This window comes from methane-oxidizing endosymbiont of Gigantopelta aegis (assembly GCF_016097405.1).
Classification (GTDB): domain Bacteria; phylum Pseudomonadota; class Gammaproteobacteria; order Methylococcales; family Methylomonadaceae; genus Methylomarinum.
Map to the genome: position 1 here is coordinate 55,808 of NZ_JAEHGD010000003.1, position 57,671 is coordinate 113,478.

At 46.5% G+C, this 57,671-nt stretch carries 55 protein-coding genes, 1 tRNA gene and 1 pseudogene (2 of these 57 running past the window's edge); 35 read left to right on the top strand and 22 right to left on the bottom strand.

The features are described from left to right. The 8 genes in view from JEU20_RS14140 to JEU20_RS14175 are tightly spaced (at most 57 nt apart) and all read left to right on the top strand, a layout consistent with a single transcriptional unit that may run on beyond the window. Positions 1-330: the final stretch of an SPL family radical SAM protein gene (locus tag JEU20_RS14140; RefSeq protein WP_198246791.1), read on the top strand. The gene continues 663 nt to the left of window position 1, outside the view; the window shows 330 of its 993 coding nt (coding positions 664-993); the start codon falls outside the window, past its left edge; the stop codon is at positions 328-330. Then, positions 318-1,031, top strand: a complete 714-nt coding sequence (locus tag JEU20_RS14145) for an SDR family oxidoreductase (protein WP_198246792.1) — start codon at positions 318-320, stop codon at positions 1,029-1,031. The genes JEU20_RS14140 and JEU20_RS14145 overlap by 13 nt, the downstream gene beginning before the upstream one ends. A 57-nt stretch (positions 1,032-1,088) precedes the next feature. Next, positions 1,089-2,681: an NAD-binding protein gene (locus JEU20_RS14150; protein WP_198246793.1), complete on the top strand. Its 1,593-nt coding sequence runs from the start codon at positions 1,089-1,091 to the stop codon at positions 2,679-2,681. Positions 2,682-2,684: 3 nt separating this feature from the next. Continuing rightward, complete coding sequence (locus JEU20_RS14155) at positions 2,685-3,380, top strand: potassium channel family protein (protein ID WP_198246794.1); 696 nt, start codon at positions 2,685-2,687, stop codon at positions 3,378-3,380. Continuing rightward, positions 3,364-3,888: a disulfide bond formation protein B gene (locus JEU20_RS14160; protein WP_198246795.1), complete on the top strand. Its 525-nt coding sequence runs from the start codon at positions 3,364-3,366 to the stop codon at positions 3,886-3,888. Before JEU20_RS14155 ends, JEU20_RS14160 begins: the two co-directional genes overlap by 17 nt. Then, complete coding sequence (locus JEU20_RS14165) at positions 3,881-4,702, top strand: class I SAM-dependent methyltransferase (protein ID WP_198246796.1); 822 nt, start codon at positions 3,881-3,883, stop codon at positions 4,700-4,702. The genes JEU20_RS14160 and JEU20_RS14165 overlap by 8 nt, the downstream gene beginning before the upstream one ends. After that, a complete protein-coding gene (locus JEU20_RS14170; protein WP_245395283.1) occupies positions 4,699-5,646 on the top strand; it encodes a Tim44 domain-containing protein in 948 nt (315 codons plus the stop codon). Before JEU20_RS14165 ends, JEU20_RS14170 begins: the two co-directional genes overlap by 4 nt. A gap of 5 nt (positions 5,647-5,651) precedes the next feature. After that, on the top strand, positions 5,652-6,266 hold the full coding sequence (locus JEU20_RS14175) for a class I SAM-dependent methyltransferase (protein ID WP_198246857.1): 615 nt from the start codon (positions 5,652-5,654) through the stop codon (positions 6,264-6,266). 1 nt (position 6,267) lies between these two features. Here the strand turns inward: JEU20_RS14175 and JEU20_RS14180 are convergent, their stop codons facing one another. Further along, positions 6,268-7,410: an HD-GYP domain-containing protein gene (locus tag JEU20_RS14180; RefSeq protein ID WP_198246797.1), complete on the bottom strand. Its 1,143-nt coding sequence runs from the start codon at positions 7,408-7,410 to the stop codon at positions 6,268-6,270. 172 nt (positions 7,411-7,582) lie between these two features. On the opposite strand from JEU20_RS14180, the gene ribA reads away from it, so the two are divergent. Further along, positions 7,583-8,200, top strand: a complete 618-nt coding sequence (ribA, locus tag JEU20_RS14185) for a GTP cyclohydrolase II (protein WP_198246798.1) — start codon at positions 7,583-7,585, stop codon at positions 8,198-8,200. Next, entirely contained in the window at positions 8,200-10,575 is a 2,376-nt protein-coding gene (locus JEU20_RS14190; RefSeq protein WP_198246799.1) for a Lon protease family protein, read from the top strand. Before ribA ends, JEU20_RS14190 begins: the two co-directional genes overlap by 1 nt. A 17-nt stretch (positions 10,576-10,592) precedes the next feature. Here JEU20_RS14190 and JEU20_RS14195 read toward each other — a convergent pair. After that, positions 10,593-10,668 (bottom strand) — tRNA-Val (locus JEU20_RS14195). Between the two features lie 71 nt (positions 10,669-10,739). Here JEU20_RS14195 and JEU20_RS14200 point away from each other — a divergent pair. Continuing rightward, positions 10,740-10,937 (top strand): (2Fe-2S)-binding protein, encoded by a 198-nt coding sequence (locus JEU20_RS14200; protein WP_198246800.1) that lies wholly within the window; start codon positions 10,740-10,742, stop codon positions 10,935-10,937. A 46-nt stretch (positions 10,938-10,983) separates the two neighbouring features. Here JEU20_RS14200 and yihA read toward each other — a convergent pair whose 3' ends face one another. Beyond that, positions 10,984-11,589, bottom strand: a complete 606-nt coding sequence (gene yihA, locus JEU20_RS14205; RefSeq protein WP_198246801.1) for a ribosome biogenesis GTP-binding protein YihA/YsxC — start codon at positions 11,587-11,589, stop codon at positions 10,984-10,986. 109 nt (positions 11,590-11,698) lie between these two features. Here yihA and JEU20_RS14210 point away from each other — a divergent pair, with 109 nt between their 5' ends. The 5 genes from JEU20_RS14210 (at position 11,699) to JEU20_RS14230 (ending at position 16,851) form a co-directional block, all read left to right on the top strand. Then, positions 11,699-12,397, top strand: a complete 699-nt coding sequence (locus tag JEU20_RS14210; protein ID WP_198246802.1) for a c-type cytochrome — start codon at positions 11,699-11,701, stop codon at positions 12,395-12,397. Between the two features lie 10 nt (positions 12,398-12,407). After that, positions 12,408-13,028 carry a thiol:disulfide interchange protein DsbA/DsbL gene (locus JEU20_RS14215; RefSeq protein ID WP_198246803.1) on the top strand — a complete coding sequence of 207 codons (621 nt, stop codon included), beginning with the start codon at positions 12,408-12,410 and terminating at the stop codon, positions 13,026-13,028. 195 nt (positions 13,029-13,223) lie between these two features. Continuing rightward, complete coding sequence (locus JEU20_RS14220; protein WP_198246804.1) at positions 13,224-14,753, top strand: GGDEF domain-containing protein; 1,530 nt, start codon at positions 13,224-13,226, stop codon at positions 14,751-14,753. An 8-nt stretch (positions 14,754-14,761) separates the two neighbouring features. After that, on the top strand, positions 14,762-16,042 hold the full coding sequence (locus JEU20_RS14225) for a GGDEF domain-containing protein (protein ID WP_198246805.1): 1,281 nt from the start codon (positions 14,762-14,764) through the stop codon (positions 16,040-16,042). A 71-nt stretch (positions 16,043-16,113) separates the two neighbouring features. Further along, on the top strand, positions 16,114-16,851 hold the full coding sequence (locus JEU20_RS14230) for a DUF5765 domain-containing protein (protein ID WP_198246806.1): 738 nt from the start codon (positions 16,114-16,116) through the stop codon (positions 16,849-16,851). Between the two features lie 8 nt (positions 16,852-16,859). Here the strand turns inward: JEU20_RS14230 and ppnN are convergent, their stop codons facing one another. The 3 genes from ppnN to apaG are packed head-to-tail and all read right to left on the bottom strand — an operon-like array spanning position 16,860 to position 19,410. After that, entirely contained in the window at positions 16,860-18,227 is a 1,368-nt protein-coding gene (gene ppnN, locus JEU20_RS14235; protein WP_198246807.1) for a nucleotide 5'-monophosphate nucleosidase PpnN, read from the bottom strand. After that, on the bottom strand, positions 18,224-19,033 hold the full coding sequence (locus JEU20_RS14240) for a symmetrical bis(5'-nucleosyl)-tetraphosphatase (protein ID WP_198246808.1): 810 nt from the start codon (positions 19,031-19,033) through the stop codon (positions 18,224-18,226). Before JEU20_RS14240 ends, ppnN begins: the two co-directional genes overlap by 4 nt. Next, positions 19,033-19,410, bottom strand: a complete 378-nt coding sequence (gene apaG, locus JEU20_RS14245) for a Co2+/Mg2+ efflux protein ApaG (RefSeq protein WP_198246809.1) — start codon at positions 19,408-19,410, stop codon at positions 19,033-19,035. Before apaG ends, JEU20_RS14240 begins: the two co-directional genes overlap by 1 nt. A gap of 86 nt (positions 19,411-19,496) precedes the next feature. Here apaG and JEU20_RS14250 point away from each other — a divergent pair, with 86 nt between their 5' ends. From JEU20_RS14250 to JEU20_RS14265, 4 genes are all read left to right on the top strand, one after another. Further along, a complete protein-coding gene (locus JEU20_RS14250) occupies positions 19,497-20,033 on the top strand; it encodes an ankyrin repeat domain-containing protein (protein WP_198246810.1) in 537 nt (178 codons plus the stop codon). Further along, the gene (gene mpl, locus JEU20_RS14255) at positions 20,023-21,393 is read left to right on the top strand and encodes a UDP-N-acetylmuramate:L-alanyl-gamma-D-glutamyl-meso-diaminopimelate ligase (protein ID WP_198246811.1); all 1,371 of its coding nucleotides are present in this window, start codon (positions 20,023-20,025) and stop codon (positions 21,391-21,393) included. Before JEU20_RS14250 ends, mpl begins: the two co-directional genes overlap by 11 nt. A 224-nt stretch (positions 21,394-21,617) precedes the next feature. Beyond that, the gene (locus JEU20_RS14260) at positions 21,618-25,733 is read left to right on the top strand and encodes a hypothetical protein (RefSeq protein WP_198246812.1); all 4,116 of its coding nucleotides are present in this window, start codon (positions 21,618-21,620) and stop codon (positions 25,731-25,733) included. Next, the gene (locus JEU20_RS14265; RefSeq protein WP_198246813.1) at positions 25,705-26,580 is read left to right on the top strand and encodes a lipase family protein; all 876 of its coding nucleotides are present in this window, start codon (positions 25,705-25,707) and stop codon (positions 26,578-26,580) included. Before JEU20_RS14260 ends, JEU20_RS14265 begins: the two co-directional genes overlap by 29 nt. A gap of 37 nt (positions 26,581-26,617) precedes the next feature. On the opposite strand, the gene JEU20_RS14270 is transcribed toward JEU20_RS14265, so the two are convergent. The 8 genes from JEU20_RS14270 to JEU20_RS14305 form a co-directional block, all read right to left on the bottom strand. Beyond that, positions 26,618-28,093, bottom strand: coding sequence for a methyl-accepting chemotaxis protein (locus JEU20_RS14270; RefSeq protein ID WP_198246814.1), 1,476 nt, complete (start codon positions 28,091-28,093; stop codon positions 26,618-26,620). Then, positions 28,090-28,632: a PAS domain-containing protein gene (locus JEU20_RS14275; RefSeq protein ID WP_198246815.1), complete on the bottom strand. Its 543-nt coding sequence runs from the start codon at positions 28,630-28,632 to the stop codon at positions 28,090-28,092. The genes JEU20_RS14270 and JEU20_RS14275 overlap by 4 nt, the downstream gene beginning before the upstream one ends. Positions 28,633-28,700: 68 nt before the next feature. Further along, positions 28,701-29,450: an IS5 family transposase gene (locus tag JEU20_RS14280; RefSeq protein ID WP_198244898.1), complete on the bottom strand. Its 750-nt coding sequence runs from the start codon at positions 29,448-29,450 to the stop codon at positions 28,701-28,703. Positions 29,451-29,633: 183 nt separating this feature from the next. After that, positions 29,634-30,026 carry a glycine zipper family protein gene (locus tag JEU20_RS14285; protein WP_198246816.1) on the bottom strand — a complete coding sequence of 131 codons (393 nt, stop codon included), beginning with the start codon at positions 30,024-30,026 and terminating at the stop codon, positions 29,634-29,636. Positions 30,027-30,128: 102 nt separating this feature from the next. Next, a complete protein-coding gene (gene nth, locus JEU20_RS14290; RefSeq protein ID WP_198246817.1) occupies positions 30,129-30,764 on the bottom strand; it encodes an endonuclease III in 636 nt (211 codons plus the stop codon). A gap of 166 nt (positions 30,765-30,930) precedes the next feature. Continuing rightward, positions 30,931-32,949 (bottom strand): DNA helicase Rep, encoded by a 2,019-nt coding sequence (gene rep, locus JEU20_RS14295; RefSeq protein ID WP_198246818.1) that lies wholly within the window; start codon positions 32,947-32,949, stop codon positions 30,931-30,933. Between the two features lie 2 nt (positions 32,950-32,951). Next, entirely contained in the window at positions 32,952-34,460 is a 1,509-nt protein-coding gene (locus tag JEU20_RS14300) for a YifB family Mg chelatase-like AAA ATPase (protein ID WP_198246819.1), read from the bottom strand. A 59-nt stretch (positions 34,461-34,519) separates the two neighbouring features. Beyond that, entirely contained in the window at positions 34,520-35,044 is a 525-nt protein-coding gene (locus JEU20_RS14305; RefSeq protein ID WP_198246820.1) for a hypothetical protein, read from the bottom strand. A 4-nt stretch (positions 35,045-35,048) separates the two neighbouring features. Between JEU20_RS14305 and JEU20_RS14310 the strand changes: the two are divergent. Beyond that, positions 35,049-35,766: pseudogene (locus JEU20_RS14310) on the top strand (IS5 family transposase). Here JEU20_RS14310 and JEU20_RS14315 read toward each other — a convergent pair. Further along, positions 35,755-38,307 carry an ATP-binding protein gene (locus tag JEU20_RS14315; protein ID WP_198246821.1) on the bottom strand — a complete coding sequence of 851 codons (2,553 nt, stop codon included), beginning with the start codon at positions 38,305-38,307 and terminating at the stop codon, positions 35,755-35,757. The pseudogene JEU20_RS14310 and the gene JEU20_RS14315 overlap by 12 nt on opposite strands. 3 nt (positions 38,308-38,310) lie before the next feature. Continuing rightward, entirely contained in the window at positions 38,311-39,366 is a 1,056-nt protein-coding gene (locus JEU20_RS14320) for an HD domain-containing phosphohydrolase (protein WP_198246822.1), read from the bottom strand. 107 nt (positions 39,367-39,473) lie between these two features. Between JEU20_RS14320 and JEU20_RS14325 the strand changes: the two genes are divergently transcribed. Continuing rightward, entirely contained in the window at positions 39,474-42,593 is a 3,120-nt protein-coding gene (locus tag JEU20_RS14325) for an efflux RND transporter permease subunit (RefSeq protein ID WP_198246823.1), read from the top strand. Between the two features lie 187 nt (positions 42,594-42,780). Then, positions 42,781-43,044 (top strand): hypothetical protein, encoded by a 264-nt coding sequence (locus JEU20_RS14330; RefSeq protein WP_198246824.1) that lies wholly within the window; start codon positions 42,781-42,783, stop codon positions 43,042-43,044. On the opposite strand, the gene JEU20_RS14335 is transcribed toward JEU20_RS14330, so the two are convergent. Then, positions 43,045-44,208: an HPP family protein gene (locus JEU20_RS14335; RefSeq protein WP_198246858.1), complete on the bottom strand. Its 1,164-nt coding sequence runs from the start codon at positions 44,206-44,208 to the stop codon at positions 43,045-43,047. It abuts the gene before it with no gap. 179 nt (positions 44,209-44,387) lie between these two features. Here JEU20_RS14335 and JEU20_RS14340 point away from each other — a divergent pair, with 179 nt between their 5' ends. The 10 genes from JEU20_RS14340 (at position 44,388) to mepK (ending at position 52,227) form a co-directional block, all read left to right on the top strand. After that, positions 44,388-44,903, top strand: coding sequence for a TRAP transporter small permease subunit (locus JEU20_RS14340; protein ID WP_198246825.1), 516 nt, complete (start codon positions 44,388-44,390; stop codon positions 44,901-44,903). Continuing rightward, positions 44,903-46,285, top strand: coding sequence for a TRAP transporter large permease (locus tag JEU20_RS14345; protein WP_198246826.1), 1,383 nt, complete (start codon positions 44,903-44,905; stop codon positions 46,283-46,285). The genes JEU20_RS14340 and JEU20_RS14345 overlap by 1 nt, the downstream gene beginning before the upstream one ends. Next, the gene (lptM, locus tag JEU20_RS14775) at positions 46,285-46,401 is read left to right on the top strand and encodes an LPS translocon maturation chaperone LptM (protein ID WP_214657316.1); all 117 of its coding nucleotides are present in this window, start codon (positions 46,285-46,287) and stop codon (positions 46,399-46,401) included. The genes JEU20_RS14345 and lptM overlap by 1 nt, the downstream gene beginning before the upstream one ends. A 1-nt stretch (position 46,402) precedes the next feature. Next, positions 46,403-47,659, top strand: a complete 1,257-nt coding sequence (gene lysA, locus JEU20_RS14350) for a diaminopimelate decarboxylase (RefSeq protein WP_198246827.1) — start codon at positions 46,403-46,405, stop codon at positions 47,657-47,659. Continuing rightward, positions 47,656-48,483 carry a diaminopimelate epimerase gene (gene dapF, locus JEU20_RS14355; protein WP_198246828.1) on the top strand — a complete coding sequence of 276 codons (828 nt, stop codon included), beginning with the start codon at positions 47,656-47,658 and terminating at the stop codon, positions 48,481-48,483. Before lysA ends, dapF begins: the two co-directional genes overlap by 4 nt. After that, positions 48,480-49,190 carry a DUF484 family protein gene (locus tag JEU20_RS14360; RefSeq protein ID WP_198246829.1) on the top strand — a complete coding sequence of 237 codons (711 nt, stop codon included), beginning with the start codon at positions 48,480-48,482 and terminating at the stop codon, positions 49,188-49,190. Before dapF ends, JEU20_RS14360 begins: the two co-directional genes overlap by 4 nt. Then, positions 49,187-50,074 carry a tyrosine recombinase XerC gene (xerC, locus tag JEU20_RS14365; RefSeq protein ID WP_198246830.1) on the top strand — a complete coding sequence of 296 codons (888 nt, stop codon included), beginning with the start codon at positions 49,187-49,189 and terminating at the stop codon, positions 50,072-50,074. Before JEU20_RS14360 ends, xerC begins: the two co-directional genes overlap by 4 nt. Before the next feature lie 207 nt (positions 50,075-50,281). Continuing rightward, positions 50,282-51,298 (top strand): DUF2333 family protein, encoded by a 1,017-nt coding sequence (locus JEU20_RS14370; protein WP_198246831.1) that lies wholly within the window; start codon positions 50,282-50,284, stop codon positions 51,296-51,298. A gap of 2 nt (positions 51,299-51,300) precedes the next feature. Continuing rightward, positions 51,301-51,606: a DUF4389 domain-containing protein gene (locus tag JEU20_RS14375; protein ID WP_198246832.1), complete on the top strand. Its 306-nt coding sequence runs from the start codon at positions 51,301-51,303 to the stop codon at positions 51,604-51,606. A gap of 78 nt (positions 51,607-51,684) precedes the next feature. Further along, positions 51,685-52,227 carry a peptidoglycan L,D-endopeptidase MepK gene (mepK, locus tag JEU20_RS14380; protein WP_198246833.1) on the top strand — a complete coding sequence of 181 codons (543 nt, stop codon included), beginning with the start codon at positions 51,685-51,687 and terminating at the stop codon, positions 52,225-52,227. Here mepK and JEU20_RS14385 read toward each other — a convergent pair. Continuing rightward, a complete protein-coding gene (locus tag JEU20_RS14385; protein WP_198246834.1) occupies positions 52,153-53,934 on the bottom strand; it encodes a L,D-transpeptidase family protein in 1,782 nt (593 codons plus the stop codon). The two genes, mepK and JEU20_RS14385, sit on opposite strands and share 75 nt — an antisense overlap. A gap of 182 nt (positions 53,935-54,116) precedes the next feature. Here JEU20_RS14385 and dinB point away from each other — a divergent pair, with 182 nt between their 5' ends. After that, a complete protein-coding gene (gene dinB, locus JEU20_RS14390; protein WP_198246835.1) occupies positions 54,117-55,220 on the top strand; it encodes a DNA polymerase IV in 1,104 nt (367 codons plus the stop codon). Here the strand turns inward: dinB and yjgA are convergent. Genes yjgA through JEU20_RS14410 form a run of 4 tightly spaced genes read right to left on the bottom strand, consistent with a single transcriptional unit; the run spans position 55,179 to position 57,219 of the window. Continuing rightward, entirely contained in the window at positions 55,179-55,712 is a 534-nt protein-coding gene (yjgA, locus tag JEU20_RS14395) for a ribosome biogenesis factor YjgA (protein ID WP_198246836.1), read from the bottom strand. The two genes, dinB and yjgA, sit on opposite strands and share 42 nt — an antisense overlap. A 32-nt stretch (positions 55,713-55,744) precedes the next feature. Further along, positions 55,745-55,936: a hypothetical protein gene (locus JEU20_RS14400; RefSeq protein ID WP_198246837.1), complete on the bottom strand. Its 192-nt coding sequence runs from the start codon at positions 55,934-55,936 to the stop codon at positions 55,745-55,747. 5 nt (positions 55,937-55,941) lie between these two features. Continuing rightward, positions 55,942-56,664 (bottom strand): SIMPL domain-containing protein, encoded by a 723-nt coding sequence (locus JEU20_RS14405; RefSeq protein WP_198246838.1) that lies wholly within the window; start codon positions 56,662-56,664, stop codon positions 55,942-55,944. A gap of 18 nt (positions 56,665-56,682) precedes the next feature. Further along, positions 56,683-57,219: a DNA-deoxyinosine glycosylase gene (locus JEU20_RS14410; protein ID WP_198246839.1), complete on the bottom strand. Its 537-nt coding sequence runs from the start codon at positions 57,217-57,219 to the stop codon at positions 56,683-56,685. Between the two features lie 49 nt (positions 57,220-57,268). Between JEU20_RS14410 and rdgC the strand changes: the two genes are divergently transcribed. Next, on the top strand, positions 57,269-57,671 hold the 5' end (the start) of the coding sequence (rdgC, locus tag JEU20_RS14415) for a recombination-associated protein RdgC (RefSeq protein ID WP_198246859.1). 509 nt of this gene lie beyond the right edge of the window; only the first 403 of its 912 coding nucleotides appear in the window; its start codon is at positions 57,269-57,271; the stop codon falls past the right edge of the window.

A 57,671-nucleotide genomic window follows, 5' to 3' on the forward strand; every position in this document is an offset into this window, starting at 1 on the left:
CAGGGCTGGCGTCTAGGCTTGCGCTTTGACCCTTTAATTTATCAAGAACATTACAAAGACACTTATCGACAGTTATTTGAGCAGGTTTTCAGCCGTATTGATGTTGCGTCGTTACATTCGGTGAGTTTAGGCGTGTTTCGGCTGCCGGAAAAATACTATAAAAAGATCTACAAACTTTATCCTGAAGAAAAGCTGTTTGCCAGCCCGTTACAGCATGCGGCGGGTATGGTCAGTTACCGGGACGATCTGGAGCAGGAAATGATGGCGCAATGCAGCCGGATGCTGCTGGACTATATTCCAGAAGATATCTTTTTTCCATGCACAGTATGACACGGACGGTATTGGTGATCGGTGCGAGTTCGGGCATTGGTCGGGCCGTCAGCCGGAAATTGTTGCAACAGGGGCATCGGGTGATTGGTTGTAGCCGTGATGTGAGCAAATTCAGCCAGCCGCATCCGGTGTTTTTTCCGGTTGAATTGGATTTAAGTCAGCTGGAGGCGATTCCAGACACATGCCGCCAAATTCAAGCACAGCATCCGCAGCTAGATGCTGTGGTGTTTGCCGCAGGCTTTGGGCGCTTTGCCTCGTTAGAAGAATTTTCCGGGCCTCAGATTGAGCAGTTGATGACGGTGAATTTTACGGCCCAGGTTTTTCTGACCAAGGCGTTGCTAGCTAAATTGAAGCAAAAAGCGCATGCTAATCTGATTTATATTGGTTCGGAGGCCGCCTTGCGCGGTGCGCGTAAAGGCACGATTTATTGTGCCAGTAAATTCGCCCTAAGGGGGTTTTGCCAGAGCCTTGCCGATGAGTGTGGTAAAAGTTCGGTACGGGTTTCTCTAATCAACCCGGGGATGGTCAGAACGCCGTTTTTTGACGTGTTAGATTTTTGTCCGGGTGAAGCTGAAAAACAGGCATTGAAGGCCGAGGATGTCGCCGATGTCGTCGCTTATGTCTTAGCCGCTCCCCGTCATGTTGCGATGGATGAATTGATTTTGAATCCTGTGAATAAGGTGATTCAGTTTAAAAAATAGAATCTGCGTGTTTTTCCGGCTACACTGTTCATTTGTTCCCCAAACTTTTCAGCGTTAATGCTTGCCAGATTTCTTGTTTATATCGCGTATTTTTTAAAAAACTCCATACGTTACCAACACTGTAAGCGGTTTTTTTATGACCTGCTGGAAAACCCGAAGAGCAAATTAAAATCCCGCTTCGATATGTTCATGATTGTGCTGGTTATCGCCAGTGTATCTTCTTTGGTGTATGAAGTAGAGCATGGTTTGGGGCAGTGGAGTATCTATCTTGAGCATTTTGTCGTTAGCGTATTTATTGCCGAATATTTACTCAGGATGTGGATTTATTCAGACAGCCATCGTTTGATTATCGATTATTACGAACACTGCGAATATTTATCGATTCGTTTCCGTTTTATGACGGCACTGAAAAAGGTTTTCGCTAAAAAACTGGCCTATATGGTTACGCCGTTCGCCATTATCGATTTATTGGCGATTTTACCGAGTTACCGACCACTCAGAATTCTCAGGGTATTTCTGATTTTCAGGTTGTTTAAAATACTGCGCTATTCGCAAAGCTTGAAAATGTTTGCCGATATTATCAAGAGCAAGCGCTTTGAGTTACTCACCCTGCTGATATTCCTTGGCTTTTTGGTGTTTATTTCTAGCATCGCTATTTATTTGTTTGAAAACCGCAGTGCGGGTGGGACGGTCGATGACCTTTATGATGCACTATATTGGTCGGTAGTGACGATTTCGACCGTCGGTTATGGGGATATTACACCGCTAACAACGGGCGGACGACTGGTGACGATGGTGTTAATTCTGAGTGGATTAGGTGTGCTGGCCTTTTTTACCTCTATTATCGTCGCAGCCTTTAATGATCAGATCGACAGCCTCAGAACGTCGCGTACTTTTTCTGAATTGGAGAGCCATAGCGAACTCATTATCATCTGTGGTTTTGGCCGGGTTGGGCAACAATTAGCGGCTTTGTTGGCGGCAGACCGACAAAAATTTGTTATCTTTGATATTTCAGAACAACGGGTGGAGGAGGCTAAACAAGCGGGCTATTTAAGCCTTGTGGCCAATGCCACGCAAAATGATATGCTGGAAATGGCGGGCATAAAACATAATGTTTCCACTATCATTTGTGCAACTGGAAATGATGTCATCAATGTCTATATTACCCTTACCTGCCGCCATTTAAATAAAGAGGTACAGATTATTTCCCGCGCCAATCGGCATGAAAATGTGGTCAAACTCTATCAAGCGGGTGCGGATACCGTGATTGAGCCGTTTATTATTTCTGGGTTACTCGCGGCTGAATATATTGGTCAACCCGTGGCCTTTGAAGCGATTACCGGGATTCTTCATGGTCAGAAAAATATTTTGCTAGAAGCAGTCAAGGTCAAGCCAGGCAGTTTGCTAGAAAAAAAATCAATTTCTGAAATCGACTTTCATGCCCAGAAATTAAGTCTGGTGGGGGTAATCAGTCATAACGCCAAACATCTAAAGCATAAAAATAAATATGTCATTAAACAGCAGCATTTTTACTTTAATCCACCGATGGATTTTAAACTGCAGGCGGGTGATATTTTGGTGCTGTTAGGGCGCTCGACCAGTATTAGCCATTTTCGAGATCGAATTGAACAAAGCCATTTACTGGGATAAGCCATGATTCGTTATGCTGTTTTCGGATTTAATCGTATGTCTGTGGAAGCCATTAACCGGCTCGACTGTAACTGTGTGATTGTCGTGGATCAGGCACCTGAACGCTTGAAACAGGCTGAAGAAAAAGGATTGACGACGGCACCTATCGATTTTCGTAGTGATGAAGATTTGAAATCCATCGGTATTGGCAAGGATATTAAAACCCTGTTTTGCTTTTTTCCCGAAGACTCCGATAATGTCTTTTTGACCCTGTCGGCACGCGCTATAGATCCGGAACTTCACATTGTTTCGATTGTCGATGACCCGGATGCCGAAGACAAGTTACTGGCCGCAGGCGCGAATAAAGTCATCAATCCGTATCAAATTTGTGGACGTAAAATTTATGAGTGGATTAAAAAGCCGGATATTACCAATATTATTGATCATACCGTTTTTGGTCGCCAAGATTTGCACATTGCCGAGGTAGAAATCCCTGTAGGGTCGCCACTGGAAGGCGCGCTCAGCAGCGAATTGCAGCTAAGTACACGCTATAATCTGGTTTTGATTGGTGTTGTCGATAAAGAAATCAATGAAGAACTACATTTTGCCATCGGTGAGCGGGATTATCGACTGGACGCCGGCGATATTTTAGTGATTCTCGGCCCTGCGCGTGAAATCAGACTCTTTAGAAAGGATGTGAGCAATGTTGGAAAAAATTAAATTAACCCCGCGAATCTGGTTTGCACTAGGGGCTGTGGCGTGTTTCAGTATGTTGGGTATTGGCGCTTATTTTCAGTTTGTTGAATACTTAGAACCTTGTCCGTTGTGTATTTCGCAGCGCATCATGATTTTATTCACCGGGCTTGTGTTCCTGATTGCCGCCATTCATAACCCGGCTGCATGCGGGCGTAAGATATATGCAATTATCGGCACAATTACAGCATTGATGGGTGCCGGAATCTCTGCGCGCCATGTTTGGCTACAGCATTTACCACCTGATGAGGTGCCGGAATGTGGGCCTGGCTTGTCTTATGTGTTTGCAAACTTTCCACTCACGGAAACATTGAAACTGATGCTGAATGGCACGGGTGAATGTGCGGATGTGCTATGGACGTTTTTAGGCTTAAGTATTCCCGGCTGGACCTTGGTTGCTTTTTTGCTGTTAGCGATGTTAAGTCTGTTACAGTTCTGGAATCAGCCTGCTGAAGAAGGTATAGGTAATGAATAAACTGGTTTTAACGATATTTTTAATGACTTCTTTGTGGTCTGTGGCGGCAGCGGAAAAGGACAGACTGGATCAGATTCTGCAATCGCCACACCGTTCCGAAGCGCACAAGGCGCGTGATCAATATCGACATCCAAAGCAAACCCTGGAATTTTTTGATGTCAAGCCGTATATGACCGTGGTGGAAATATGGCCGGGGGCTGGGTGGTACACAGAAATTCTGGCGCCGTATCTGCAAGCTGAAGGAATCTTATATGCCGCGCATTTTTCAGAAGACTCCAGCGTGCCCTACTTCAAAAAAAGCCTGGCCAAATTTAAACAAAAACTGGCCTCTGAACCCAAAATATACGGCCAGGTGAAAGTGACCGTTTTAAATCCGCCGGAACAGCTTGCCATTGCACCAGAAGGCAGTGTTGATCGAGTTTTAACATTTCGTAATGTCCACAACTGGATGAAGGCGGGTACCGCGAAGCAAGTTTTTGCCGCCATGTTTAAAGCCTTACGTCCGGGCGGATTGCTGGGCGTTGTCGAACATCGTGCCAATCCGGAAACAGCCGTTGATCCACAGGCTAAATCAGGCTATGTACATGAACAAACCGTCATTGCATTCGCTAAACAAGCGGGTTTTGAGTTATTGGATAAATCCGAAATTAACCGCAACCCCAAAGACAGTGCGCAGCATCCTAAAGGTGTCTGGACCTTGCCACCCTCATTGCGGCTTGGGGATCAGGACAAAGAAAAATATCAGAAAATCGGTGAAAGTGACCGGATGACGCTGAAATTTATTAAACCTTTTAACAAGCAAAGAGCATTATGAAAAAACATACTTTTTTACTCAGTTTTATGATTGCCGTCAGTTTGACGCTGGCAGGTATTCCCGATGTCGAAGCGAAACGCTTTGGCGGTGCGCGCTCGTTTGGCAGTAAGCGCAGTTATAGCTCGCCATTTCGACGTTCGGCGCTGCCCTCAAAAAGCACACGTTCTGCCAGCCAGCAACAGGCTGCTCAGAAAAATCAGGCAGCCCGACAAAATATGTCACGACGGGGTGGTATGTGGGGTATGTTAGGCGCATTGGCGATTGGCGGCTTGTTAGGCTCCATGTTATTCGGTGGCGCGTTCGAAGGGTTAAATCTGATGGATATGTTGATATTCGCTGGCATTGCCTTTTTGTTGTATCGTCTGTTTGTCGCGCGCAAACCCAAACCGGCTTATCAGCGAAATACCCTGGATGATAACATGGGTGATTTTTCGAATTCATCGGCTTCTCATCATGATGCGCCGCAGGCTGGGCGTACTGCTTCGCCATTCAATACCGATGTGTTGTTTGGGAATAAACAGACGCATGGCGCCGCTTTTGATGATGCTGATTTTGAACGCAGCGTAGTGCCTGAGGGCTTCGATGAGCAGGATTTTCTGACCGGGGCAAAAAACGCGTTTTACCAATTACAAAAGGCTTGGGACAATCGCGATCTGGCGGACATTCGTGCCTTGACTACCGATAAAGTATTTTCAGAAATTCAATCGCAATTACAGGCGACAACGGAACAGAATCAAACTGAAGTGCTGCATTTGGATGCTGAATTGCTGGATGTGCGCGAATTGGATGATGAATTGGAAGCGGCGGTGATGTTTGATGCCGTTATCCGCGAAAACCCGGATGAGCAGGCGAATCAGATTCGTGAGGTGTGGCATTTTGTAAAACCTAAGCGGGCGATTCAGCCTAAATGGTACTTAGATGGTATTCAGCAACTGGAAGACTGATTGCGATGGTCAGCGAAGATAAAACCCGGCAGCGTTATGATCGTTTAGCGCCCTATTTCGATGCACTCGAAGGTGTGTTGGAAGGGGCGTTTTTTAAAAAATGGCGACAAACGCTGTGGCAGCAGGCTAAAGGGCCGGATATTCTGGAAGTTGGCGTCGGTACCGGTAAAAACTTCCCGTTTTATCCGCCGGATGCGCGGATTACAGCGATTGATTTCAGTGAAAAAATGCTGCAACGCGCCATCGAGAAAAAGCAGCGTTATGGCGTTAAGGTTGATTTATATTTACAGGATGTTGAGTCATTACCGTATGCCGATAACAGTTTCGATACCGTGGTCGCCACTTTTGTTTTTTGTTCTGTGCCGCATCCTAAAAAAGGCTTGATGGAATTATATCGTGTGTGCAAACCGGGCGGACAGGTATTGTTATTGGAGCATGTGCTCAGTTCCAATAAGGTGATGGCGATGATGATGAATGCGCTGAACCCATTAGTTCGGGCAGTTTTTGGCGCCAATATTAATCGTGAAACGGTAAAAAGCGTACAATCTTGTCCGTTTCAGAAGGTCACGTTAGATCCTGTTAGCAGCGATATGGTGAAATTGATTCGGGCGGTTAAATAGTTTATTTCAATCCCCAAATCTGATGTAGATTCAGCGTTAAGTTATCGGGCCTAGGGATGACTCGACAAATTGCATAGGGGGTTTCCGGTTTGGCTTGTTTGCGTTGTGCTGAGGTGTAATGCTCGCCATGCGCGGAAAGAATGGGCAGAATGATGGGTTGATTGGCCTGGCTGTGACCGCGGTGGATGACGATGGCGGTATCACCATTTTTCAGGGTGACAAAAGCGCCTGGCGGATAAATGCCGATTTCCTGAATCAGCAGCTCAGCCAAGGTTTTATCCACGCTGGAGCCGCGTTGTAAAAAGATTTCCCGTAATGCCCTTTTGACAAAAAAACCATCGCGATATTTGCGCGGCAAGACCATCGCGCTATAAATATCGGCCAATGAAAGTACCCGCGCATAAAGACTGATTTCAGCCTGTGTCAAACCTTTGGGATAGCCTGAGCCGTCGGGTTTCTCATGGTGATTTTGCACGCTGTCCAGCCAGTCTTTGTCTTGAATGCCATGTTGCTCTAAAATTTTTCGACTCAGGGCCGGATGTTCCTGGATGCGTTGTTTTTGCGCTTCGGTCAAGACTGTCTTCTGCCGGGTGAGAGATTCCTGTAATTCCATCATGCCTAAGTTTTGCGTCAAGGCGGCGGCAATCACCGTCTGGCGGCTACTTTCCGGTACATTCTTTTGTCGTAGCAGTAATTCGGTCAGCAGGGCGCATAAAATCGGGTGAACCTGCGTATAAAGGCTTTTTTGATCCAGAATAATCGCGCCCAGTACCGCGTCTCGGTTTTCTGTGCATAATTTCTGGATAACCTTGCATATTTTCAGAATACGAAAACGATAGTCGGGGTCTTTTTTTCCGGCAAGCATCGATAATAAAAGACGATGGGAATTTTGGCGGATGGTGTCAAGCACATGAAACGGTGTGGCTAAGGAAGTGCGTTCCGTGCTATTGATTTGACGGGCTTCCTGCAAGGTGGCTTCGCGAAACACGCCGCGTGTCAGTAGGATGTATTTTTGGTGTTCACAGCCTATTTTTTCGCCTTGATTTAACAGCAATTCGTCATCCGGCCCATAAACGGACCAGGGTAAGGGCTGATTGATTAACAGTTCTTGCGCGTCTAGTGGAATTTTAGGGATGTCTGACATAAGCCGGAATTAAAAAAACGAAAAACCTGTAACAGTAGTAAAATAGGCACATATAACACGACAATCAAGCTGTTGCTTGTCGGCGTCAACTTTATAAAATCAGGAATAGTCGGTGATGCACGATTGCTTGAATCAGCTTGAAACCAATTTCCTAAGGTTTGCATAGATTATAGTGAAAGCACGTATTCAAAACTTGGTACAAACTCGCATTCCCACACAATATGGGGAATTTATTCTGCACTATTACAGTAATACGCTTGATGATAAAGAGCATATTGCTTTTGTCAAAGGCGATGTGTGTGGAAAATCCAATGTACTGGTGCGCATTCATTCCGAGTGTTTTACCGGTGATGTGCTGGGCTCATTGCGTTGTGATTGTGGTGAACAGCTGGATATGGCGCTGGAAATGATTGAAAAAGCAGGCTCGGGGGTTTTGATTTATATGCGTCAGGAAGGCCGAGGCATTGGTCTGCTCAACAAACTGAAAGCCTATAATTTGCAGGATCAAGGCATGGATACCGTCGATGCCAATATTCATTTAGGACACGAAGCCGACGAACGGCAATATGATATTGCCGCATTGATTCTGGACGATTTAGGGGTCGAATCGGTTAACTTAATGACCAATAATCCGCATAAGATTGATGCGTTAAAACAACTGGGTGTCGATGTTGCGCAACGTATTCCGATCCAGCCCAGTATTCACAATGATAATCGGCATTATTTAAAAACAAAAGTTAACAAAATGCGGCATATGTTATCGATGAAAAAACAGGATCGGCAGGATTGATGGAAAAATTACCGGTTTCAGCACTTAAGCTGAATATAGAACTGACTGCATTGGGCAGCGAGGCCGTATCTGGCCGTAATTCGACGATTCTGGGGCAGGACCGGGCTAAATCAGCCTTAGTTTTTGGCGTTGCCATGCAAACCCCCGGGTATAACATCTATGTGATGGGCGAGCCTGGCACCGGACGGTTGTCGATGATCACCGACCATCTCAGCCAGCATGCGCACCAGCAGGATGCGCCGGCCGCTTATGCTTATGTTGATAATTTTGAAAATCCGCGAGAGCCGATTGCAATCCGGCTTGCGCCAGGGCAAGGCAATGCCTTCAACAAGGATATCGAAAAACTCATCGACAACCTGCTGGCGACCTTCCCCGCTGCGTTTGAAAGCCCGACCTATCAGCAGAAAAAGACTGCGATCGAGCGCAATTTTAACCAGCGCTACAATAAAGCCATAGAGCTGGTCGATAAAAAAGCCCGCAGTATGAATATCGCATTGTTCCGGGATAATGAGGCCATCACCTTCCTGCCCATACGCGATAATAAAGCGCTGGATGAGGATGAATTCATGCTGTTGTCGGAGGACGAGCGGGAAACATTTCTTCAGCATGTCGAAGAATTGGAAGAATATTTAAGTGACGTCCTGTTGGAATTGCCGCAGTGGCGCCGCAATCTGGTCGATGAATTACGCCAGCTCGATAGCCAGACCATTGAGCAGGCTATCGCGCCGCTGTTTGATGAATTGAATAAAAAATATCAGGACACGGAAGATGTCATCGTTTATCTGGCCGAACTGAAGAAAAATCTGACCAGCTCCATCAGTGACTTTTTAATGCCCGGCAGAACCCAGGATGCACTAGAGCTTAAAACCAAACGCGCCTTGCTGACCGAGCAGTTTTTGCCGAATATTCTGGTCGATCACAAAGTCGATGCCGGCGCACCGATTATTTACGAATCGCATCCGATTTATTCGAATCTGTTTGGCCGTATCGAATATATCAGCGACCAGGGCACGCTGGTCACCAATTATCGGCGTATTTGTGCCGGTTCTTTGCACCGGGCCAATGGTGGCTATTTAATTCTGGATGCCGAAAAAGTTTTGACTTATCCCTTTGTCTGGGAAGGTCTGAAGCGGGCATTGAAGGCTGGGCGTATTGAAATTGAATCGCCTTTTACCGAGCTGGGTGTCAATACCATTACCTTAAAGCCTGAAGTCATTCCGCTGGATGTCAAGGTGATTCTGGTTGGGCCGCGTGATATTTATTATCTGTTGGAAGAAATGGATAGTGAATTTAACGAGATGTTCCGAATCCTGTCAGATTTTGATGATCATATCGAACGTAATGACAAAAATATCCAGCAATTTGCCCAATTGATGATACAGCAGGCCAAAGACATCGGCGCTAAGCCCTTAACCCGCGATGCGATTTTACGCCTGATTGAGCACAGTTGCCGCTTGGCCGAAAATCAAAACTATTTGTCGGCCCGTATCAATGATTCGCTGGAAATTATCAGTGAAGCCAATTTCATCAGTCAGCAGGAAACTCAACAAATTGGCCAAGCAGAAATTGATGCCGCCTTGAAGGGGCGCGACGTGCGCAATGGCCGGATATCCGAAGAAATTCTCAATGAAATTCTCGATGGTACTATTCTGATTGATAGCGAAGGTGAAAAAATCGGCAAAATAAATGGCTTGACGGTATTGGAAATCGGCGGCAGCCGGTTTGGTGCGCCGGCAAGAATTACCGCAACCGTTTATCCAGGCTCACGCGGTATCGTCGATATTGAACGGGAGGCTGAGTTAGGTCAGTCGATTCATACTAAAGGTATCATGATTTTAACCGGCTATTTGGGCAACAGCTATGCACAGCAGTTTCCGTTGGCGATTTCAGCCAGTATTGCTATCGAGCAATCTTATGGCCATATCGATGGCGACAGTGCATCGCTGGCCGAACTCTGTTGTTTGATTTCGGCATTGACCCGCACGCCGATTAAGCAAGGGTTTGCGGTAACCGGCTCAATTAACCAATATGGTGAGGTACAGGCTGTCGGCGGTATTAACGAAAAGATAGAAGGGTTTTTCAATCTCTGTCAGGCGCGCGGCTTAACCGGCGAGCAAGCGGTGATTATTCCGGCTTCCAATAAACGCAATCTAATGTTAAAACAAACGGTTATCGATGCCGTAGCGGACAAGCGTTTTGCGATTTATACCGTGGAGACTGTCAATCAGGCTTTAGAATTGTTGACTGGCATGGATGCAGGTGAATTGAATGACAATGGGGAATATCCAGACAATTCAATCAACCAGAAGGCCGTACAGCGTTTGAAGGAAATTTCCGAAATGGCGGAAAAAGAACACGCCCACGAAGAAGGCTAGAATTAGCCGGATTTTTCTGGTGGGTGCTGAGGGGATCGAACCCCCGACCCTCGCCTTGTAAGGGCGATGCTCTCCCAGCTGAGCTAAGCACCCACTTAGAAAAAACAGGCATTATACAGATTTTAGACTGAAATAAAAGACCTAAGATAATAAATTTAACAAATATGACCGAAAAAACAGCCGATAGCCTTGTTTGTGATTGCGCCGGAGTTCGTCGGCACAAAATTTTACAGCTTATCGCCCAGGGCGTAACGACATTGGAGCGCATTGAAGATATAACCGGCGCAAATACCGGCTGTGGCTCCTGCGATGCTGAAATTCAGGCGATACTGGATGAGCAGATAGAAAAGTCACGTCAATAACGCTACCTGATTGAAGCGAAGAGCCTTGCGAGCTGGCATCGGTATCTTAACTTTGAGAAAAACCAAACCATTGATCTAAGATGGAATGAACGTCATCGATGCCGGTTTTTTTCAAGGCAGAAAACAGTTGCAGCGTAATTTCTATGGAGGCTTCGCCTAAATCGCGCTGCACTTTCAGTAAGGTATTTTTTGCGGCGCCATATTTCAGTTTATCGGCTTTAGTCAGCAAAATATGCAAGGGTAGTTGTGCATGTTCACACCAGTGAATCATCTGCCAGTCGAATTCGGTCAATGGGTGGCGGACATCCATAACGAGAACGATGCCAACTAGCGCCTTGCGTTCAGTTAAATAGGTGGTCATCATCGATTGCCATTTTTGTTTAACGGCAATCGGTACCTTAGCGTAGCCATAGCCTGGCAAATCAACCAATTTACGCTGCTCATCGAGTTGAAAAAAATTAAGCAATTGCGTGCGGCCAGGGGTTTTACTGATTCGAGCCAATGAATTTTGTCCGGTAAGCGTGTTGATGGCACTGGATTTACCGGCATTGGAACGGCCAGCAAAGGCGACTTCCCGGCCGGTATCTTCCGGTGCGTTGCTCAAAGCCGAAGCGCTGCAACTGAATTGAGCCTGATGATACAGTGGATTCATGCTTATCTCGCGTCCTAAAAGCAAATAGAGTAGAATCGGGTCATTATAGCGTCTGGCGACCTGAAAAGGCGTCTTTTACTTACCACATTCCTGATATAAGGGGAAACTGATGATAAAAAAAATACTGACAGTTTCAATTTCATTGTTACTGACTGCAACATCGACACTCGCAGCGGCCGAGGGTAATGTCAGCTTAGGGAAAACACAGGCCGAGTCTTGTGCTGGCTGTCATGGTGCCGATGGCAACAGCCCGTCGGGCATGTTTCCGAAATTGGCTGAGCAACATGCCTCATATCTGATCAAACAACTCAATGATTTTAAACAAGGTCGACGGAATGCGCCAATGATGGCACCTTTGGCGATGGGCTTGAGCGATGAGCAGATACAGAATATCGCCGCCTTTTATGAAAGCAATAAAGTAAAGCCTAATACGAGTCTGCCCGTCATGGATTTTGACGATGACGACGAAGATGAAATGGATGAGGCGGCGAAAAAAGCGGCAGCCGAAAAAAAACAAGCCGAACTCGATGAATTACTGGCCATGGGTGGCGATTTATATCGAAATGGTGACTTAGAGCGCGAAGTTTCCGCTTGTATCGCCTGTCACGGGCCTTATGGCGAAGGCAATAAACCCGCAGCATTTCCGGCTCTGCGCGCTCAGCATGCCGATTATTTGATTAAAACACTGACCGACTTCAAACAGGGTAAACGACAAAACAACTCTGAAAATATGATGCGTATGATTGCCGATGGCATGACCGAGGAACAGATCAAGGCGGTGTCATACTATATTTCCATGATGAAATAAGGAGTCTGTAATGTTTAAAAAGGCTGTTTTTGTATTTTTAATGGCGTTGGGCACTATGGGTTTGAGTCAGGCTGAATCTATGCCCTATGAGCTGTTGTCCCCGGCGCAACCGACGCAAAATCCCGATAAAATTGAAGTCATTGAGTTTTTCTGGTACGGCTGTCCGCATTGCTACAGCTTTGAGCCTATGTTAGCAGAATGGCTGAAAAACAAACCCGACAATGTCGAATTTATTCGCCAACCGGCTGTTTTCAGCAAATTATGGGAATTGCATGCGAAAGCGTATTACACGGCCGAAGCCTTAGGCGTGCTGGATAAAGTGCATGCCGACTTTTTTGATGCCATTCAAAACAAACGACAAAAATTGGTGGACAAAGATGAATTGGCTGAATTTTTTGCCCAACATGGGGTAGACAAAGCCGCTTTTGAGGCTGCGTATGACTCCTTTTTAGTGGATGCCAAACTGCGGCAGGCGCGTGCGATGGCGCCGCGTTACGGGGTTTCCGGCGTTCCTGCCATCATTGTGAATGGTAAATATAAAATTACCGCACGTTTGGCGGGGTCGCAAGAAAATATGATCAAGGTTATCAATGATCTGATTGAACGTGAATCCAAACCCGCAGCGGAGTAGCCTGGCACAAGGGGCATGGATGTAATGCGGAAAAGCCGATATGTCTTTAACGTATTGATTATTAATAGTGATTGTAAGACTGTTTGTTAATAAAAATCAATGGGTTATATGAATTTATGGGTGCGGAATTCCGATTCATATGCGTTTGCCTTGCCCCATCCTTAGTACAGACACGGCATTCTAAACTTTTCGTCTATGAGCTTATTTAATTCAAAAAAAACGGAAGACAAGTGGGAAAAGAAATATTTTTCCCTCATTGACGAGCACGAAAGGCTGGAAAAAGATCAGCAGAAAAAAGAACAACTCTTGTGCAAAATTATTACCCGGCTGGCGTTAGTTGCCACCGGCGTCAGTCCACAATTAGACCCTTACCTTACGCAAATCCGTAAACAGCTCAAAAAAGGCCTGATCAATGATACTCTGAAACAGCAGCTTGAGCAGTTTTCCAATACCTTGTTAAAGCTGGATGAAACATCGGACAAGCAGGATCCTAAGTTTTTGATTCAGTTTCTTCAGCGCCAGTTTCCAAGGCGTAAAACAGAATTTGAACGGGTCTATAAATTATGGCAACAGGGTAAATATACCACCCAGCATGATATGTTATTGGCCTTGCATGAACTGGTTGATGAAGAGCAGGCTGTGGTATCCGATATCCCTCAGCAACAGCTCGATGTCGATCTGATTTGTCGGCAACTGTTGAAATTATTGGAAAATACCGAAATACCCGAACCATTCAGTCAACGTGCCGAAACCTTAAAAATACAGTTGCAGGATGGTGAGCCGTTACCGTTTTTATTGGAAGAAACCTTGACGTTACTATCAGATATTAAAAAATATCTGCTGCGGGAACGGCAAGACATGGCGCGTTTCCTCAGCCAAATAAGCAGCCAACTCAATGCACTGGGAAATCAAACCCAAGGTATATCCGACGCCTTCGTGCAAGGCAATAAAAAACGGAATCTGCTGGATCAATCGTTTGCTCAACAAATGCAGGATTTACAAGAAAATTCGGCCAATGCAACTGAACTCGACAGTTTGAAAAAACTGGTCAGCAGCAGTCTGGAGAACATTACGCAGCAGTTGCAGCAGCATCAACAGCAGGAAAAAGCAGCACAACAGCAAACCCAACAAAAGATTGACCAGCTCAGTTCTGAAATCAAGCGGCTTGAAAATGAATCTTCCATGCTGGAAACGCAATTGCAACAAGCACGGCATCTGGCTTTTAAAGATCCGCTGACGCAATTGCCCAATCGGTTGGCGTATGATGAGCGGCTGGAGGCTGAATTAGCACGTTTTCGCAGAACCGGCACACCGTTGTCGATGGCGATCTGGGATATTGATTTTTTTAAGAAAATCAATGATAGCTTTGGTCACAAAGCGGGCGATAAGACCTTACAGATTATTGGTCGCTTGTTGCAGCAACATTGTCGGAAAATGGATTTTATTGCCCGATTTGGCGGCGAGGAATTTGTCATGTTATTACCGGATACCGATAGTCAGGCCGCCTTGGTTATTGCCGAGAAATTGCGTAAGACAATTGAGAAGACCGGGTTTAATTCAGGCGGACATAAAATTAGGATTACCGTATCCTGCGGCATCAGCCAATTTAACCCGGATGATACGGCGGAAGCGGTTTTTAAACGAGCCGATGCCGCCCTTTACAAGGCTAAAAACAATGGCCGGAATCAATGTGTTATCGAGCCGGTACCGGCACAAATGACTTAAATAGGGCTATGTCTACTATCAATAAAAAGTTTCTCTATAAACTCATCGTTCAATTTATGCGTTTCGTGTCAGGCCAGAATAAAGTACTCGATGAGTATATCCTGCCCATCACAAAAAAATTAAAGCAGGGCATTAAAATTGAGGACTTGCAGCAGGATATGCAGGCACTGTCTAAAGCTCTCGATCATAGCCTGCGGATGAGGCAGAGTTCGATGCAGGAAGGCGGCGCCACATCAAACTTATTTATTCAGCAGCTTTGTGTTTTGCTGGATACGATTGAAATTCCAGATAAATTCGTGGCAAAAAGCTTAACCATCAGGAATCAACTGATCCAGAATCAAAATGGGGAAGCGGATAATAACCTGGTGCAATCAGCCGTTACCTTGATTCTGGAAATCAATCAGTATTTTTTATCGGAGCAAAAAGATACAGAAAAATTTCTGGATAATATTTCCAGCCAATTAAGTTTGCTCGACAGCATGACGCAAAAAGCGACCGCTTCGAGCCAGGCAAGTTATGACAGTCACGCCCAACTGAATATGCTCATTTCGACGCAAATCGAGAACATTAAAAACAGTACCATCCGTGCCGATGATTTAAATGCCTTGCAGGAAAATATTACACTTCATCTGCAAGACTTGACTACAAATTTACAGCGACATCAGAATCATGCCGATTCAAAATTATTGGATACACAGCGGCAGCTCGCTGAAATGTCGAAAAAAATAAAAGACTTGGAAGCTGAATCGAAAATACTGCGAGAGACATTAAAGCAGGCGCATAATAAGGCATTTCTCGATCCTTTGACTGAATTACCGAATCGGCTGGCCTATAACGAAAAAATTGAAGCGGAGTTTAAGACGTCTAAACGCTATCAAACGCCGATGAGTTTGCTGGTCTGGGATATTGATTATTTCAAGTCAATCAATGATACTTACGGCCATAAAGCAGGGGACAAGGTTTTATGTATCATCGCGCAGCTCATCAAAAACAATTGCCGGGAAACCGATTTTGTCGCGCGTTATGGGGGCGAAGAATTTGTGATGATTTTACCGAATATCAATGCCCAACAAGCCTGGGTAGTGGCTGAAAAGATTCGCAAAATTATTGCCGATAAACGCTTTTCTTATAATGATCAAATGCTACAAGTCACTATATCCGGCGGGCTTACCGACTATCAAAAAGGCGATAGACACCCTGATGATTTGTTCGAGCGTGCAGATAAAGCGCTGTATCAAGCAAAAGAAGGGGGGCGCAATCGCTGTGTGATTTATGGCGAGACCGCTTAAAGGCAGCTGTATAAAACCTTTATTTTTTAATGGTAATATGATTTCATAAGTGATTTTTAAGAGGGAAAATTATGTGTTTTAGCGCCAATATGTCTTTAGGCTTAGGGGTTGTCGGCCTGGTTGCGGCAACAGTGACTTATCGCGACAAGAGTGAGCCGTTTTGGGTGAGGTTGGCGCGAGCCTATGCCATTTTTCATTTTTCCTTGATGGAATTTATCCAGTATTTCGCCTATCCTGTTGCCGATCAATGTGGATTCGGGACTAATTTATTCTTAAGCGAGCTTTCGACTTATCATATCAGCTTGCAAGCCTTTGCCATCATGCCTGCACTAGCAACTTATTCGTCCGATAGAAATGCACTGAAAAAAGCCACTTTGTTAGGGGTTACCTTGAGTGGCTCCTTTCTGATTTTCAGCTTTTTACCGCGTGAATGGCAGTTATTCGGCATTCAACCGAATTTTATCGGCGACATGGTGTCCTGCTTGTTTATGGGGAAATATCATATCGGTTACCATATTGGCAGTGCTTTTGGTTTGCTAGTCACGCATGGCTCATTATTTGCATTGGCGTTAAGTGGCTTTTTATGGAAAGACTGTTGGAAAATTGCCAGCTATCATTTTGCGATGGCTATTTTGACCCTGTTTGTCCCTCAATGGTTTTTTGGCGTCAGCACCGGTGAAGCGGCGGCAATTTATTGTTTTTATTCGATTCCGATTACCGCCAGCTTTATGCCACAATTCAAGAAATTCTTCACCGTACATTCACTCGTTCGGCAACAACCTGAAGAACTGGCCTACGAGCGAGAGTAATGTACATGTCAACGGATGATTTTGTAACATGGCTGGTAAACGCTGCCAGGCAGTTTCATCCGTTTCTCTCTGACAAACGACGCTAACAGATTATCGACGGCGGCCATAATGTCGCTGTCGCCACTGATTTCGAAATGTCCGGATTCCTCGATGCGGCGAATTCCCTCCTCTTTGACATTACCGGCGACGATACCGGAAAAGGCCCGTCGTAAATTAGCTGCTAATTGATGCGGTGCTTGCTGTTTACTCAAGTTTAATTCGGCCATGGCCTGATGGGTCGGATCGAACGGTTGCTGAAAGACAGGATCAATCTTTAACGACCAGTTAAAATAATAGGCGTCTTTTTGTCCTTTTCGATATTCTCTGACCTGGTGCAGGCCTGCCAGCATTTCCCGTCCAACCCGGGCAGGATCGTTGATGATTATTTTATAACGCTGCTGGGCTTCAAAGCCTAGCGTGTCGCCAATAAAATGATTGATTTGTTTAAAATAATCAGCCGAGCCTGCAGGCCCGGTAAAAATCAACGGAAATGGAATTTCAAGGTTATCAGGGTGCAATAAAACCCCGAGTAAATACAGAATTTCTTCAGCCGTACCGGCACCGCCGGGAAACACAATAATGCCGTGGCCACAACGGACAAAGGCTTCCAGCCGCTTTTCAATATCCGGCATGATAACCAGTTCGTTGACGATAGGGTTGGGCGATTCTGCGGCGATAATACCCGGCTCGGTAATGCCGATATAACGACCATTTTTCATGCGTTGTTTGGCATGTGCAATGGTCGCACCCTTCATCGGCCCTTTCATCGCGCCCGGCCCACAGTCGGTGCAAATATCCATATCACGCAGCCCTAAATGATAACCGACCTCTTTGCTGTAACGGTATTCAACGCCCGAAATAGAATGGCCACCCCAGCACACGACGAGCTTAGGTTCAATATGCTGGCGAATAATATCGGCATTGCGCAGAATATGAAAGACCGCATCGGTAATGGCATCCGAGGCTTCAAGATTGAAGGCCGGATTGCCGATAATTTCATTTTCGACATAAACAATATCGCGCAACACGGCAAACAAGTGCTCGCGAATACCGGCAATAATTTTGCCATCGACAAATGCTTCGGCAGGTGCATGTTGTAATTCGAGCTGAATACCGCGTTCTTCAGAAAATACTCGAATATCAAAATCGGGATAACGCTCGAGTAGAGCTTTGCCGTCGTCTAAATCACTGCCGCAGTTTAAAACGGCCAGCGCACAGTTACGCAGCAGGCGATACAAGCCACCTTGGCTGCTGTCGAGCAAATTATGAATTTCAGCGCGTGACAGGATGGCCAGGCGATTTTCAGGCGCAATTAAGGTATTGAGAGTCTGAGTCATGATTGTTTACAGCGGATAGAATATTTTTTGATGGTTTTGCCCAATTTGATTGCTGTCAATTCGCCGCCCCACAAACAGCCGGTGTCGATAGCATAGCAATTATAGCCATGATAAAAACCGAGCGTTGACCAATGGCCAAAAATGATGGTGTCTTTTTGAGTTTTACGATCAGGTACCATAAACCACGGCATTAAATGATCGGGTTGGCTGCCGGGCGGGCCGTTATAATGGAAGTCCAGCCGACCCGAGGCATCACAGTATCGCATGCGGGTAAAGCAATTCACCACAAAGCGTGTCCGATTGAAGGGTGACAGGTCTTCAGACCAGATATCGGGTTTATCACCGTACATGTGTTTAAAGAAATCGGCATAATGCTTGCCTTGCAATATGCGTTCAACCTGGCGTGCCAGTTTTTCCGCTTGTTTAATGCTCCATTGCGGGGCAAGCCCGGCATGCAATAAATTGAATCCTTTGTCTCGGTGCAGCAGGGGCCTGTGGCGGAGCCAATGAATCAATTCATCACAGTCGGGCGCGGCCAGAACCGGGCCGAGTGAGTCTTTCGCTTTCAGCTTGCGCTGATTGACGGCGGTGGCAATTAAATGTAGATCATGATTGCCAAGTACACAGATAGCTGCATCACCTAATGATTTAATAAAGCGCAAGGTTTCCAGCGATTTTGGCCCGCGGTTAACCAGGTCACCGGCAAACCAGAGTTGGTCATGTCCAGGATCGAACGCAATTTTATCCAACAGGCGACGTAACGAATCATAACAGCCTTGAATATCCCCAATGGCGTAAATTGACATCAGTGCAGGACACGCGGAATAGACAAGGTGAATTTTGGAATGGCTGTATTAAACTGCTCGCCGTCGCTGTTTTCCATTAAATACTGTCCCTGCATGACGGCGACCGGTGTTTCGACAACGGCGCCGCTGCTATAGCTGAAGGATTCACCCGGCTGAATCAAGGGTTGCTTGCCAATAACGCCCTCGCCGGTGACTTCCTGTATTTTACCGTTGGCGTCGGTAATCAACCAGTGCCGACTTAATAACCGGGCGCTAAGCTGGCCCTGGTTTTCGATGTGAATGGTATAAGAAAAGACATAGCGATCATCATCCGGTGATGATTGCGCTTCAATATAACGGGGCTTAGCCGTGACAATTATTTTATTTTTTTCGCTCATAAAGACGATGTTCAGCTATTTTCTGATAGGGTTTATACTGTATTTTAGCATTATTCCCGAGACGAGCTGTTTGCCGACCCTTAAAAATGAAAATTCTGTTTTATAGTCTGATCGTTATCTACGCACTGAGTGCCAATGCCGAAGACTTTAATGATCTGTTTCGCGCTGCCACCGATGGCAATACCGAACGCCTGCAATCATTGCTGGCACAGGGGCTGGATGTCAACGCGAAATCGGCGACCGGCCGAACGGCGTTGATGGGCGCTTGTTATAATGGTAATCTTCGTAATGTTAAGGTATTGCTTAATTATGGCGCCGATGTGAATGCGGCGGATAATACGGGCAATACCGCACTGATGGATGCGATTCGATTTGCCGATAAAGCCTTGATTCAGATATTGATTGCAGCAGGGGCCGATGTCAATGCGGTGGATAACAATGGCCTGACCATTCTGGCGCGTGCCAAAAAGATAGCCCCGGCAGCGATTATCAAGCTGTTAGAACAAGCCGGCGCTAAGGAAACATTAAAAACAGAGACCGAAACAGAAGACGACGCAACTGAAGAAAAAAAAGACGATAATGCCAAGGACAACCCCCCCAAAGAGGCTGACAATGCACAATAAACAACCCCCTTACCATCATATCCATATTTTAGGTATCTGCGGTACCTTTATGGGGGGCCTGGCCCTGATCGCCAGGCAATTGGGGTATCACGTTACCGGCTCCGATCACAATGTTTATCCGCCGATGAGCACGCAACTGGAGCAACAAGGCATCGCACTGATGAATGGCTATCGTGCCGAAAACCTGGATAGCAAGCCCGATCTGGTCGTCATCGGAAATGCCTTATCACGCGGCAATCCAGAAGTCGAAGCGGTATTGAACCGAGGCTTGCATTATGTGTCAGGCCCGCAATGGTTGTCCGAACATGTGTTGCAGGACAAATGGGTACTGGGCGTCGCCGGTACTCACGGCAAAACGACTACCACCAGCATGTTAGCCTGGATTCTCGAAGCTCAGGGTTTCAATCCCGGTTTTTTGATTGGTGGCGTGCCATTGAATTTTGGCTTGTCCGCCCGCCTGGGTGAATCGGATTTTTTTGTCATCGAAGCCGATGAATATGATTCGGCCTTTTTCGACAAGCGTTCTAAATTTGTTCATTACCGGCCACGAACCGCGATATTGAATAATTTAGAATTTGATCATGCTGATATTTTTCCCGATCTCGAGGCGATAAAAACACAATTTCATCATCTGGTGCGCACCATTCCCGGCGAAGGCTTGATTATCACGCCAAAAAATGAACAAAACGTCGCTGATGTGCTGGAAAAAGGCCGTTGGACACCGGTGGTAAAAACCGCTATCGGACAGCCCGCCGATTGGCAGGCAAAATTGCTGAAAGTCGATGGCAGTCAGTTTGAAATCATCTTCGAACATCAGTCGCAAGGCATCATTGACTGGGCTTTAACGGGCGAACACAATGTTTACAACGCCCTGGCGGCTATCGCAGCGGCACGCCATGTCGGCATCCTGCCCGCGGCGGCAATTAGCGCCTTGCAGCGATTCAAGAATGTCAAACGGCGGATGGAAAAAATTATCGAGACCCAAAATATTACGGTTTATGATGATTTTGCTCATCACCCTACCGCCATCGAAACCACCCTCACCGGATTGCGTAAGCAGGTTGGCGACGAACGTATTATTGCCGTCCTGGAGCCGCGCTCCAACACCATGCGCATGGGTATTCATACGAAAACGCTGGCTCATGCTTTGAAAACGGCAGATCTGGCATTGATTTATCAGCCGGAAGGATTGGACTGGGACTTATCGTTGTTGCTCAATTATGCCGATAATATTCAAATTTGCAGTCGGCTGGATGATATTACCGCCCAGCTACAAGCTGAGCGAAAAGCGCACGCTGTATTGATGAGCAATGGTAGTTTTGGGGGTATTTATCAAATGCTGCGTGCATGTTTGACATAAAGCTGTTTGTTTTTCCTGTAAGCGGTGATGATTGGGCTCGACTGAGTATAAATAAATAGACACAGAGACCACAGAGCGTACAGAGTTATGCGGTTGGCACGGTTTCATTCTCTGTGTTCTCAGTGGTCTCTGTGTCGATAAATGAGAGGCCAGATTGCCTGTGAATAATGAGAAGTTACCCGTTATTAACATAAGCCATTGATAAACAATATATAAATAGTTTTATGGCACTGCAATGGCAAGGCTGGGTTAATGGCTGTGACACGCTGGAGATTATCATGCGTTTTTTCATTCTGTTTTTTTTAATCATATTTAACGCAACAGGATACGCATTGTCACCAGAACAGGTGCCGGAACCGCTGAAACCCTGGATAGACTGGGTGATCGATGAGGATAAGGATTTCCAGTGTCCGTTTTTTTATCACCGCTTTAAACAAAAACAATGCCGCTGGCCGGGGCGTTTGCAATTGACGCTGAATGATAGCGGTGGCCGCTTCAGTAGCCGGTGGACATTATACCGCGATGCTTGGGTCATCCTGCCGGGTGATGACAAACATTGGCCGCAGAAGGTGCGTGTTAATCAAAAGCCATTGCCAGTGGTGAAAAAAAATGGCAAGCCTGCCGTATTTTTAAGCGCGGGTCAGCATCACATTGAAGGCCAGTTCCGCTGGGGGCGATTGCCGGATCACTTAGGATTGTATGCCGACACCGGTTTGATTGAGATTGATGTGAATGGCAAAAAATTTGTTGATTATAGTCTGAAGCAAGGTGCAATCTGGTTACATCAATCTAAAAAAGCCGGCCTGATGCCACCTGAAAACCGATTGCAATTACAGGTTTTTCGCAAATTGATTGATGATGTGCCTCTACAAATGGAGACTGTGCTCCAGCTCAATGTCGCCGGGACACCTAGAGAAGTCGTTTTGACACATGCTTTGTTGCAGGGGTTTGTCGCCGTCGATTTAGGCAGCCCGCTGCCGGCGCGGTTGGAAAACACGGGCAAACTGCGGATTCAAGTCAGGCCAGGACAATGGACAGTCCGACTTAAAAGCCTACATCCTAAAGACATCAAACAACTCGGGCTGGCGTTTCAGGATGCTGCCTGGCCGGATTATGAAATCTGGTCATTTCAACCCAATCGTGCCTTGCGCTTGCTGGAAATTAAAAACGTTCCTGCGGTTGATCCCTCACAAACCAGGCTCCCAGTCGCCTGGCGTCATTTACCTGCTTATCGTCTTGAGCAAGGCGATGCCATGGTGTTTAAGGTGTTGCGACGCGGAAATTTACAGCCTGAGCCCGATAAACTCACACTAAAACGCAGAATCTGGCTGGACTTTGCGGGTACAGGATATACCATTCAGGATGCTATACAAGGGCAGCTACGCCGGAGCTGGCGCTTAAAGACCTGGCCTGAAATGCAACTGGGGCAGGTTAAAATAAACGGTAAAACGCAGTTGATTACCCGGTTGCATGAACAGGATCCGGCCGGTGTTGAAGTTCGCCAAGGATATCTGAATCTAATGGCCGATAGTCGGATTGAAGGGAATATTAGTGATTTGAGTGTGAGTGGCTGGATGCAGGGTTTTCAGCAGGTGAGTGCTGAATTGAATATTCCGCCGGGATGGCGGTTATTTTATGTCAGCGGCGTGGATAACCAGCCTGACAGTTGGGTTGGGCATTGGACCTTACTCGATTTTTTTATGGTGCTGATTAGCGCATTGGCGGTTAGCCGGTTATGGAATAAACGCTGGGGTGCATTGGCCTTGTTGATGCTGGTATTGACGGCGCATGAACCCGGTGCACCACATTTTATCTGGTTGAATTTACTGGCGGTGATTGCCCTGTTACGGGTATTGCCAGAAGGCAAGTTTGCCCGCGTACTACGCTATTATCGGCATTTAAGCTGGCTGGCCATGCTGGTTATTTTAATTCCGTTCATGATACAGCAAGTGCGGACGGCCTTTTATCCGCAATTGGAAAAACCGTGGCAGCCGGTCGCGCCGCAAATCAGGGCGCTTGATAGCCGTTCGGTGGCCGGTATGGATGAAAGCCGCGTTGCCATCAGCGAAGCAATGCCGAAGCTCAGTACCCGGCCGCTCAAAAAATCAAGGGATTTCAGTGCGGAAAGGAAGGATAAACAAGCTCCACTGGCGCAATTTGACCCCAATGCCAATTTACAAACAGGACCGGGGCTGCCGCAATGGCAATGGCATAAAACGCAGCTGACCTGGAATGGCCAGGTTGATTCCAGACAGCGGCTGCAACTGTGGTTTTTATCGCCGAGCATGATGTTTGTGTTGAAATGGGTACAGTTGTTGTTAATTATCGCTCTGCTATTACGCCTGCTCGATGTCGTGCGTAAGCCGGAGAATTGGCCCCTGTCTGGCCTTAAATGGATGTTGATTCTACCGTTGCTGTTCGGCTCTGGCAGCGACAGTTTTGCTGATTTACCCAATCAAAAATTATTGCAGGAATTGAAAAACCGTTTGCTGAAAGCGCCGGAATGCTTGCCCGCCTGCGCTCAGATTGTTCGTATGAGGTTGTCCATTGAGCCTGAAAAGCTCGCGATTGATCTCACAGTGCATGTGCAGTATGACACCGCGATACCCTTACCCGCACAGGCAGGACACTGGATGCCGGGGCATGTCAAACTAGATGACCAGGAAAGCCAGGTCTTGATGCGGGATAAGAACGGTGTGCTATGGGCTTTTGTGCCGGCGGGCATTCATCAACTGCAACTGACCGGCATCTCGCCACGGCGTGATAAATTCAGTCTGCCATTGACATTGAAACCCCATTATGTGGAATCCCGGCAGCAAGGCTGGCAAATTCAAGGCGTGTATGCTGATGGTCAAAGCGATAAAGTGTTGCAGTTCAACCGCTTGCAACGGCTTGAAAAGTCACCGGAATCCCGCTTGCAGCCTAGCGAACTACCGGCCTTTATTCGCATTGAACGGACCTTGAATTTAGGTTTGGACTGGACGATTACAACACAGCTTGTGCGATTAAATAACAGCCATGCCGCAGTCCATATTCGTTATCCGCTCCTTGCTGGCGAATCGGTTACAAGCGCAGGTATTCGGGTTAAAAATCAGCAGGCTGAGTTGATACTATCCGGTGAGCAGCGACAGCTGATTTGGCATTCGGTTTTGGAAAAACAAGACAAAATTGAATTGAAGGCGGCGCAAACCACACAGTGGACAGAGCTTTGGCGTGCTCGCATCAGTCCAACCTGGCATGTCGATTTATCGGGTATCGCCGTGATTCAACAACAGAATGCACGTGGAGAGTGGCTGCCCGAATGGCGTCCTTGGCCGGGCGAAAGCGTGTTGCTGAGCATCCGTAAACCACAGGCCGTTGCCGGCGCAACGCTGACCATTGATGAATCGAGGCTTAAAATAAAGCCGGGAAAAAGAACCGAACAGGTTGAGTTTACGATGCAGGTTAGAAGCTCCAAGGCCCAGCAGCACCGAATTACGCTGCCGCCACAGGCTGAGCTGCAAAGCGTGTTGATCGATGGCAGGCGGCAACCCATCCGCCAGCAAGGACGCGAACTGCGCCTGCCGATCAGCCCCGGAGAGCAAACCATAGCGTTAAATTGGATGACGCCTTCAGGTATCGCGCCCATCTATACAACACCGGTGATTGATTTGCAGCAAGCCAGTGTCAATTACCATATCAATCTGCAACCTGGGCAAGATCGCTGGATATTATTAACCTTAGGGCCAGATTTCGGCCCGGCTACCCTGATTTGGGGTGTCGTCATCGTATTGATTTTTTTAGCCTTCGGTTTGGGCCAATCGAGACTCACTCCTATCAAATCCTGGCAATGGTTTTTATTATTGCTGGGTTTAAGCCAGGTTCCGGTTGCAGCGGGTATATTGGTGGTATTTTGGTTATTAGCATTGGGCGTCCGCGGCAGGGCTAATGTGTTAGCCTTACCTTATTTTAATTTTATTCAAATCTGTTTAGGGTTGTTGACTTTATTGGCGTTGGTGCTGTTGTTTTTTGCCGTACAACAGGGCTTACTGGGTGTACCCGATATGCAACAAACTGGGAATCAGTCTACTGCATTCAATCTGAACTGGTATCAGGATCGCAACCCGCCTGTTTTGCCTGTTGCGACGATTATTTCCGTGCCATTGTTAGTTTATCGCGGTTTAATGTTATTGTGGTCGTTATGGTTAGCGCTTTCTTTGCTGAATTGGCTGCAATGGGGATGGCAATGTTTTTCAGCACAGGGTTTGTGGAAAAAACCGCCGCTCAAGCCTAAAAAGCCATTGGTGGTTAAAGATTCGATAGAGAAAAATCATGCTGATTCGGATAAAAATCACTGGTGATGCGCAGCAGGTTTCAGGCAACATTAAAGGGGAAAGCGATATGTCACAATTAACATTCAATATGCAAGCCACAGGGTATGATCCACAAAATGCCTTGTCATTAGCGCGCTTATCGGAATTAGCCTATGAAAATGAGCCCGCTATCTATGCACAACTGACGCAATGGAGCTTTCCGAAGCAGTATTTTTTTAATCATGCGGGTAGTGGAACTCAAGGGTTTGTCGCGGCAAATGAGCAGCACTTGGTTATTGTATTCCGAGGGACTGAAATGACAAAAATCAAGGATTTGATTACCGATGCTAAAATCAAGTTGATTCCCGGGCCATTTGGTCAGGTGCATCGTGGTTTTGAGGCGGCATTGGATTCGGTTTGGGCTGAAATTTCGCAAAAAATTGCCGAATTCCAGCATAATCAGCAAGCTATATGGATAACTGGGCATAGTTTGGGTGGCGCATTGGCCACATTGGTCGCCAGCCAGTTATTGGCTGACAATAAACTTTTCCATCAGCTATGCAACTTTGGCTGCCCGCGTGTGGGGGATGTTGAATTTGCATCGAACATGAACCAACTCGCCCAAGGTCGCTGTTTTCGGGTGCGTAACAATAACGATATCGTGACCCGCATTCCGGTTGTCGGTTTATTCTTTTACCGTTATCGGCATATTGAAAAATTGATTTATTTTGATAGTGACGGTAATCGGTGGGATAGCATCGGTTTCTGGGGACTCTTGAAAGAGCATTTGTCGGGGCATATCAATGCGATTGGGGAGTTTGGCGTAGATGATCTTGATGACCACAAAATTAAAACGTATCTGGATGTTTTGCAGCGCGATAACATGGTTCAGTAAAAAAGCCGGTCATCATTGAAGACCGGCTTTTGTAAGGTCAGGATTGGTGTTGATGTTTTTCTTCAACCATTTGGTCGATTAGCTGCATAACATCATTACTGGCTTGCTCGGTTTGTTGCATGGCACCCAGAATGTTTTGGAGCAGTGATGCATCTTGCTGCCAGTTTTGTCGTGAAAATTGATAGGCTTGCTGGGTGAATGAATGCACCTGTCCATGTGGCCCAGAGAGCTTGCTATAGGCAACGGTGTGGCGGAATTTCTCGTAGCCGACGCCGGAGTCATACCATTTGCCCAGCCGACAATTGTGATGATCAACCTGAATGGCCTGAGCCTGAGGCAGATCATCCGGCCCTTCAATTGCCATATAACCATTTTGTTTAAACACAATGTGATCAAGTTTGGTCAGCAAGGCAAAGCATTTATCCTTGGCATAACTGATATAGCCGACCGATTGTTGAGCTGAGTGTGATAGATCTGCAAATTGTTGTTCGAATTCACCGACCTGAGTCATGATTTCCTGTGATAAGCGCGTTGAATTTTCCGCTTCCTGGAACATTTGTTCAACCCGGCGGTTAAAGGAATTTAAGGTTTGAGAGACTTCCAGCGCCGCATTTTTAGTGTGTTCCGACAGGTTTTTGACTTCATCGGCCACTACGGCGAAGCCGCGGCCGTGTTCACCCGCTCGAGCCGCTTCAATCGAGGCATTCAGCGCTAAAAGATTGGTCTGGTCGGCGATGCCGGTAATCATGGATAAAGAATCGGTGACTTTTTTACTGTCTTCAATCAGAGCAGCAATGACGCTGCTGACTGACATGATATTGTCATTGATATGGGTTAAGGAGGTACCGATGGTGTTGACGGTGGCCAGGCTGTTTTCGGCATTACGCCCGGTATCGGTGGCGATTTCCTCGACCTTTTGCATTTGTTCGGTAATATTGATCAGATCATTCTGATTGCCTTTTAAGTTGTCGAGTAAATTACCGGTGTTGAGGCTATGTAAGCCGGCAGACAGACGATTTTTAATAATGAGCGTTTCATTTTCTTTAATGTGCTGAACTGCCAGATTGATCTGTTTGGCTGATTTCTGTAATACGCCGGGAAAGCCATCGGCCAGAACAGGACGGATATGATTTCCCTTGGCTACCTGATCAAAACAGGTGGTGATTTCTCTGAAATAAGATTCGACAATATCCAGAAATTCATTCAGCTCCCAGGCGATTTTGCCCATTTCACCTAAGCCTTTGGTTTGCGTGATTCGATGGTGCAATTCGCCGTGATTGGCTTTAACCAAAACTTCCTGAATCTGGTTCAAAACCTCAAGATGTGGAATCGTCATGATTTTAAACCAGAGCGCAATGCCTGTAATCAGCAACATGAATATCAAGTCGACCCAGGAAAAACCATGCAAATAGGTATCGGCGCTAAATTGAAGGATATTCAAAATGATGATAATGCTTACAGCAAGCGTAATTTTGGTCTCAAAAAAGGGAATGTTTGCACTTTGTGAGTTCATACCACACCTTCAGGTTTGTATAGATTCATGACGAGACTGGCATAATCTTTAGCCCCACTTTGCTTGACTACATCAACCAAGTAGGCGATGGATTTTGATGGGGCATCTTTAGCTGAGTTTTGTCGTTCGATAGCCAGCATTTCCTGATAGATCGGCGTTATGGTGTTAATTGCTGATTGCGGGGGCTTACGTCGCACAGAATAATAGCCGACCAATTTACCATTAATATCGTAATCGGGTGTTATATTGGCGAAAACCCAGTAATATCCCCCATCAGCGCATAAGTTTTTTACGAAGCCTGAAAATTCTTCCCCGGCTTTTAGGGTGTCCCATAAAAAACGGAACACGCCTCGCGGCATATCGGGGTGGCGGATAATATTATGTTGTACACCGAGCAATTCAGATTCCGGATAACCGGCAATTTCCATAAAAATGCGGTTAGCATAGGTGATTCGGCCGCTGGTATCTGTTTTGGAAACAATAAAATCATCCTCACCGAGGCGGCGCTCATGTTGGGTCGGCGTAATATTGGGTTTCATAGTGCTAGCCTTTATTTTTTAAGTAAATTTAGCGTTATTGCGATTTTAAATTAGGGGCTGTTGCCATTTCACATAGGTAACCATAAAAAGGCGCAAGCCAGAGCGATAGAGCCTTCAAAATTTCGTTTGAGTTTGTCATATCGCGTGGCGATCGCTCTGAAATGCTTAAGTCTTGCAAACACATTTTCAACGAGATGGCGATATTTGTAGAGACACCAATCCATTTCATCATTTCCCCGAGTTGAATTCTTTTTTCTTGGGATAACAGGAACAGCCCCTTTGTCTTTAATTTGAAGACGTAATGCTTCACTGTCATAGCCTCTGTCAGCAACTATATAGTCACCTTTTGGGAGCTCTGCAACTAATTTCGGTGCTTCTTTACAGTCATGAACTTCGCCGCCTGTCACTGAGAAATGAATAGGAAGACCACAGGCATCAACGGCCATATGAATTTTACTGGTGTTCCCGGCGACAGATTTCCCTATCGCTGTTTCTTGTTCACAGGCCGCACCACTACTATGCTGATGTGCTTTCACAATACTCCCATCAATAAATTCCCATTCCAGGTCTGGGTCAACAACCAGGGCGTTAAAAATACCCATCAGTTTTTCTTTACGAGACCAGTCATTGAATCGTTTATATACCGCATTCCAATTACCAAAAGCCGTGGGTAAATCTCTCCAGGGACAACCTACTCGCAAGCGATAAAAAATACCTTCGACTGTTTTTCGAAGACAAGGTTTGTCATAAATTCCCATTTTCAACATAATTATCTTCAGTTTCTCCCAAAGTTCATCCGTAAGCAGTTGTCGCGGCATAGTTTGCTTGTTTTTGAGTCAAAATAAACAATCTATGTGGCGGAGTTATTGAATTTCAAGGGGGATTTTCAAAACGGCAACAGCCCCTATAGACCGCAATCAGAATAATGTAAGAAAATGCTGATTTTTTCAGGTGGATGAACACCAGAAAAGAATGGGACACATCCGTGTGTCGGCAGGGCGTTAATTAACAACGTAGTGTCCACGATGGCGCATGCAATTTATATAGGCTCTGCGGTATTGCTCGTCAGATTCAAAGCCTTGTTTGGATGCACCGCCAATACCGCCGATTGTCGCACCATAGGCCGCGCCTTTGCCTGGGTCACCGGAAATAGCGCCTAATGCCGCACCAGCGGCTGCGCCGACCAGACCGCCGACCGCTGCACCTTTTGCGGTTTCGGTATAAACATTACCCGATGCACGTGCGGCCAGTTGCTGGCATTCGGCCATGTCTTGATTGAGGCGATAAGCGTTCGGGTCACCATAAGGGTCCACCGTAGGACTCCATCCGGTTTGACTGGCGCAAGCCGATAACAAAAGGCTGCTGATAAGCACTAAAAGCGATTTTTGTTTCATAAGGTTCTCCTGATAGATGGTTGACGCGACAAATTTGCCATAATACAGCTGAACCAATGCTGACTTACATTAATACCATTAAAAATGGATGTTAGTTTATGATTATTCAAGTATTTTATCGGGATATTCGCATAAATCTTCAATCACACAACTGCCACAACGGGGCTTGCGGGCAATGCAGGTATAACGGCCGTGCAAAATCAATAGGTGATGAGCGTCTTTTTTATGTTCTTTAGGCGTCACTTTTTCCAGTTTTTTTTCCACTTCGAGCACGGTTTTTCCGGGCGCCAGGCGGGTGCGGTTACAGACTCTGAAAATATGCGTATCCACAGCAATAACTGGGTGGCCAAATGCGGTGTTTAAAATGACATTGGCTGTTTTTCGGCCGACACCGGCTAATGCTTCCAGCGCATCTCGTGTGTCAGGCACTTCGCCGTTATGCTTTTCAAGCAGGCGCTGACAAAGTTTGATGATATTGGCCGCCTTGCTGTTAAACAGGCCGATGGTTTTAATGTAGTGTTTTAAGTCCTCTTCACCCAGTGCCAAAATAGCTTCTGGTGTGTTGGCATGTTTAAACAACTCTTTAGTTGCTTTGTTGACGCCCTTATCCGTTGCTTGTGCCGAAAGTACGACAGCTATCAACAATTCAAACGGTGTGCTGTATTCCAGCTCGGTTGTCGGTTCCGGGATTGCCTTGGCCAGACGGTCGAAGATTTGTTGGCGTTTTTTTTGATTCATAGGTTGAGAGTTTAAGTTTCTAGGAGGCTGTCGGGTTTAGGGGTTCGTAACGAGACGAGTGGAAAATCGAGGGCAGTTTTTCGATCTTTTGAGGCGCATAGTGGTGCTACGCAACGAAAAAGATTGGAAAAATGGACCGATTTCCCACTGTCGCAGTAGAATTTTCCTAAATCCGACAGCCTCCTAGCATGGTCTTTAGTTGCGCCAGGCTTTGTTTACCACGTTTTTTCACAGCTTCAGGATCTAATGGTTTCTTCTGTGGCCATTCCAGATCGTCTTCCGGTAATTCAGATAAAAAACGACTGGGCTGGGTTTCTTCCACTTCACCATAGCGCTTCCTGTGCGTACAGTAACTGAAGGTACAGGTTTTTTGTGCCCGAGTGATGCCGACATAAGCTAAGCGTCGTTCTTCCTCGATTTGGCCGGCTTCAATACTGCTCGAATGTGGTAACAGGTTTTCTTCAAAACCGATTAAAAACACATGGGGAAATTCAAGCCCCTTGGCCGCATGCAAGGTCATCAAGCTGACCCGGTCGCCCGCTTCTTCTTCCTGTTGCCGCTCCAGTACATCCATCAGCATGATGCGGCTGATGACATCGGCCAGCGACTTGTTTTCACCGGCATCCGATTCGGCGATGCGCTTTAACCAGTTGACAAGGTCGTCGACATTGCGCATGCGCCGTTCGGCAGCGGCCGGAGTTTTACTGTTTTCTTTCAACCATTGTTCGTATTGAATGTCGCTGATAAAACGGCGGATGCGGGTAAAGCTATCGTCGCTTTCGATGGCACGGGCAGTGTCACCTACCCACTGGCAAAAGCGTTGCAAACGCTGCACTGCCTTGTCGTTCAATTTCTGTTGCAAGCCTAATTCAGAGCAGGCACTGAACAGGCTGATATGACGGCCTGTCGCGTAATCACCCAGCTTTTCCAGGGTGTTTGGGCCAATCTCCCGCCGTGGGGTATTGACGATACGCAAAAAAGCGGCATCGTCATCAGGATTCACAAATAAGCGCAAATAAGCGAGGATATCTTTGACCTCCTGACAGGCAAAAAATGAGGTGCCGCCGGTAATAAAATAGGGTACATTGTTTTCTCTGAGGCAGCGTTCAAACAGGCGCGACTGATGGTTGCCCCGATACAGGATGGCGTAGTCAGAAAAATGGCCGCCGTGACGGAATTTATGATGAATGATTTCCGATACGATTTGTTTGGCCTCGGCTAAGTCATTGCGGTGTGCCAATACCCGTAATGGTTCGCCATAGCCCAATTCGCTCCACAACTTTTTTTCAAATACGTGCGGGTTATTGGCAATCAAATGATTGGCTACCTTTAAGATACGACTGACAGAGCGGTAGTTCTGCTCCAGTTTAATCACTTCCAGACGCGGATAATCGCGTTGTAATTGTTGTAAATTTTCCGGTTGCGCGCCGCGCCAGGCATAAATGGACTGGTCGTCATCACCGACCACGGTAAAACGTCCCAGGTTACCGGCTAAAAGACGTACTAACTGGTATTGGGTAATATTGGTATCCTGATATTCATCCACCAACAAATAGCGAATCCGGTTTTGCCATTTTTCCAGAATATCGGGATGCTGTTGAAACAAAAACACCGGCAGCAGAATTAAATCATCAAAATCCACCGCATTATAGGCCTTCAGACTACGGCTGTACTCCTGATACAGATGGGCCGCCAATAGTGTTTCATCGGTGGCATTGGAAATCGCTTTTGTAGCCGGTAAGCAAGCATTTTTCCATTGGCTGATTTGCCAGCTATAGTGCTCAACCGCCTCTAAATCACCGTCATTTTGGCCATGTGCAATTAGGCTCCGTAATAGGGTGATTTTATCTTGCTCATCAAACAGGGTGATACCGGCTTTATAGCCTAAGGTCTTGTGTTCACGGCGTAAAATATCCTGCCCCAGAGCATGGAAGGTGGACACTCTCAATCCCCGGCTGGCATCGCTGTCCAGTAATTTGGCCACACGCGCTTTCATTTCCCGCGCTGCCTTGTTGGTAAAGGTGACGGCGGCGATATGGCGGGCGGCGATGCCCTGTTGTTTAACCAACCATGCGATTTTTTCGGTAATCACCCGGGTTTTGCCGCTGCCAGCACCGGCCAGTACCAGTAAAGGCCGGTCAATCAGCGTCACCGCAGCGCGCTGTTGGGTATTCAATCCTGCCATGGTTATTGACGATCCAGTTTGCGGTAGCTCAGTGCCTCGCTGATATGCGCTAATTCGATATTATCGGCATTCGCTAAATCGGCGATGGTACGAGCGACTTTTAAAATACGATGATAGGCGCGATGCGATAGGCCAAATTTTTGCATGGCTTGCTCTAAGACAGTATGCGTATGATCATCAAGCTGGCAAAAGCGATTGATTTCTTTGACCGTCAAGTGGTCATTGCTTTTGCCAGCGCGGTTGACGGCACGCTGCCTGGCTTCGATCACACGCTGACGGATAACGCGACTGGATTCTTCGTGTTGATTGTCATTATGGCGTAAAACATCTAGATCAACCCGGGGTACTTCCAGGTGCATGTCGATTCTGTCCAGCAGAGGGCCGGAAACACGGGCGCGGTAACGTACGACCTGTTCGGAGCTGCAATGGCAGCGACCGGAGGCATCACCAAGATAACCGCAGGGGCAGGGGTTCATGGCGGCAATCAATTGAAAGCGGGCAGGAAAATCGGCCTGGCGAGCGGCACGGGAAATCGTAATATGGCCGGTTTCCAATGGCTCGCGCAGCACTTCCAACACTTTACGGTCAAATTCAGGCAGTTCGTCTAAAAACAAGGCACCATGATGTGCCAGTGAAATTTCTCCCGGCTTAGGGTTGCTGCCGCCCCCCACCAAAGCGGCGGCCGAGGCGGTATGATGTGGTGCTCGAAACGGTGGTTTACGCCAGTTACTCACGTCAAACCCTTGATCGCTGATCGAGGCGATGGCGGCTGACTCCTGTGCCTGCTGTTCGGTCAATTCGGGTAAAATCGACGGCATTCGCGAAGCCAACATTGATTTTCCGGTGCCCGGCGGGCCAATCATCAACAGGTTATGCTGGCCGGCGGCAGCGATTTCAAAGGCACGTTTGACTTGGTACTGGCCTTTGACATCGGCAAAATCCGGTGCATCGAACGGCGTTGTCAGTGTCGAAGCATCCTGGCTGAAAAAGGCAATCGACTGTTGTCCGCTTAAATGACCGCAAACCTGTAACAGGCTGCTTGCCGGTAGTAATTGAGCATCACGGATTAACGCGGCTTCGGTTTGGTTTTGTTGGGGTAAAAACAGTTTACGCCCGGCATCTCGACACTGCATGGCAACCGGTAAACAACCATTGATGCCGCGCAGCTCGCCACTGAGCGATAATTCGCCAATCAGCTCGTATTCGGCCAGTTGTTGGCGTGGAATCTGTTGTGATGCGGCCAGAATACCGATGGCGATGGCCAGATCAAAACGGCCGCCTTCTTTGGGTAAATCAGCCGGTGCCAGATTGATAGTGATGCGTTGCATCGGAAATTCAAATTGCGAGTTGATAATGGCGCCGCGTACTCGGTCTTTGCTTTCTTTGACGGCTGTTTCCGGTAAACCGACAATATTGAGTGCCGGCAGACCATTGCTGACATGAACTTCCACCGTTACCAGCGGCGCATGAATGCCACTGCGTCCGCGGCTGTAAACAATGGCAAGAGACATAAGGACAATCAGGCTCCGATGTAAAAGGGCTTATGGTATCACTGTAAGGGGTAATTTTGTTATTTTAGCGCGTCTTGCCAGCGTGCGATCATTTTCGGGTAATCTTGCAGAAGCTGTTTGATTTGAACAATATCGACGCTGTCTACCGCATTCTTCAAGCGTGCGCTATAGTCGGCTAAAACATTGACCGGATACGTTTTTCCCAGCTCTTGCAGTTTTTGGCTGAAGGTCATGATCTGGCTCAGATTGTTATTTTTATTGGTGCTTTCCCATTGTGTTTTTAAAGCCTGTAATTTTTCCAGCAGTTCAGGCAAAATGCGTATGTCGGCTTCAGATAGGGTGACAGGTGAGGCTGTGCGGCTGTGGGCGGATATGGTTTGATACGGTAAATAGCGTTTCAGTAGTGCTAACAAGTCCTTTTTTTGAATCGGTTTATGTAAAAAGCCATCAAACAGGCTATTGTCCTCGTGTTTATCATCGCTGGCGAGAAAGGATGCAGATAATGCAATAATCGGTGTGGTGGTGTGTTTGCCTATGTGTTGATCGGCTTTACGGCCATTCATTTCCGGCATTCTGATGTCCATCAGGATGAGGTCGAACGGATGTTGTTTTATGAAGATAATTATGTTGAAAATGGGAATTTATGACAAACCTTGTCTTCGAAAAACAGTCGAAGGTATTTTTTATCGCTTGCGAGTAGGTTGTCCCTGGAGAGATTTACCCACGGCTTTTGGTAATTGGAATGCGGTATATAAACGATTCAATGACTGGTCTCGTAAAGAAAAACTGATGGGTATTTTTAACGCCCTGGTTGTTGACCCAGACCTGGAATGGGAATTTATTGATGGGAGTATTGTGAAAGCACATCAGCATAGTAGTGGTGCGGCCTGTGAACAAGAAACAGCGATAGGGAAATCTGTCGCCGGGAACACCAGTAAAATTCATATGGCCGTTGATGCCTGTGGTCTTCCTATTCATTTCTCAGTGACAGGCGGCGAAGTTCATGACTGTAAAGAAGCACCGAAATTAGTTGCAGAGCTCCCAAAAGGTGACTATATAGTTGCTGACAGAGGCTATGACAGTGAAGCATTACGTCTTCAAATTAAAGACAAAGGCCAAGAAAAAGAATTCAACTCGGGGAAATGATGAAATGGATTGGTGTCTCTACAAATATCGCCATCTCGTTGAAAATGTGTTTGCAAGACTTAAGCATTTCAGAGCGATCGCCACGCGATATGACAAACTCAAACGAAATTTTGAAGGCTCTATCGCTCTGGCTTGCGCCTTTTTATGGTTACCTATGTGAAATGGCAACAGCCCCTACTTTTTCCAAGGCTTGTAAACCATTTTCGGCTTCGTCGATTTGTAGCGCTGTATCGGCTAAAAATGATTTAATCAGCTGCCGGTTATCGGCGACATCGTCTACCACTAAAATGTGGCCGCCGCTGAAGACATAAGTGGAGTCGGAGGCTGCGACAGCGTTGTAGGTATTGGGTTCTGATGACGTGATGGCGACATTTTTTAACAAGATAGAGAAACAACTTCCTTTGCCTGGCTCGCTTTTTACCCATAATTGGCCTTGCATCATTTCGACGAGCTGTTTGCTGATGGCAAGACCGAGACCGGATCCACCAAATTTCTTCAGGTCTTGATTGTCGGGTTGTTCAAAAGCCTTAAAAATCAACGACTGGTTTTCTTTTGAAATGCCAATACCGGTGTCACAAACAGATAGGATTAGATCAAGGCTCTGTTCAGACTTCGAGCGGACTGCCGCTTTCAGGCTGATATTCCCTTCGGCGGTAAACTTAATGGCATTGCCAATTAGATTTAGCAACACTTGCCGTAAACGGATTTCATCGAGCATCAATTGTTCTGGAATAGTTGGGTCAATATCCAATTTGAACGTCAGTTGTTTTTGTTCCAGGTCCGGTGTAAAAATAGTATGCAATTCTGCAAAAACGGCACGGATGTCACAGGGTGTTTTTTTGATACTTAGTTTTCCAGTTTCAATACGGGATAAGTCGAGAATGTCATTGATCAGGGTCAACAGGTTTTGTCCTGCAGAGCGGATGGTTTTAACGAAGGCTTTGTGTTTAGAGTCAGTCAGCTGTTCGTTTAGTAATTCGGTAAAACCTAAAATGGCATTCATCGGCGTGCGGATTTCATGACTCATGGTGGCCAGAAAGATAGATTTTGCACGGTTGGCTTGTTCGGCATTTTCCTTGGCGACTAAAAGTTCCTGTTCAAGTTGTTTACGGTGGGAAATTTCAGTCGCCAGTTTCCGATTCCAGTAGAAGATAATTGTTAAAATAACCAGAAAAATACTGATGGTGATGATCAGCGTGGTGTGATCTTTTTTCTCAAGTACTTGCGGCCCGGCCCAAGCTGTGAAAATCGCATTTTGTTGTTGTTGGGACATATTGGCCAACGCTTGGTTGATCAAGGGCATGATAGGGCTTAAATCTTTACGTACGGCAAAGCTTAATTGGCTATCGACGCGGGTTCTGCCGACAATACGAATATTTTTGATGCCAAGGCGACTGAGATAATAGCTGGCTTGCGCTAAAGGTAGGAGTAAGGCATCTATTTGGCCGCTAGAAACTGCCATCATCCCCTGTTGAATGGTGTTTATAGTCTGAAACTTGATATTAGGATACTGCCCCTGCAGAATGCTGGCATTATCATATTCAGGTACAAAACCGATTGATTTGTCCTGAAGCATGGATAGATTATCAATATAATGAAAGGGGTCGCGCATGATGATCACAATCGGGTTGGATGTGATCGGCCGACTATAAAGCCATGGCGAGTTTGGATTGGCGGATGGGGCTTTAATGGTCATGTCGATGGTTTTTTGGGGTGATTCCGAAGGCGGGACGAGTTCAACCGGCAGGTCAAGGTGGTCCTGAATATATTTTAAAAACCCGGCGACGATTCCGATGTAATCGCCTTGTTCATCCATATGTTCATAAGGCAACCGGTCACGGGAAATAGCAAACCGTATTGTCCCATGCTGCTTTAACCATTGTTTTTGTTGTGGAGTCAGCGTCTGTTTTGGCGCATTGATTTCGGGCAACAACAGCCATTTTCGATAAATTTTTTGTTTTTCCAGTGGCGTGATCGCAGCTAAGCCCTTATCGATAATTGCAGCGAGTATCGGTTTGTCAATGCGGGTGGCGATATGAATCGGATTTGTGCCAACAATATCGCGGGTTGATTTAAATGGCACAATGGTGTTGATCCCTTGTTGTTGCAGGGTGTAAATCAGCGATCCGTAGGTGTCATAAAGTAATTCTGCCCTATCTTCCAAGACAGTATCAATGGCCTCACCAAATGTATCAACCAGAATCAGTTTTATGTTTGGAAAATACTGTTTTAAAAGCTGAATATGGGCGTAACTTTTAGGGATAGCGAGGCGTAAGCCATCTAAGTCGGCGAAACTTTGCGCGGGAATGTCGTCACGGATGAAAAAATAATCTAAAACCTCAAAATAGGGTTGCGAAAAAATCAGATAGTGACTGCGGTCTTCGGTGTAATAAACGGCAGGTAGTATATCGAGTTGACGGTGGCGGATTTTTTCCAGATTGTTATGCCAGGTATCAATATGGATAATAAACTTTAAACCCGTTTTTTGGCTAATGAGTTGCAGAAAATCGTGTGCGACCCCCTGATAGCGGCCTTTATAATCGGCAAAATTAAATGGCGTCCAGTCGGGGCTGCCGCCTACGAGTACAGTCGGGTTGTTTTTTAGCCAGGTTTGTTCCTGCGGGTTTAACTCGATTTTCGATGCAGCCAGGCTGCTGCTGCAAATCAAACAAAGCAGAAATAGTCGCAACAGAGAAGACATGAATTAGCTGAGGTTGACGATTTCAATGAATTCATCAATATGTTCCTGAAGGATATCGACTAATTCTGGATCGAACTGGGTTGCGCGGTGGTCATGAATGTAACTGATTGCCGATTCCACCGACCAGCTCTCTTTATAGCAACGTTTATGGGTAAGCGCATCAAACACATCGGCTAGGGCGACAATACGGCCATAGATGTGGATGTCATAGCCGCGTAGTTGTCTTGGATAGCCTTTTCCATTCCATTTTTCGTGATGTTGATGGGCAATGATGGCAGCCGATTTAATCAACCGGCGTTCTGAGCGCTGTAATAATTTCCAGGCATTGGTGGTATGTGCCTGCATGATTTTAAATTCTTCTTCGGTATAACGGCCAGGTTTATGCAAGATGTCGTAAGGGACGGTGAGTTTACCGATATCGTGCATCGGCGCGGCATGAAATAGAATGTCCTCATCCTCTTTTGTCAGGCTGGGATGGTGTTTTGCCAATAGCGCCGACATTTCTGCAACCCGGCGGATATGTTTGCCCGTTTCATCGGAAGTCGATTCCATCAGTTCGGTAAGCATCCAGATAAGCTCTTTTTGATTTTCTTCCAGTTCAGAGAGCAGGCGGTGGTGCTCAAATTTTAATTTGCTTTCAAGCGATAGGTTATGTTCCTGGAGTAATTTTCTGGCACGATATAGCTCTATATGTGTTTTGACTCTAGCAAGTAACTCCTCGGCACGATAAGGTTTGGTAACGTAATCGACGCCACCGGCTTCAAAACCTTTACGGATGGAGTCAATATCGGTTCGTGCTGTCAGAAAAACGACTGGAATATCCCTCAATAAAGGGTTTTTATTGATTTCGCGGCATGTTTCATAGCCATCCATGACGGGCATCATGATGTCCAGTAAAACTAAGTCAATTGGGTTGCATTTTTCGTTGAGTATGTCTAGTCCCTCTTGACCATGGGTGGCGAAAGAAAACTCATAGCCTTCTTCACGCAGGATATTGACGGCAACCTGGATATTATCGACATTGTCATCGATGATGAGAATATGGAAGCGTGCATTCATAGGAAACTGCAGATTGTTGGATGCACTGAGTATAATAGGGAATCAGGGGCGTTGTCTATCATGTCGAGTGAGGATAATCGCGATGTTTTTAGGGTTATAGGATTTTCATGCTGTCTTTACTAGTTCGGCTTTCTATTCGTTTTGCGCCGTTGATATTGATTCTGGCATTGGTATTGTTTGGCTATGGTGGCTATCGCTTTAGTCAGGCCGGACTTGATATTTTTCCGGAGTTTTCGCCGAAACAGGTCATTATTCAAACCGAAGCACCTGGATTGTCGTCTGAACATGTCGAAGTATTGGTGACACAACCGATTGAAACGGCGTTAGCGGGTTTGATTGGCTTGAAATTTATGCGTTCTGAGTCGATCCAGGGCTTATCGGTCGTAACGGTCGTATTTAGTGAAGACAGTGATATTCGAGTCAATCGACAGCAGGTTGCCGAGCGTTTGCGCACGATTGCTTCACGACTGCCTGTAGGGGTTCAGCCACCGGTACTGGTGCCATTGTCGTCGTCATCGGCGACAGTGATGACGGTAGGGATGGAAAGCCGCGATAAAAACCTGATGCAATTGCGAAGCTTTGCCGATTGGACACTGGTGCCGCGCATCATGGCGATTCCAGGTGTGGCTGATGTCAATGTTTTTGGCGGACACATCCGGGAATTACAAATTCAGCTCGATCCCGTTAAATTACAGCGTTATCAGTTATCTATATCTGATGTGATCGAAGCTGCGCGAGCAGTCGGACAGCTGGGTAGTGGCGGTGGTTTTATTGAAAACGCCAATCAGCGATTTAGTCTTAATGTCAGCGATATGGCGCAAACACCAGCGCAACTGGCAAAATTGATTGTTCGCCGCCAGCAGGGGAAAAATATTGTATTGGGTGATGTTGCACATATTGAATACGCGCCAAAACCGTCATTTGGCGCGGCCCAGATTATGGGACAGCCTGGTGTGGTGATGATGGTCATTGGCCAATATGGGGCGAATACCTTATCAGTTTCAAGAAGGGTGGAAGCGGTATTGCAGGAATTTGAACCGTTATTCCAGAAACAGAAGATCCATTTTTATCCGCATTTATTCAGACCCGCCGATTATATCGAAACCTCGTTTTCCAATCTTTCCGGCCATTTGCTGATCGGTGCGGGTTTTGTGATGCTGGTGTTAGTGTTGTTTTTGTATAACCTGCGTACGGCATTGATTTCGACCTTGGCGATTCCGGTGTCATTGATGGCGGCGATTGTGATTTTGCTGGAAGCTGGCGTGCATTTGAATGTCATGGTGCTGGGCGGGCTCGCGATTGTGTTGGGTGAAGTGGTGGATGATGCGATTATTGATTGTGAGAATATTTTTCGCCGGCTGCGAGAAAATAACAGGGTCGCAGAGCCACAAGACCCGGCCCAGGTCGTTTTGAATGCTTCGCTGGAGGTGCGCAGTTCGGTGGTTTACGCCAGTTTTATCGTAGCGTTGGTGTTTGTGCCCTTATTGACGCTGGATGGCGTCGCGGGTCGTTTGTTTGCCCCTTTAGGTTATTCCTATATTTTGGCTATTCTAGCCTCATTACTGGTTGCCTTGACGCTAACGCCGGCATTAAGTCTTTTATTATTAGGCAATGCCTCTTTATCGACGGCAGAGCCGCCATTGATTCGTGTGTTAAAACCCGTTTACGCGGTTGTTTTAAGCCAGGTTAAACATCATTTTAAAGCTGTGTTGGGGGTTTTACTCATTGTCAGTTTGCTGGCACTGTATTTATTGGAGCAGGTCGAGCATAAGTTTTTGCCGGAATTGCGGGAAGGACATTATATGGTGCATACCAGCAGCATACCGGGAACATCTCTGACTGAATCGATTGCCATGGGGCAAGCGCTGACGGTGCAGTTTTTGCAGATCGAGGGGGTTGCGTCGGTTTCGCAATGGGCTGGTCGTGTCGAGCGGGGTGCAGATACTTATGGCACACATTACAGCGAATTTGAAGTACGCTTGAAACCGTTATCCGGTAGCGAGCAACAACAGGTGCTTGAGCAGCTGCGCCGTGTGTTGCAGGCTTTTCCAGGTATTGTGGCGGAAGTGAATACATTTTTAACCGAACGTATTGATGAAACAATTTCCGGTTACACAGCACCCGTGGTCGTTAATATTTACGGGAATGATTTGCGCGAGTTGGACCGGAAAGCCGTCCAGGTCGCCACTATCATGCAGTCGATTGAAGGGGCGGAAGATGTGCAACTGAGATCACCGCCGGCGACGCCCGATATTCTGATCGAACTGGATGAATCGCATCTGGCACGTTTTGGTTTGCGTCCGGCAGAGATCCGACAAGCCATTGAAGCAGCTTATCGGGGGCGGGTGGTTGGCCAGCAGGTGCAGGGTAATCGCTTGTTAGACATTAGTGTCACTCTGCCACCTGAAATGCGTGACGATCCTGAGTCGATCCGGCATATTCCGATTAAAACACTCGATGGCGCGGTGATCGAATTAGGTCAAGTGGTCAGCATTCGCCATGGTGAGAGTCGGTATAATATTTTGCACCAAAACGCTCAACGTAAGCAGACGATTACCTGTGCTGTCGATAACCGCGATATGGATGACTTTATGCGTGAGCTTAAACAGCGTGTGTTGGAGGAAATTGATTTTTCTAGCAATAGCTATCCTGAATTTACCGGTGCGGCAATAGAGCAGATTCAGGCGCGGCATAACCTGATTTTACATGCACTATTGGCCGGTATCGGAGTGTTGATTTTTATTTATTTGGCGATGAACAATGTGCGCAATATGTTGTTGACACTGACTAATCTGCCATTCGCCTTGTTAGGCGGTGTCGGTGCGGTGTTGATGACTCACGCCAGCCTGTCGGTCGGCGCGGTGGTAGGCTTTATCACCTTGTTCGGTATTACCGTGCGCAATAGTATTATGTTGATTTCGCATTATCAGCATTTGGTGCAGGATGAAGGCTTGCCCTGGGACTGGCAGACCGTGGTGTTGGGTGCGCAGCAACGTTTGCCGTCTATTTTGATGACCGCGCTGGTGACTGCCTTGGCGATGTTTCCTATTGCCTTTAACAGTGATAACCCGGGGCGGGAAATCATGGGGCCCATGGCGGCGATCATTATCGGGGGTCTGGTGTCATCGACATTTTTAAATTTACTGCTGATGCCGGTGATTTTGGCGCGCTACGGTCAATTTAAGGTAAAGTCGTATCTACTCACCCCCTCTAAAAAGCAGGTGTAGGTTGTTGATTTATCAGGCTTGCATAACAGGGATGTTATGCAGAACTACATGGATGTATTCACGTGTCCTGATAAATCAATGACCTACTCCGGCTAAAACACAACCGGGTGAGCAGTTACGTAAAGTCTTAAATTTTGGGTCTACCCGCCGATACTCTGTTTGTTATAACTTAAAACAGAGTAGAAACATGGCGCAAGCATATATTCCAGGGCCTATGCGGGTGATTTGGGGCAGCATGGGGGCATGGTGGGTTGGGCACATTCTTAATCCCGGTTTTTTTTCGATTGCTGTGTTGATGGCGTTTTGGATACCGGTGTTGTTTGTCGAGCTCTATTATCATCTGCCCTTGAGCAAAGGTGCAAAAACAGAAGCACTTAGTCCTGAATCATCCGAACCTGAATTGATGGCACAGGCTGAAGATGTGGCGATTGAAAAGACCGAATCGGCATAATTAGCTTGCATGTGTCGCGAGTGTGACGTTATAGAGTGCGGAAATTAAATCGGCCTGATAGACCATGCCAACCAGACGATTGTCGGCATTGACAATCGGGATTTGGCGATGCCCTTGAAGAGACATTAATGGAATCAGTTCGACAATATGGGCCGTATCGGGCATGACCACAACCGACGATGTCATGATTTGTCCGACAGCTTCAGGTTTATGGGCGGAGATCTTAGCTGTACGACGTATAAAATGACGAAACTTATCCTGAAAATTGGCATATGGGTTTAGGTCGAGAAATTTAAAAAAATCGTGCCAGGTAATAATACCGATAACATGACTGGCGCGATCTGTTACAGGTAAGGCTTTCAGGTTTTGTTGGTACATCATCGTCCAGGCTTCTTCCACCTCGGTGCCAAATTCAACTGTGCTGACCTCGCGGCGCATAATATCGGCTGTGCAGATATCGCCCCGAATACGTTTGAAGGTATTCATTTCGGTTCGGGTCAGGATCTTGGCTAGATCGGCGGGCGTCATATCAACAAAAACATCCATCTCTTTTAACGCTAGCGTCATGTCCTGTTCTGAAATGCCGATTTTATATTCGGGCCGGGTTATCGTGCTCGATGGCAATTGAGCGTTGGAGTCAGCCGGCAGCGGGCTGGGATAATTACGTTTCATCAGTAGGCGATTGATGAGAAGTGATAACAGCAGCATAAACCCAACATTGATGGCGACAGGATGAAGGACAAATTGATAACCCAACGAAATGACAGAATCGCCCGCCATGATCGGCGCTAGGCTGGTTGCCGCACCGGGTGGGTGTAGACAACGTAATAGCACCATGACTAAAACCGAGCCACCTACGGCGACGGCTGAGGCTGATGCGATTTCATCGATATTGAGCGCGCAACTAACACCAATCAAAGCGGAGCTAATCTGGCCACCGACAAAGGGCCAAGGTTGAGCTAGCGGACTGTTTGGAATAAAAAATAAAATAACGGCAGAGGCCCCTAACGAAGCTATAATCATCGGGTATTGCGGTCCAAGCCCAACAATATGCGTGCTTAAGGCGACAAAGAAAATAGAGCAAAAACAGGCAATGGTGGAATAAGCTTTTGCTTTAAGGCTTAAATTGACCGGATCAACTGTCAGGAAGCGTAAAATTCTCATGGACGTAAATATACTACGCTTCACACATGCGTTCATCATCCTAATCATCCTTTTTCGCCTTGTTTTGACAAAAATGACCCTGGATTGTTTCTGGACTTTTAGATTTTGTGCCATGTTGTAAATTGGCAACATGGTCGTCGCTTTTCAGGTAAAATGGCGTTTTTTTATCTTCAGATGCTATGAATCGCTGTATTTCATTTATTGAAACGCTTAATAACGGGCTGGGCAAAGCAGTGTCCTGGTTGAGTTTATTGATGGTGCTGACAACCTTTGCTGTTGTTGTGTTGCGTTACGCGTTTGATAGTGGCTGGGTCGCGTTGCAGGAAACGGTCACTTATATGCACAGCATGGTGTTTATGCTCGGGGCGGCTTATACCCTAAATTATGATGGTCATGTTCGGGTTGATATTTTTTATCAGCGCTTGAGCAAGAAAGGCAAGGCTTGGGTTGATTGTCTGGGGGCATTGTTGTTATTACTGCCGGTGAGTGGATTTATCGTTTGGGCAAGCTGGCATTACGTTACTGAGTCATGGTCGGTGTTGGAAGGTTCGCGGCATTCCGGCGGCTTGCCGGGACTGTTTTTGCTCAAAAGCCTGATAATTGTGATGGGTATACAGCTAATTTTACAGGCGTTAGCCATGTTTTTTAAAAACCTGTCGATAATCCTAGCGACAGATAATAAGGAGCCTGGCTGATGGAACAGTATCTGGCGTTATGGCTGTTTGCTGCCGTGTTTATCGTTTTGCTCAGTGGCTTTCCAGTTGCATTTGCATTGAGTGGAACCGCCTTGCTATTCGCCGCCGTCGGCATTCAGTTTGATGTATTTGATGATGCTTTTTTAAATGCATTGCCGAATCGTTTGTTTGGCATTATGAGCAATCAGACGCTGATAGCGGTGCCGTTGTTTGTGTTTATGGGCGTTATTCTGGAAAAAGCCCGCATTGCTGAAGATTTGCTAGAAGCGATGGCGGAATTGTTTGGCGGTCTGCGGGGCGGGCTGGGTATTGCCGTAACATTGGTTGGCATGCTGATGGCGGCGAGCACCGGCATCGTCGGTGCAACTGTGGTCACTATGGGCCTGTTATCGCTGCCGACCATGCTGCGCAATCGCTATGATCCGGCCATTGCCTGCGGCACCATCTGCGCTTCAGGGACATTGGGGCAAATCATTCCACCGTCCATTGTGCTGGTGTTGTTGGGCGATGTGATTTCCAGCGCCTATCAGCAGGCCCAGCTGGATATGGGTATTTTTGCACCAGAAACGGTGTCGGTGGGTGACTTGTTTGCCGGTGCCTTGATACCTGGTTTAGGCCTGGTATTGTTTTATTTGCTTTATATCGTCAGTATCGCCTGGTTTAATCCTGAAACGATGCCGGCTCCTAAGAATCCAGCGATGCGGAGTCGTGCGTTTTATTGGCGAATCATGAAAAGCCTCAGTGCTCCGCTGCTGTTGATTTTTGCCGTGTTAGGCTCGATCCTGGGCGGTATAGCGACGCCTACCGAGGCTGCGGGTGTCGGTGCGGTCGGCGCGATGCTGCTGGCTGGATTCAAGCGCCAATTGAATTGGCAAACTTTACGCGAATCCTGCCAGAATACGACGCAGGTCAGCAGTATGGTGTTTATGATTTTGATCGGCGCAGCGTTATTTTCGCTGGTTTTCCGTGGTTTTGACGGCGAAGCATTGATTGTCGATGTGTTATCTGACCTACCGGGTGGCAAATTTGGCGCGATGTTCAGCGTTATGGCGGTGATGTTCTTTCTCGGTTTTGTGCTGGACTTTATTGAGATTACCTTTGTTATCGTGCCGATTGTAGGTCCTGTATTATTGGCGATGGGACTTGATCCTGTCTGGTTGGGCATCATGATTGCAATCAATTTACAAACCTCATTTTTAACTCCGCCATTTGGTTTTGCTCTGTTTTATCTGCGCGGCGTGGCGCCGGCTGAAGTCAGTACCGGACAGATTTATAAAGGTGTGATGCCGTTTATTTTGATTCAGATAACAATGCTGGCATTATTGGCGTTCTGGCCACAACTGGCAACTTGGTTGCCGAGCATCGTTTATGGAGAGGGCTGATGAAAATCAAAATTCTGCTACTTTTAATGCTGCTGAGCAGTGCTTGTGGGCAGACTGGCCCATTATATTTGCCGGATAACCCTCCCCCAATTTACGTTCCTGAGGAAGATCAATAAAATGGACGCATTTACCGTTAAAAACGGCCAGCTTTATGCCGAAAACATTGTCGTCAGCGATTTGGCCCAGCGGCATGGTACACCGTTGTATGTTTATTCCCGCGCCACGCTAGAGCGGCACTGGCACGCATTTGACAAGGCTTTTGCCGATCATCCCCACCTGATATGTTATGCGGTCAAGGCTAATTCCAATATTGCCTTGTTGAATCTGCTGGCCCGCTTGGGATCGGGGTTTGATATTGTATCGGAAGGCGAGTTGGCACGCGTATTAACGGCAGGTGGAGACCCCCAAAAAATTGTATTTTCGGGTGTTGGTAAACGAGAGCCGGAAATCGTGGCGGCTTTAAAAGCCGGAATTCGCTGCTTTAATATTGAAGTGTCGGGTGAGTTAGATCGCATTAATCGTTTAGCTGGCGAGATGGGTGTGGTCGCGCCGATTTCGTTTCGGGTCAATCCCGATGTTGATGCTAAGACGCACCCTTATATTTCGACCGGTCTGAAGGAAAACAAATTCGGCATCGATTTTGAAACGGCGTTGGGCGAATATCGACGCGCTGCAAAAATGGATCATGTGGATATTGTCGGTATTGATTGCCATATTGGGTCACAGCTGACTGAAACTGAGCCATTTATGGCGGCACTAGAGCGGGTGCTGGTTTTTGTCGATCGCTTAAAAGATGAAGGCATTAACCTGCATCATCTGGATTTAGGGGGAGGTTTGGGCATTCGATACCGTGATGAAACGCCACCTGCTCCAGCCGAATACATCACCCAGTTACTCGAACGTTTGGCCGGCAGCGATTATGAAATTTTGTTAGAGCCGGGCCGAGCGATTGCGGGTAATGCCGGAATTTTGGTGACGCGGGTGGAATATTTAAAATCGACTGCGGAGAAAAATTTCGCCATTGTCGATGCGGCCATGAATGACCTGGTGCGGCCGTCACTTTACAATGCCTGGCAAGATATTGTTCCGGTCAAACAGAATAATAATGCTGATCTCAAGCTGTGGGATATTGTGGGTCCGGTCTGCGAAACGGGTGACTTTCTGGGTAAAGATCGAAGTCTGGCATTACAGCCGGGGGATTTATTGGCCGTTCGTTCCGCCGGCGCCTATGGCTTTACCATGAGCTCTAATTACAATTCACGGCCGCGTGCGGCCGAAGTTTTGGTTGATGGGGACAAGCACTGGCTGATCAGACAGCGCGAAAACTTGACTCAACTCTGGCAGGGTGAGGCCTTGATTGCGGAAGACAAGTGATGAAGTTTACTAAAATGCAGGGCTTGGGAAATGATTTTGTCGTGATCGATGCGATCAATCAACACATTGCGCTTCAGCCTGAGCAGATTCGATATATCGCCGACCGACATTTTGGCGTTGGCTGCGATCAACTTTTATTAGTGGAATCGCCACAATGCCCTGAGGCCGATTTTAAATATCGCATTTTCAATGCTGACGGTAGTGAGGTGGCACAATGTGGCAATGGTGCGCGCTGTTTTGCCCGCTTTGTCCGCGACAAGGGGTTGACGGACAAAGATGAAATCAGAGTCGAAACCGAAGCCGGGCAACTGGTTTTATATGTCACAGAAGATGACTTGATCACTGTTAACATGGGCATTCCGCGTTTTGCACCTCATGATATTCCGGTTCGCACCGAGCAGGAATCACGCTTTTATAGTGTAACGGTTGATAATGTCGAAAAAGCCTTTGGCGCGGTGTCTATGGGTAATCCGCATGCGGTGCTGCAAGTCAATGATATTCAATCCGCGCCGGTAGCGACGCTGGGGCAGGCCTTAGAAAATCATGTGTTTTTTCCAGAACGCGCTAATATTGGCTTTATGCAAGTGCTGGATCGCCAATATATCAAGCTGAGGGTTTATGAACGCGGCGCGGGCGAAACCCTGGCCTGTGGCAGTGGTGCTTGCGCGGCAGTTGTTATTGGAATCGAGCAGAATTTGCTGGATGATACCGTTACGGTGCAATTACCCGGCGGTAAGCTGAAAATTCATTGGGCCGGTCGAGGTTACCCTGTAATGATGACCGGCCCCGCTGTAGGTGTTTTTGAAGGAACGATTGATTTATGACAGATATTGAAAGATTGCCCGATAGTGGGTCGGCGCTGGATTCACAGCAAGTCGCTGATTTTTTGTACGAACATCCAGACTTTTTTCATGAACATGAAGACTTACTGGAGCATCTTTATGTGCCTCATCCTACGGGGAAAGCGGTTTCGTTGATTTCCCGGCAATTGGAAATGTTTCGCAAAAAACACCAGGAACTGGAAAATCAACTCGCAACCCTGATTGAAATTGCGCACGAAAATGATACTGTCTTCAGTCGCATGCATGAATTGACATTGGCAATGCTGGAAAGTCAATCGTTGGATGATGTGTGTGTCAATCTTGATCATGTGTTGTCGGAATGTTTCAATACCGATTTTGTTGCCATCAAGATTATTCGGACACACGATGTGTCAGAAGAACCCGCGCATGAAGCGGTTTTTGTCGCGCCTGAACATCCTGAATTGAAGCATTTTTATTCCATCTTAAGTCGAAACCAACCACAATGTGGGCATATCACACTGGCTCAGGCACGATTTCTGTTTGCCGATCAGGCTGAACAAGTCAGGTCATGCGCTATTATTCCGATGGCATTTACGCAATTAGAAGGGCTTTTAGCCATAGGCAGTCGTGATGAGAATCGTTTTCATGCCAGTATGGGGCATTTGTTCTTGACCCAGATGAGCGAAATTATTGGAACGCGGCTGATTGCGATGTTGACTGAAGAATGACTGCGGACATTGATGCTTTTATTCAATTTCTTAACGTTGAAAAGCGTGCATCAGCGCATACGCTGAGCAATTATCAGCGGGATTTGCGTTATTTTATGCAGTTTTGTCAGACACTTGCGCTTGAAAACTGGCAGCAGGTACAACATGAGCATGTCCAGCAATATATCGCACAGCGCCACCGTGAAGGTATCGGTAGCCGTTCGTTGCAGAGAATGCTGGCCTCGATTCGCAGTTTTTATCGTTTTTTGATGGCCAGGCAGCAGGGTACGCATAATCCGGCTAAAAATGTCAAAGCGCCTAAGCAAAACAAATTATTACCGGAAACCCTGGATATTGATCAAATTACCGCGCTATTAGAGGCGAGTCCAGACTCAGTACTGGAAATTCGTGATCTCGCTATGTTTGAATTATTTTATTCTTCCGGTTTGCGGCTCAGCGAGCTGGCGCAATTGAATCTTGAAGATATTGACTTAGATGCAGGTCAACTGCGGGTACGGCAAGGGAAAGGTGATAAAGCGCGTGATTTGCCGATTGGCAAAAAAGCGGTTCAGGCGATACGGCACTGGCTGGAATGTCGTTTTGACAGTGATGATTCAGCCGTATTCATCAGCACAAAAGGGAGGCGGCTCGGTCAGCGCAGTATTCAATTACGGCTCGATCGCTGGTGCAAAAAGCATGGCTTGGAGCAACATGTTTACCCGCATATGTTGCGACACTCTTTTGCCAGTCATTTATTGGAATCCAGCCAGGATATTCGAGCTGTACAGGAACTTCTTGGTCATCAGAATATCTCAACAACACAGATTTATACGCACCTTGATTTTCAGTATTTGAGTAAGATTTACGACCAGGCTCACCCCAGAGCACATAAAAAAAATAAATGACCCGGTACGATTTTGCCATTGACAAAATGGATTCTATGGTTGCCCATGAAATCATGCTATTATTTGGCCGTTATATGCTTGTGTTTGGGAGCATTGGGGGGCTAAGCTGAACTTCTATGTGTAATCAGGAACAATCTTCAGACACCATCGTTAAAAACCCAGCGTATCAGATCGTTACATTACCCAATATTGTAGGAAAACCAAGACATGTCAGAAAATTCAGTAGAGCTTGAAGACGCTAAGTCTAGAGGGATATTATGGGGCTTTGCCAGCTTTACGGGCCTTATCCTTATTATTTTATTTGTTCTCGGTGCTTGGTGGGGCTCAGAGCCTGAGCGATTTAATGTGCAGGAAGAAGCCGTTAAGCGCATGGAGGCCACGCATGCTGATGCGATGCCTGTAGGCTATGTTTATACCAACACATTGGCACATATTGCCGAAGTTTTGATGTTTAAACCCGGTGGTTATATTTCCAATGACGTGGCTCCCCCCGGTGTATTTCTGGATAACATCCAAAACTGGGAGCATGGCGCTTTGATTATGTTGCGTGATGGCACCACGGCACTGCGGAATCATTTTGCGCGAGACCAGTCACAATCTGCCGAAGATCCTGATCTGGCTATGGCCGAACCCTATTTTTACTATGAGCGTAATTCCTGGGCATTGCCATCGACTGAATCTGAATATATGAAGGGCATTGATGCCTTACATCGTTATATGGACCGCTTGCAGGATCCGAATGCAAAAAAACCCGCACAATTTTATTCGCGAGCCGATAATCTCTGGCAATATATCGAAATTGTGATTAAACGATTAGGCGGTTTATCGACCCGCCTATCGGCGAGTACAGACCGTTTTGCAGGGGCTGCGCATGGTGCGCCGACGGATCCAAATAACCCGAATTTGCCGACCTTGGGGAAAACACCTTGGTTAGAAATTGATGATGTTTTTTATGAGGCACGGGGCGCTTGCTGGGCATTGTTGCATATTCTGGAAGCTGTGAAACACGATTTTGCCGATATTTTATTGGATAAGCGAGCCATGAATACCGTGGATAATATTATCCATGCTTTGGAAAATGCCATTGAACCGATTTTAAGTCCAATGATTCTGAATGGTGATGGCTTTGGTATTTTTGCTAACTATTCTCTAACTATGGCAAATTATATTGCGCGTGCTAATGCCGCATCACTGGATTTGCGTGACATCATGAATAGAGGTTAACCATGACTGAACAACCCTTTAATGAACATATAAAAAAGATCAGTACCTGGAAACGTATATTTTTTATGCTGATCTATTCGGTCATTGTCGGTTTGGTGCGTATTCTGCTGTGGACTGTAATCTTGTTGCAAGTCGCCTCTGCCTTGTTGACCGGCGCACCAAACGCCAATATTCTGGATTTAGGTAAAAAATTATCGGCCTATCTGTATCACATTTTGTTGTTTTTAACATTCAATACCGAGCAGCTTCCATTCCCTTTCTCTGATTGGGATGAAACCGAAAAGCTGGAACTTCCTCCGCACAAATAATTATTCTTTTCTCCAATACCTTAAATTTCTGCTACTTTTAAGGTATTAGCCGCTTGTTGAAAAAATTCAGATAGACAAATGACCTTGAAAAATAGACGTAACTTTTTGAAAACAATGGGAGTGGGCAGCGCTATGCTAGCCTTTCCCATACTTGCCAGATCAGCTGTCAAAACAGAGACTTCGGTGCGCCATTTAGCGTTTGCTAATCTGCATACGGGGGAAAAACTGGCCGTGACGTATTTTGAAAATGGCCGATATATTCCAGAAGCATTGAACGAAGTCAATTATTTACTGCGGGATCATCGTACCGGAGATAAACATGCCATGGATACGGGGTTGCTGGATTTGTTGCATGATGTGCAAGCCCGCCTTGCTGTCAATAAACCTTTTCAGGTAATTTCGGGTTACCGTTCGCCTAAAACGAACGCTATGCTACAGAAAAATACCCAAGGAGTGGCGAAAAAAAGTCTGCATATGCAGGGCAAGGCCATTGATGTCTGTCTTGAAGGCGTGGATTTAAAAAATATTCGAGATGCGGCATTACTGTTAGGGCGTGGCGGCGTCGGCTACTATCCGACCGGGTTTGTGCATCTCGATACCGGCAATGTCCGCTCTTGGTGATAATAAAGCATTTAATTTGGCGTTGAGTTTTTGTTGTAAGGGGAGCGCGTCTTGTTGTAAGCGATGGCTTAAAACCTTATCGAGACGATAAACATCATCAAAAAAATACATATCTTCGCCAACCACCTGCGCAGTATTGTAAAACAATAAAACCTGAAATCGCTGTTTTAAGCGTACTCTCCAATTCTTCCGCTGCTGGAAAACTTTATCAACCTCTGTACTGTGCCAGTTATTGGCACGTCTCAATATATAGTCTGCCAATTGTTCAGGTTTTTCGACTCTGATGCATCCATGACTTAAATCCCGGCGTGGTTTGTTGAATAATCTTTTAGCCGGCGTGTCATGCAAATAAACAGCATGGCTGTTGGGAAAAATGAATTTGATTTGTCCCAGAGCGTTAGAGGGGCCCGGCCGTTGCCGAATATGAATCTTGCCATGAATTAGATCCGTTGCAAACGTCTCCGACATGGGGATAACCTGGGTATTGGTATGGAAGTCAGACACCAGCTCCATGTTGTGTTTGCTCAAGTAATCCGGATCGTTTTTCAGTTTGGGTAAAATCTCTTTGACGGCGATACGTAAAGGAATATTCCAATAGGGGCCGAATTCAAGATATTGCAATTGCCCCATGAATATGGGTGTTTGGTTTTCCTCAGCCATACCGACGATGACTTTCATATCCAGGTCTGGTGGCTGACGTAAGTTGCCTTGTTGAAATATCCATAAATGGTAAGCAGGAATATTGACTAGAATCAAAGGCATCTCAGTGTTCAACGGTGGTAGCCAACGCCAGCGTTCCAAGGCGTATTCGATTTGCCGCAGACGTTGTTCAGGCGTCACATTGAGTGCCGCTAGGGTTTTTTTACCGATGACGCCATCGGCTGTCAGACCATGTTGATGTTGAAAACGTTTAACGGCATCAATGACAGCGCCGCTATAGACAGCATCAAGTGGCGTATCCATAGGTAAAAAACCCAGCTTTTGCAGTATTTGCTTTAATACGCTGATCTGTGGGTCAGAGGTGTTTTCATCTACGGCTTGAGAAAACAAAAGATGAGGAAATGTATTTTGAGCTAATGTTCGATAGCGCGGCAGTTGTTTTTTGAGATCCTGATAGGGCTTGTAGGCAGGTTCAGCCTGAGCGGGTAGTTGCGCGACCTGGTTTGTTGCGATGCCGGATAATAACAACTTGACCAGTTTATCCATTGAAGGATCTGGCTCGAGGTCAAATTGTGCGTTTTGTGGCCGAATTCGGCCATAGCGTAAGTCCGATAAATAATGTAGTTGGGCAATACTTAAGGCCAGATCAAAACGGGCATAATTGCCCCAATTGGCCTGTTTGGTACAAAGCAGATCGTGCCAGTGTCGTGTCAATTGCAGGGCATTGTAGTCATCTGCCCGAAGGCCGCTGTTTTCAGCTTGTTGCAAATTTTTAAGGGCATTAGCGACCTGTGTTAGGGTTTGGTTGTGGCCCAGCCAAACGAATGTGGTTGGCGATAAAAAATAAAGGTCTTCAATGGCACGCCAGAAATGCTGTTCAGAAGGCGATAACGGGGGATTGTGTTGTCGATAGGTTGCGAGTGTATGACGCATGGCTTGGGCTGCAGACGCAACCTGTGCATTCGCGATACAACTGACGCTTAATAGCAAACAAAATGCAATAACACAACGTGGAAGTGATCTGTGGGGTAAAGGTCGTATTTTCATGGCATTGACCTGAGGCTAAAAGCAAGCATTTTGACGACTGACGTCAATCTTAACCCGGCTTTGCTAACAATAATGTAAGGGGTTATATGCTGGCAAGCTCGATTAAGCTAATCTTAATAATAGCACGCCTGTAAAATTCACTCTAAAATAGCCTACATTATGTGAGGAAAGCATGGTTCACAATGGCGGAAAAACAGATTATCCGAAAAATTATTCATGTCGATATGGATGCATTTTTCGCCGCGGTCGAGCAACGTGATCATCCGCAATACCGGGGGAAACCGGTTATCGTTGGCGGATTGCCTGATAGCAGGGGTGTCGTGGCGACGTGCAGTTATGAGGCGCGTCGGTTTGGGATTCATTCTGCCATGCCGTCGTCGCATGCCTATCGTTTATGCCCACAGGGCATTTTCATTAAGCCCCGATTTGAGGCCTATCGCGAAGCGTCGGCTATTATTCATCAGGTTTTTGCCGAATTTACCGACCTGTTCGAACCATTGTCACTGGATGAAGCTTATCTGGATGTCACAGGCCAAGGTTCTGCAACGCGTATTGCAATGGCGATCAAACAGAAAATAAAACAGCGCACCGAACTTATCGCCTCGGCGGGTGTTTCGTATAACAAATTTCTGGCTAAAATCGCTTCCGATATGGATAAACCTGATGGCTTGTATCTGATCACACCAGAACAGGGGCCTGCGTTTGTTAGAGGTTTGCCGATTGGCAAGTTTCACGGCGTGGGGAAAGCCACTGAAGAAAAAATGCATCGCTTAGGTGTTCGGACAGGTCAGGATTTACAAAAATGGTCGCTTGCAGAGTTGTGCCGCCATTTTGGTAAATCCGGCAGCTATTATTACAATCTGGCCAGAGGGGTTGATGAGCGGCCGGTGAAGAATGACCGCTTACGAAAATCAGTCGGTGTGGAAACCACCTACGAACAGGATATCAGCGATTATTCCGTGGTTTTTCAGCAGTTAATGCGGCTGTTACAGCAGGCGCTGAAAAAAATGGCCGATAAAAAACTTGTCGCCCATACCATAACGATTAAAATCAAATACTATAACTTTGTGCAGATTACCCGCAGCCGGACTTTACCGACACGCATCGAGACAGCACAAGGGCTAGAAGCCGTGTTTGAGGCATTACTGCAAGATACCGAGGTGGGCAGGCGAAAAATCCGCTTGCTGGGCGTTACCCTTTCCGCATTGAATCAACAAAACCCTTCTGAGTATCGACAACTGGACTTATTCCGCATGCTCGATGAGCGCTCTGATTTCCTGGTATAGCAGGCGGGCAGACTTAGGCGGCTTGCCGGCTTGTGTTTCTTTTTGTGCATTGCGTTGCAGTTGCCGAATATGCTGTCGGTCCGCCTGTGGAAATTGCGCGAGCAGATCGGTCAACGCATCCTGTCCATTTTCCGATAGCAGCTTGTCACGCCATTGTTCAGCCTGATGATGTTCGCGTGCCGCATGAATGCTTTTGCTTTTGATACGGGCAATTTTTTCTGTAATCGGCTCAAGGTCAAGTGTTCTTAATTGTCCTGTCACAAATTTCAACAGCCGCTTTCTAGCCGCTTTAGGTGGCATCTTGCGCGCCTCCAAAACCGAGGCCTCAACCCTCTCAGGCAATTCCAGGCTTTTTATTTGATTTTCCGTTAGCGCACAGATTTGTTCCGCTAGGTCGGCAATACGCGCAATATCCCGTTTTATCGCCGTTTTGTTCGGCCGGATGGCATATTCAACGGCTTCTTCGTCATCATCGTATAAATCGTCAATCATGTTGGTATCTGTCTCAAAAAGTAACAAGGCAATTAATTGGCTGCCATGTAAATTAAAAAAACAATAAACAGCGCAACGGCCGCCAGTGGAATTAAAAAACCCGGCCAGTCTTTTTCGGCCTGTTGGCTTTGTGCCATAGTTTGTTTAACCCCAGGCCACATCCAAAATACGATACCGATGGCCAGAATGCCGACGATGATATTTTCCCAGTTTGTAGATTCCATAGTATTTAGTCTGAAAGATAATATTCAATGGTTGAAACGACCCGGATTTTTTTAATATGCGGGTTATTTTGATCACGCGGGCTGATCGAAAAACGCCCTTGTGACGCGGTTTTTATTTTGCCTAAGAGACTGTTCGAGTCTTCCGCGAATTTTTGCGCCACTTCGCGGGCTTTAGTGGTGGCTTCTGCTATCATCGCCGGCTTGATTTGATTCAAGCGCGTGAAGAGATAGTTGACCTGGGATTGATAATCACCGGCGGTAAAGGCAATGCCCTGTTTGCCTAACTCGGACAGTTTATTCATCAGCGAACGAACCTTTTTGACCTGTTTGGAATAAACGGTGACCGTTTGGGTTGCGCTATAGCGAAACTCGGCACGTTGTGGCCCGTATTGATTAGCAACTCTATCCACAATCATCGGCGGTGAAAAGCTGATTTCCTCATCGGTTATACCATTCAATAATAAAAAAGCCCGGATTTTAGCGTTGTTTTTCTCAATCGTGTCATATAACCTCGTCAGCTTATTATCGGCTGCGACAAATTGAATGGGCCAAATGACAATATCGGCCGGGTATTCGCGCTCTGATAGGCCTTTGACTCGGACGCTGCGTTCAAATGATTTGAAATCCAGGGTTGCCTGAGTTATGAAAAAGCCCAGTGAAGCTAGACCTAAAAAAATAAAGAACCCCAGAATGAAGGCCTGGTTCGCTGGTGACTGTGATTGTTGCATGATGACTTCGAATTTCGATTAAGTCATCAGCTTATCATATTTGTTGGATGGCAAAAATTGCAATATGGTACGCCACTGATTTAACTTGTCATTAAAAGATAAAGCGGCATGAGCAGGGCTGGTTGATGGCAAACGTTGAAATGTTAGTTTTTGCAATTCTGATGATAAATGAGGTAAAACACGTTTCTGAAACACCGATTCGGCTTTTTGACCATTAAAGAATACCGCCTGAATTTGGGGGTGGCACCGAAAAAAATGATTAAAATCATTTATCGCTACGCTGCTCATGTCGATAGCACTATCGAGACTACCGGGACGAATACAGCTTTGCAGCACATCCCAAAGAGCAATGTAATGCTGCATTAAGGCCTGTGTTTTTTCAGAGTAGCTCAAATCAGATGGCAGCTTGAGCAGGTTCAACATAATCGGCCAAAAACTGTTGCGCGGGTGGGCATAATATTGCTGCCGTTCAAGTGACATGACGCCGGGCATGGAGCCTAGAATCAGAATTTTAGCCTGAGGATCTGCAATGTATGAAAAACTTTTGACGTTCACGGGATAAATTTTGCGATAATACGCGCCCTTTTAGTTGCTGGAAATGATGATGTGGTTTAAGAACCTGACAGTTTACCGTTTTAACGAACCTTTTACACTCACTGCGGATGATGTGGAGGAAAAACTGGCAGACAAGCGTTTTCATCCCTGCGGAAAACAGGATATGAGTCGGTTTGGCTGGACCTCCCCATTAGGCGGCATTGAGCAGCCATTGGTGCATGCAAGCAATGGGTTTATTATGCTGTGCGCCAAAAAAGAAGAAAAAGTAATTCCGCCTGCGGTAATCAATGAAATGTTGCAGGAACGTGTAGCAGAGCTGGAAGAAAAAGAAGCGCGGAAATTATCGGGCAAGGAAAAATCGCGCTTGAAGGACGAGCTTATTTTTGAATTACTACCCCGCGCCTTTGCGTTTTCACGAAAAACCTATGCTTATATCGACCCTAAAGGCGGCT

Excerpts from the sequence above, each read along its gene's own strand:
- mpl (WP_198246811.1), top strand. The coding sequence starts at position 20,023 with ATGCACAATAAACAACCCCCTTACCATCATATCCATATTTTAGGTATC.
- apaG (WP_198246809.1), bottom strand. The coding sequence starts at position 19,410 with ATGAGCGAAAAAAATAAAATAATTGTCACGGCTAAGCCCCGTTATATT.
- JEU20_RS14300 (WP_198246819.1), bottom strand. The coding sequence starts at position 34,460 with ATGTCTCTTGCCATTGTTTACAGCCGCGGACGCAGTGGCATTCATGCG.
- JEU20_RS14220 (WP_198246804.1), top strand. The coding sequence starts at position 13,224 with ATGAGCTTATTTAATTCAAAAAAAACGGAAGACAAGTGGGAAAAGAAA.
- JEU20_RS14190 (WP_198246799.1), top strand. The coding sequence starts at position 8,200 with ATGGAAAAATTACCGGTTTCAGCACTTAAGCTGAATATAGAACTGACT.
- JEU20_RS14260 (WP_198246812.1), top strand. The coding sequence starts at position 21,618 with ATGGCACTGCAATGGCAAGGCTGGGTTAATGGCTGTGACACGCTGGAG.
- JEU20_RS14270 (WP_198246814.1), bottom strand. The coding sequence starts at position 28,093 with ATGAACTCACAAAGTGCAAACATTCCCTTTTTTGAGACCAAAATTACG.
- JEU20_RS14370 (WP_198246831.1), top strand. The coding sequence starts at position 50,282 with ATGTCAGAAAATTCAGTAGAGCTTGAAGACGCTAAGTCTAGAGGGATA.
- rep (WP_198246818.1), bottom strand. The coding sequence starts at position 32,949 with ATGGCAGGATTGAATACCCAACAGCGCGCTGCGGTGACGCTGATTGAC.
- JEU20_RS14200 (WP_198246800.1), top strand. The coding sequence starts at position 10,740 with ATGACCGAAAAAACAGCCGATAGCCTTGTTTGTGATTGCGCCGGAGTT.
- JEU20_RS14225 (WP_198246805.1), top strand. The coding sequence starts at position 14,762 with ATGTCTACTATCAATAAAAAGTTTCTCTATAAACTCATCGTTCAATTT.
- JEU20_RS14165 (WP_198246796.1), top strand. The coding sequence starts at position 3,881 with ATGAATAAACTGGTTTTAACGATATTTTTAATGACTTCTTTGTGGTCT.
- JEU20_RS14405 (WP_198246838.1), bottom strand. The coding sequence starts at position 56,664 with ATGCAACAATCACAGTCACCAGCGAACCAGGCCTTCATTCTGGGGTTC.
- JEU20_RS14280 (WP_198244898.1), bottom strand. The coding sequence starts at position 29,450 with ATGCCGCGACAACTGCTTACGGATGAACTTTGGGAGAAACTGAAGATA.
- JEU20_RS14240 (WP_198246808.1), bottom strand. The coding sequence starts at position 19,033 with ATGTCAATTTACGCCATTGGGGATATTCAAGGCTGTTATGATTCGTTA.
- yihA (WP_198246801.1), bottom strand. The coding sequence starts at position 11,589 with ATGAATCCACTGTATCATCAGGCTCAATTCAGTTGCAGCGCTTCGGCT.
- JEU20_RS14215 (WP_198246803.1), top strand. The coding sequence starts at position 12,408 with ATGTTTAAAAAGGCTGTTTTTGTATTTTTAATGGCGTTGGGCACTATG.
- nth (WP_198246817.1), bottom strand. The coding sequence starts at position 30,764 with ATGAATCAAAAAAAACGCCAACAAATCTTCGACCGTCTGGCCAAGGCA.
- ppnN (WP_198246807.1), bottom strand. The coding sequence starts at position 18,227 with ATGACTCAGACTCTCAATACCTTAATTGCGCCTGAAAATCGCCTGGCC.
- JEU20_RS14325 (WP_198246823.1), top strand. The coding sequence starts at position 39,474 with ATGCTGTCTTTACTAGTTCGGCTTTCTATTCGTTTTGCGCCGTTGATA.
- JEU20_RS14320 (WP_198246822.1), bottom strand. The coding sequence starts at position 39,366 with ATGAATGCACGCTTCCATATTCTCATCATCGATGACAATGTCGATAAT.
- JEU20_RS14400 (WP_198246837.1), bottom strand. The coding sequence starts at position 55,936 with ATGGAATCTACAAACTGGGAAAATATCATCGTCGGCATTCTGGCCATC.
- mepK (WP_198246833.1), top strand. The coding sequence starts at position 51,685 with ATGACCTTGAAAAATAGACGTAACTTTTTGAAAACAATGGGAGTGGGC.
- JEU20_RS14180 (WP_198246797.1), bottom strand. The coding sequence starts at position 7,410 with ATGTCAGACATCCCTAAAATTCCACTAGACGCGCAAGAACTGTTAATC.
- JEU20_RS14330 (WP_198246824.1), top strand. The coding sequence starts at position 42,781 with ATGGCGCAAGCATATATTCCAGGGCCTATGCGGGTGATTTGGGGCAGC.
- JEU20_RS14375 (WP_198246832.1), top strand. The coding sequence starts at position 51,301 with ATGACTGAACAACCCTTTAATGAACATATAAAAAAGATCAGTACCTGG.
- JEU20_RS14305 (WP_198246820.1), bottom strand. The coding sequence starts at position 35,044 with ATGGACATCAGAATGCCGGAAATGAATGGCCGTAAAGCCGATCAACAC.
- yjgA (WP_198246836.1), bottom strand. The coding sequence starts at position 55,712 with ATGATTGACGATTTATACGATGATGACGAAGAAGCCGTTGAATATGCC.
- JEU20_RS14340 (WP_198246825.1), top strand. The coding sequence starts at position 44,388 with ATGAATCGCTGTATTTCATTTATTGAAACGCTTAATAACGGGCTGGGC.
- dinB (WP_198246835.1), top strand. The coding sequence starts at position 54,117 with ATGGCGGAAAAACAGATTATCCGAAAAATTATTCATGTCGATATGGAT.
- JEU20_RS14315 (WP_198246821.1), bottom strand. The coding sequence starts at position 38,307 with ATGTCTTCTCTGTTGCGACTATTTCTGCTTTGTTTGATTTGCAGCAGC.
- JEU20_RS14285 (WP_198246816.1), bottom strand. The coding sequence starts at position 30,026 with ATGAAACAAAAATCGCTTTTAGTGCTTATCAGCAGCCTTTTGTTATCG.
- JEU20_RS14230 (WP_198246806.1), top strand. The coding sequence starts at position 16,114 with ATGTGTTTTAGCGCCAATATGTCTTTAGGCTTAGGGGTTGTCGGCCTG.
- JEU20_RS14155 (WP_198246794.1), top strand. The coding sequence starts at position 2,685 with ATGATTCGTTATGCTGTTTTCGGATTTAATCGTATGTCTGTGGAAGCC.
- JEU20_RS14265 (WP_198246813.1), top strand. The coding sequence starts at position 25,705 with ATGCTGATTCGGATAAAAATCACTGGTGATGCGCAGCAGGTTTCAGGC.
- JEU20_RS14150 (WP_198246793.1), top strand. The coding sequence starts at position 1,089 with ATGCTTGCCAGATTTCTTGTTTATATCGCGTATTTTTTAAAAAACTCC.
- JEU20_RS14345 (WP_198246826.1), top strand. The coding sequence starts at position 44,903 with ATGGAACAGTATCTGGCGTTATGGCTGTTTGCTGCCGTGTTTATCGTT.
- lysA (WP_198246827.1), top strand. The coding sequence starts at position 46,403 with ATGGACGCATTTACCGTTAAAAACGGCCAGCTTTATGCCGAAAACATT.
- JEU20_RS14160 (WP_198246795.1), top strand. The coding sequence starts at position 3,364 with ATGTTGGAAAAAATTAAATTAACCCCGCGAATCTGGTTTGCACTAGGG.
- JEU20_RS14210 (WP_198246802.1), top strand. The coding sequence starts at position 11,699 with ATGATAAAAAAAATACTGACAGTTTCAATTTCATTGTTACTGACTGCA.
- JEU20_RS14145 (WP_198246792.1), top strand. The coding sequence starts at position 318 with ATGCACAGTATGACACGGACGGTATTGGTGATCGGTGCGAGTTCGGGC.
- JEU20_RS14360 (WP_198246829.1), top strand. The coding sequence starts at position 48,480 with ATGACAGATATTGAAAGATTGCCCGATAGTGGGTCGGCGCTGGATTCA.
- JEU20_RS14335 (WP_198246858.1), bottom strand. The coding sequence starts at position 44,208 with ATGAGAATTTTACGCTTCCTGACAGTTGATCCGGTCAATTTAAGCCTT.
- JEU20_RS14170 (WP_245395283.1), top strand. The coding sequence starts at position 4,699 with ATGAAAAAACATACTTTTTTACTCAGTTTTATGATTGCCGTCAGTTTG.
- lptM (WP_214657316.1), top strand. The coding sequence starts at position 46,285 with ATGAAAATCAAAATTCTGCTACTTTTAATGCTGCTGAGCAGTGCTTGT.
- xerC (WP_198246830.1), top strand. The coding sequence starts at position 49,187 with ATGACTGCGGACATTGATGCTTTTATTCAATTTCTTAACGTTGAAAAG.
- JEU20_RS14275 (WP_198246815.1), bottom strand. The coding sequence starts at position 28,632 with ATGAAACCCAATATTACGCCGACCCAACATGAGCGCCGCCTCGGTGAG.
- JEU20_RS14175 (WP_198246857.1), top strand. The coding sequence starts at position 5,652 with ATGGTCAGCGAAGATAAAACCCGGCAGCGTTATGATCGTTTAGCGCCC.
- JEU20_RS14250 (WP_198246810.1), top strand. The coding sequence starts at position 19,497 with ATGAAAATTCTGTTTTATAGTCTGATCGTTATCTACGCACTGAGTGCC.
- JEU20_RS14385 (WP_198246834.1), bottom strand. The coding sequence starts at position 53,934 with ATGAAAATACGACCTTTACCCCACAGATCACTTCCACGTTGTGTTATT.